The organism is Chryseobacterium sp. OV279, assembly GCF_900128945.1.
Lineage (GTDB): Bacteria > Bacteroidota > Bacteroidia > Flavobacteriales > Weeksellaceae > Chryseobacterium.
This window is the reverse complement of record NZ_FQUD01000001.1, coordinates 173,015-230,685: the sequence shown is the minus strand read 5'-3', so window position 1 is coordinate 230,685 and position 57,671 is coordinate 173,015. Positions and strand designations below refer to the sequence as shown.

Sequence of the window (57,671 nt, the reverse complement as noted above, 5' to 3'; positions counted from 1 at the left end):
GTAAAATCAATTGCATTTGTTTTTCCATCAGTAAAAAACTTGCATAGAGAACCTCGAAAGCCATAAATTATAGATGAGGTATTTTTCTTTAATGACAAACTCAGTCCTTTATATTTTGTACTAAAATTTTTATCATCAATGATCCCAGTTGCAGTATAAAAACGTCCCATCAAACCTATATTAACATCAGAACTCCAATCATCTGAAATACCATGTCTAATTCCACTAATACCGTCCATCAGCTTGTAAGTTATGATTACTTCTTACTTTTTTTCACCACAAGACTATCAAGAATTTCACTTTTTTTATAGTATCTACGGTTAGCAATACCATATGCTTTTATTTTTCCTTGATTTGTCCAGTGCCATAATGTAGAGGCATCAATCTTTAACATTTCACATACTTCAGCCCGAGTCAAAAGTTCATCTTGGTTTTTAGGATTTAAAGATTGAGTAAGGTTTTGCAGTTCAACTCTTACAGATTCCGTAATAATTTCTGAAAGAGTTACTTTGTCTATGCTTTGTAGAATAATCGATTTGTCCATAATTTTTTTTTTTGACAAAATTCAATATACTACATTGCTACTACCGCAATACTGGTATTTTTTGAGAATAATTCACTACTATGAAATTTAAAACAATAAAACAGTTCAATCACTGAAGTCTGAATAAATTTTCAAAAATTCATCTGTTATCTTTATCGTATCTTTATTAGATATACAATAATTATAGACTTCAACAACTTTATTTTTATCTCGTAAATAGTTTTTTGAATTACCTAAATTATTTCTTATTTCAGAAATATAATTTGAAGGAATATTATCTGAAAGTTCGTATTTATCTTTTATCATTTGTGCAATTTTAGAAGCATTTAAGCCTAAACTATTATAGTTAAGAAATTCTCCCATCGCATACTCTAAAAGTACATAAAACCATTTCTCTTGCTTCTTATTTATAACCTGATATTGAAACAATGCATTTAGTAATTCCTTTTTAATGACATAAAAATCTTCTAACAAAAGAAAATACATTACACCCTCATACTCGTATTCAACCAAACACATTATATCATCACTTTCAAATCTACTTTTTTCAATTTCTGTTTTTTTTATAATATACTTTTCAAGAACTTTTATTTCGTTTAAAAAATTGAACTGCATATTAATTTCTTTCACAAAATAATTATTCTGGATAACTTTAATCTGGCTTATAAAAAAATCCTTAAGTTCATGTCGATGATATAAATAAGCACTTAATATTATTTCTAAGTAAATAGGCTCATTATTCTTATTGATTCGCATTCTAAGAGAGTTTAATTAAAGTAATTAGTAATTTCAAGTGCTAAATCTTTATTACTCTTACCAATGTAATTTAAGAACATTGTTTCTGTGCTATGTCCCGTAATATAGATGAGGTAATTTGTTGGTATTTTTCCATAAAAATTAGATGCAAAAGACCTTCTTCCCACATGCGAAGCAATTAATTCCCATTTTTCAAATAATCCCTCTTCTTTTCTATAAATACCCGTATCCGGTTCAATCTCCATTTTTTTACTCCCACTTATTTTTTCCGTTATACCAGATTCTTTACAAACAATCTTTAACATTTCATTATATTTCTGATCGGAGATAGCTTTAGGAAAATCACCATTCCTTTTTTCTAATATTGCCAACACTTTTGAATGCAAGGGAATAGTCATTAGTTTTCCCGTTTTCCTTTGCTTAAATTCAAGCAATTTATTTCCTTTTTCTTCTCTAATCATTTTAGAAGAAAAATTCATGAAATCGGATATCCTTTGCCCTGTATAACAAGAAATAATTAACCAATCTTTTACATTGTCTAAGCTTTCATTAAACTCTTTTTCTTCAATTCCTTTAAGTTCATCAAAAGAAAGGTATGGATGCTTGATTTCTGTTTTCACCTTAATTCTTACCTTATTAAGATTCCGACTTACATCTACCCCTTTCTCGTATGCATAATTACAGAAGGTTTTAATAAAAACTAAATCTCTTTGAATTGTCCCTAATGCATAATTTTCAGATTTACAATATTCAACAAATTCAGCTTTGAAGTTTTCATCAATATCCGAAATCAAAACTATTTTCTGAAAAGCTTTCTCATATCGTTCCAATTTATGCTTGACAACTTTATGTTTTTTAATAGACGAAAGTGTAATTTCACCTTTTCTTTCTTCGTTATAATAATCTATAAACTTAACAAGCTCTATTGGTATAAGATTTTTTTCAGGCTCTTTGTTATAATATAAATCAATCTGATTTTGTAGCCAATTTTTGTTTACTAATTCCGGAATGATTTTATCAAAAGCTGATAAAATAAAATTTTCAATATTATTCATCTCACTTTTAATTTCTAATTGACGATTAGCCACATCAATATTTTTTGGTCTTTTCTGATTATGCTGCCTTTCCCAATAAACTTTACTAACTTTTAATAAGGTTTTTACTCCAATAACATAATCATTTGAATTATGCCTAAACAGCAATCTGATATTCAGATTCGAGTTTTCTCTAGTAGATCGGTAAAGGAAATTTAGTGTTGCCATTATAGCCGTACATTTTGTTATACAAATGTATTATTTTTGTACGGTAAATTGCAAACTATTAAAATTTAAATCAAATTACATCAATAAGCTCAACACGAAAAATACTAGCAAACACATTGAAAAACAGCTAAATTATCACTTACACGATGCAGAAATAGATTTTCAAAATTGAACATATAGTACACCCTCCAACTCCACTCTTAATGAAATTAGGCACTTTTAACAGAGTGCCTTTTTTATTGCCCTTACTCATGTAAAACCACACAGATAAAGAGTTTAGCAAGGTTTTGTTTTTTTTAATTGCATCAAATTGTTTTAAATTTCATTTTGTCGAAAATATGGAGGACATGGAATAAAATATTCGGAGCAGAATTCAATGACCATCTATATTTTGAACTGCATAAAAAATACTTCAAGAGGTTTTACAATGGCAGAATAACCAAACGATACGCCCGAATAAGTAAAAAAATAAATCAAAGAGATAAGGTGGATCTAAGGGAATTAGACAGTATATTATAAGGAGTTTAGATAGAAAATAATTTTGATCTAATACTTTAAAACACCCATTTTCAAGTAATAAAGGCGTATTCCTGAATGTCAGACTAGCTTTAACATTAATTATTCACTATATGAAATTTTAGTTTCTCGCATTACGGAAATCATAGATGATTTTATCACCATATGTAGAAAAAAACTATATTTGGACCGAAAAACTAAAATAGATGACAAAAAAATTAACTATCTCGGTGGTTTTAGCTTTTCTAGTGGCCATATCCCTACACTCCTGCCGGTCTGAAGATCTTCTTAACACTAGTGAAGAACAACAGCCTTCTAAATTTAGAGTATTTACTGCTCAGGAAAAAGAAACAATCAATTATGCAAAAGGTTTCAAAACGCTATTAGAACGTTATGATGAAATCAACAATGTCCAACACACTGCTAAAGCACTGAAAAAAGCACTGAAAAATTCATCAGAAATGGCAGATGAATATGTAGAACTCAATATTCGTTCTCAGGATTTCACTACGAAAACCAATGAAAAATTTACACTTTTCCCATTAATTAAAAATGGAAAAGTAGATGGTATTATTATTGCCATATTAAAGGAAAATGATACTCAGGTAGAATTTTTAAAAATGTATCCTGAAGTAGAAAACTATGATAAAATGCTAGGGTTATTTAAAGAAGCATTTCTAAAAAATACATTACAGCAAAGAATCGCAGCTAAAGGAAACGGAAATTGCAGTTCTGACGGATCACCTTGTGATACTGGAGAGGTGGTTATTACGATGCCTGGAACAGGCGGTGGCATTCCCGGAGGAATTTGGAATGGAGGACCACCTCCAGGAGGATGTCAACCTTATGACAACTGTCTGAATCCTGATGGAGGAGGAGGCAGCGGTGGTGGTGAAGGAAATGGGCCTGAAAATGGACCCACTACACCTGCAAATCCATGTGAGCAAACAAAAGGTATGTTACAGGATCAAAAAGTACAAAATATCGTCAATGATTTAAAAGGTCATATGAATAGTGGAGCAGGAGGAGAAAAGGGATGGCGTCTTAACAAGATAGGGGCTCCGACGCAAACTACCCAAAATAGCAAACACAGTGTAAATTTTGGTAATCCCTCAACAATGAATGGGGGCTATCATAACCATACTGGAACTAAAATCGATATTTTTTCAGCAACCGATATTTCCGCATTAATCGATATTGCGAGATATCAGAACATTGGAGATGCAGAAAATGGGTTTATGGGTTTAGTAGCTCCTAATGGCATACATTATGTTATTCATTTCAACGGTTCACATTCAGAATTGCCAGTAACTGGCTCATTAGATAATAACATCGATGAATGGAACTATTTTCAAATAAGAGAACAATGGGATATATTGGATAATGACACATCGGGAACTTATTGTAATGTCGGAGAAAATAAATTAAACAGCAAAGGCTTAGAAAAAATATTTTTTAGCACATTAAAAAGAATGGGACTTGAAAATAAAGTTGTTTTACAAAAAATAAATGAAAATAATAGTGTTTCAACTATTAATTTAAATAGTAACGGAGCTACGGATGCAGTTCCTTGTATATAAAATTAAATTTTAAAATTAAACAAAATGAAATATTTTCTTTTTACAATAAATTTTTTCTTATTATCAAATTTATACTTCTCTCAACAAATTTACCCAATAAATACTTTTCCGGAAAACTTACCTCCAAATTCATATATTAAAGATATTAACAATGACCTAGGTCCTTTCATTGGAAATTGGTCTACTATATATGAAGGGAAAAAAATGGATTTAAGTATTGTAAAAGAACTTAAGAGAAGTTTTAAACTTCCAAATTCAACCCATTCATTTTATCAGGACGTACTTATAGCTAAATATACAATCAAAGATAACAGTGGGATTATTTTGCAAACTAACATTAATTCAGTAAATAACAATGATAATAATTTTATAGCAAGTATTGCTATTAAAGGGAATGTTGTACATATGTATTACAGGGGCACAAATTGTAGAGTAGGTTGGGGAACTATTAATCTGAAGCAAATTGATAATAATCAAGTATCTTGGTCATATTATCCTAATAGTACAACTTTGACAACTACAAATTGTCCTGGAAATCAAGACACAACAATTTATTTACCAGAGACAGAAAATTTAGTATTTACAAAGCAATAGTGAAAGGCTTATTCATGTTTTTAGGAATGTTTGTTATGTTTTCTTGTAAAGCACAACAAATTTATCCTTTAAAAACTGATTATACTGAAGTTGCTCAAGATTCTTATTTAAAAGACCTAAATAACGAACTAGACTCATTTATCGGCACATGGCAGGGAAGCTTTAATGGTAATTCAATTACTTTATTTATAACAAAAGAAATACATAGACTTTTTAATGAAAATCAACATAGGTACTACAAAGATATTTTATCAATAAAGTATACTGTTAAAAATTCTTCTGGGGCGCTTCTTCAAAATACTCAAAGTATGAATTTTCAAGCAGAACAATTAAGGCATACAATTTACAGTCAATGGGCGGATGATAATGCAAATACATTTTTATTTTATTATGGAGGAACAAATTGCAGTGTAGGTTGGGGGAAAATTACATTAAAAAAATTAAACTCTACACAAGTTTCATGGGAGTACCTTCCAAATGATACTGTACTAGATGAGAATAGATGTCCAACTGGTACCGATATTAACATTTATTTACCTGAAACAAAAGATTTAGTTTTCACTAAACAATAGTGAAAAGATTAACAATAAACTGAAACTGCCCTAGAGGCGGTTTTTTTATTGAATAAATTTCAAAATGAGAGTTCAATTAAATAGTATTGGAATTAAATTTTTTCTATTACAGAATATTACAGTTTTTGTTGTGGTACCACCTGTAAATATCTAAAAAAAAAAATCTACAATGGTAAGATTACAAAACAGTATGCACAACTAAGGAAAAAAATAAGTCAGCGGGATGAGGTTGATTTGATAGAATTAGATAACTATTTTACAAAGAAATATTAGAATTACATACACAACCGTTGATACAAATCATTTGTTTCAAACTTTAATTAATTGATTTTCAGATATATTTAGTAGTCCCTCCAACTCCACATAAAACCCTGTAAATATCTTATTTACAGGGTTTTGTTTTAATATATTCAAATACAGGAATTGAACTCCATCTTCAATCAATATACTAGCCGTTTTTTGATAAAAAAACAATCATTATTATCTTTTTATCATGTTTATTGTTTGGATTTAATTAATTTTAAGGCTCTTTGTATCTTACATTAAAAACCTTATACTTTTTAATAACATTGAAACTAAATATCATAAACTATGAGAGTTAAACAATTATCTTATTTGGGGATATTTATCCTATCCATATCCTTTGGAAAAGCACAGGATTTTTTCACCCCAATCAGTGAGAGATCTATTAAAGCAGATCCGAAAAGCAGAACGGTGCAACCCGAAAAATCTCAGACCTACACATTGGATATAGCTGGAATGAAAAGCTATTTTAATTCAGTGCCCGAACTGAAAGATACTGATCTTAAAGATAAAGCACCTATCATTCTGCTACCAATGCCGGATGGGACTAAAGCAAAATTTAGAATCTGGAAATCTTCAGTAATGGCTCCTGAATTGGCTCAAAAATTCCCTCAATTGGTTACCTTCACGGGACAGGGAGTGGATGACAAATATGCCACGATTAAGTTAGATTTTACAGAATTAGGGTTCCATGCCCAAATAAAGTCTGTTATAACAGGTGACACTTATATTGATCCTTATGCAAAAAATAATGTTAGTAATTATATTATTTACAAGAAAAGCGATTTGATTGACAAAAACCCAAGGGTTTGTGGAACAAAAGACGAAGACAGCCAATCAGAAAAAAAAAACGCACAAAAAACAGTAACACCAAGCGTAGGAACTCAAATTAGAGTTTTCAGATTTGCAGTAGCCTGTACCGGAGAATATGCACAAGCTGCTACGGGATTAGCTTCACCTACTGTTGCACAAACGCTGTCAGCCATTGTAACCTCTGTAAACAGAGTAAACGGGGTATACGAACAGGAAGTAGCTGTAAGATTGGTATTAGTTCCAACAGAAACCAGTGTTATCTTTACAAATCCTGCTACCGATCCTTTTAATGGTAATGATGATGCGTATACATTAATAGATGAAAGCCAGGCTCAGATTGACGCATTGATAGGAAGCGAGAATTATGACATAGGACATACGTTCAGCACCGGGGGTGGCGGATTAGCAGGATTAGGTGTTATCTGCAGTAACGGTAACAAAGGAAGCGGAATTACCGGTTCACCTAACCCTGTTGGAGATCCTTATGATATCGATTATGTTGCTCACGAAGTGGGACATCAGTTTGGGGGTCCTCATACATTCAATTCAACAACAGGAAGTTGTGGAGGAGGTAATCGTAATGCAGCCACCGCTGTAGAACCAGGAAGCGGAATCACAATCATGGCTTATGCCGGTATCTGTGGTTCTACCAATAACCTTGCGGCCAACAGTATTCCTACTTTCCACACCCGCTCATTCCAGTCGATTACAGCAACAGTTCAGGCAACTACCTGCCAGGTGACAACTCCAGTTGCCAATACAGCCCCGGTTGTTAATGCAGGAAATAACTATACCATCCCTAAGGGAACTCCATTTAAATTAACAGGCTCTGCAACCGATGCTGAAAACAATCCACTTACCTATTCGTGGGAACAAAACGATGTAGGACCAGCAAGTAACTGGAATGCACCATCAGGAAATGCTGCTATATTCAGATCATTTGTCCCTGTACCTGTTCCTTACAGATATTTCCCAAAACTTTCGGATGTAATTAACAACACAACAACCAGAGGAGAGATCTTACCTTCATATGCCAGAACTATGGAGTTCAGATTAACGGTAAGAGATAATAACGCAGGTTGTGCAGGGGTTGCCAATGATGATGCGATCGTTACAGTTGACGGAAATTCAGGACCATTTACAGTTACAGCACCTACTACAGCCGTAACCTGGGCAGGTAATTCTACTCAGACTCTTACATGGAATGTAGCCAATACAACTGCGGCTCCCGTGAATTCTGCCAATGTAAGCATTTTCCTTTCTACAGACGGAGGCCTTACTTATCCTACCACTATCCTGGCATCTACGCCAAATGATGGTTCAGAGACTATTACGATTCCTAATGTAGCTACTACACAAGCCAGAATTATGGTTGCAGGACAAGGAAATGTCTTTTACAATATCAACCCTGTTAATTTCACAATCAACCGGGTATTGGCTGTGAGTGAAGTAGCCGGAGATAAAGATGTTTTTGTGGTTTATCCTAATCCTAGTAAAGAACTTCTGAATATTAAATTTACCAATTCAAATGAAAACTATGATATCTTCGTGTATGATACAAGTGGGAAATTAGTATTCAGTAAGCTGAATAATAAATTAGATGCCAATAAAGTTGGCACCTTCAACTTGGGTCAGTTAATTACCGGAGATTATCTGGTTAAAATTAAAACCAAGACCATGGATAAAACCGTTAAATGGGTGAAAGAATAAGATTATTTAAGAATCTACAAATTTGATAAAAAGGTTGTTTTCATTGGAAAGCAACCTTTTTTATTTATACTACTAAATTAAATACAATCGCTATTTCTCAAGATTATAATACATTAAAAACAGACTCCAAAATCACACAAAATTAGAAGTAATCATGGTAAATTTGATCATCTCAAAAATATCATATTAACAAAAAGATTATTTTAGTTTTTTACCTGCTCTTATGACACTGAGGGTCTACTGAGACCCCCAAATGCTAGTTTATTGAAGGCTTTATTTTATACAAATAACCTGCTTGGCGGCATACCATACTGTTTTTTAAAAGCAAATGAAAAATGGGAAAGATCTTCAAAACCCAGATCCAGATAAATATCCGTTGCTTTTTTTCCTTTTTCCAAAAGATAGCGGGCTTCCTGCAGTCTCTTTTCGAGCAGCCATTTTCTCGGCGCGGTTCCGAATATTTTTTCAAAATCTCGTTTAAAGGTTGCGAGACTTCTTCCCGTCAGATAAGCAAAACGGTCCAGTTTTACATTAAAATGATAGTTCTTCTGCATAAAACCTTCAAGATCTATTTTATATGGATCAGAAATATCAAACAGGATATTTTTTAATGACGGATCATGTTCAAATAATAGAAATAAAGCTTCTTTCTGCTTCAACAGAGCTAACTCGGGAGATTTATTTTCCAACAGATCCTGATACTGCAGCAAGGATTCCATAAAATATTTCAGATGTTTTACGTCTGATACATCAGTAAAAGCAGACGTTTTTGATCGTTCCGGGAGTACAAAATCTTCTTCCGAGCTCATCTCCTTCAGCAGTTCATCGTCAAACCTGATAGATAATGATTTAAATTCTACTTCTTCACCTGGCTTTTTGAGAAATTTCAATAATTGATTTTTCCGGACAAGATAGATATCTCCACTCCGGAACATTTTCCGTTGAACACCATCATTAAGCTCCATTTCTCCTGAAATCACCATCGACAAAGCATTATAGGAAACAAACTGTTCCCCTTCACGAAAAACGGTGAAGTAGCAGGAATAATTGATGTAATCGATATTTTCAGACATTTATTTTCGTAATTAAAGTCAAGCCGGAAAAGCTCTGACTTGACTGTTCAATATAATATTTTAACCTGTGTTCGGAATAAAAAGTGAAGATTAAATGGTTTGAAGATGGAAGTTACTATTGGGCAGTAAGTACTTAACAATTCTTTTTAAATGTATTGAAGGAGTTTTAAAAAGATGAATAAAAACACCCTGCATTTCTATCTTTGGACTTCAATAACTTCCCTATTCGAGCTTCTGACTCCCTTACATCATGATGAAAACTGAAATATCTTATCCCGGACTCACATATTTTTAACGTAATTTACACCAAAATTGATTTCGGCTCCAAATATTCTTCCAGACCAAATGCTCCGAATTCCCTACCAATCCCCGATTGTTTGAATCCTCCGAACGGGGCCAGCGGATCATGTTTGAAACCATTCACACAAACTCTTCCCGCTTCAATCTGAGAAGCTACCCTGATGGCACGGCTCTCATCCGAAGAAGTCACATAAGCAGCCAATCCATAAGGAGTATCATTTGCGATCGCGATAGCTTCTTCTTCATTTTCGTAAGCGATAATAGAAAGTACCGGTCCAAAAATTTCTTCCTGTGCAATGCGCATATCATTTCGGACATTGGTGAAAATAGTAGCTTTAACGAAATTTCCATTTTCAAGACCTTCCGGTTTTCCGATACCACCTGCTAAAAGATCTGCACCTTCCTCCAAACCTAACTGGATGTAACTTTGTACCCGCTCAAATTGTTTTTCAGAAACCATTGGACCTACATTTGTATTTTCACTGGCAGGATTCCCTACGACAACCTGTCGCGCTGTTTCTTTCGCAACTCTATTGACTTCTTCCAGTCTTGATTGAGGAACCAGTAAACGCGTCGGAGCAATACAAGCCTGTCCGCTATTCATATAAGCTCCAAAGACAGCTTGTGGAATGGCCTGCGTAAAATCAGCATCATCCAAAATAATATTGGGCGACTTCCCACCAAGTTCTAAAGTGACTCTTTTCATACTGTCTACAGCGCCTTTAGCGATCATTTTCCCTGTATGGGTAGAACCCGTAAAAGAGATTTTAGCGATATCAGGATGACTCACAATTTCATTTCCCACGACATTTCCTAATCCGTTAACAACATTAAAAATTCCTTTTGGCAGGACAGCTTCATGAAAACATTCTATAATGATCTCGGTCTGAAGGGCGCTCATTTCACTTGGCTTTACAACAACTGTACAACCTGCAGCAACTGCTGTTGCAAATTTACTGCATATAAAACCGTTGCTGGAATTCCATGGAGTAATAATACCGACTACTCCAATGGGAGTCATCTGTACAAGAGTTTTTCCCGCTCTTCTTTCAAATTCAAAATCACTGAGGGTTTCTATCATGTGTTCAAAAGCGCCTACCATATTCTGATAGCCTGCCGTGCAGAACTGTCGGGTTCCGCCATACTCCGTGATCATGGTTTCGATGAGTTCTTCTTCACGCTTTTCTACAGCCTTCTTTAAGTTTTTAAGAATTTCAATACGCTCTTCAATAGTTGTTTTTGAAAATGTTTTAAAAGCTTGTTTCGCTGCTGCAATGGCTTTTTGAGTATCTGTTTCATCTCCTAAAACCACTTCACCTAATTTTTCATGATTGGAAGGATTAATCAGATCGAATACTTCTGTTCCGTGTAATGCTGTCAATTCACCGTTGATGTAAGCCTGGTCTATACGTTTCATATTGTTTATTTTAATTTTACAGGACAAAGTTCCCACAATTCTGAAGGATGTGTTTTGTCACATGGCTCAATTCAACTTTGCTGAAAAGCTCAAAAAAAACGATAATATCCCACTTAAATGCTTCCAACGAAAATTTAAAATGATATTTTATTACTTAATTCCGGAAGAAAATAAAACATCCTATCGCCCCTCAATTAATCTTATTTAAGACCCGAATATCCATGATGAGCCTTTTACCACAACCTTTTTCGTACCGTCTTTACCCCGAATCACAATTCATTTTCCTTATGATTTACATAGCAAACATAAATACCTGAAAACGAAAACACTAAAACTTCTCACTATAAAATAAGTATAGTCTACCCACAAAAAAGACTAAAAAAATGTTTTATCGTGAAGAATTTTATATATTTGCACCATCTAACAATTAAAAAAATAATTTACTATGTCAGACATTGCATCAAGAGTAAAAGCTATCATCGCTGATAAGCTTGACGTTGAAGAAACAGAAGTAACTCCTGAAGCTAGCTTCACTAACGATTTAGGAGCTGATTCATTGGATACAGTTGAGCTAATCATGGAATTTGAAAAAGAATTCAACATTCAAATCCCTGATGATCAGGCTGAAAAAATTACTACTGTAGGTCACGCTATCGCTTACATCGAAGAAGTAGTAAATAAATAATATTCTTCAACAAAAAAGAAAATTTTAAAAGTTTATGGAATTAAAAAGAGTAGTTGTAACCGGTTTTGGCGCAATAACACCGATTGGAAATAATGCAAAAGAATACTGGGAAAATCTTCTTAAAGGTGAGAGCGGTGCTGCTCCGATTACTCTTTTTGATGCCAAAAACTTTAAAACTAAATTCGCTTGTGAAGTGAAAGGTTTCGATCCGTTGCAGCATTTCGATAAGAAAGAAGCAAAGAAAATGGACCGAAATACTCAACTTGGGCTTGTAGCCGCAAGAGAAGCGGTAGCACACTCCAGAATTATGGAAGACAATGTTGATAAAAACAGAGTCGGCGTAATTTGGGGTTCCGGTATCGGAGGTTTAGAAACTTTCGAAACAGAGGTTTTAGGATGGGCGAATACGGAAATTCCAAGATTCAACCCATTCTTTATTCCTAAAATGATCGCGGATATCACTCCTGGACATATCTCCATTGAGTATGGTTTTCACGGGCCGAATTATACTACGGTATCTGCCTGTGCATCATCTGCCAATGCGCTGATTGATTCTAAGATGATTATCCAGCTTGGAAAAGCTGACGTTATTGTATGCGGAGGCTCTGAAGCAGCCGTTACAGCAAGTGGTGTCGGTGGATTTAATGCGATGATGGCACTTTCTACAAGAAATGATGATCCTACCACCGCTTCAAGACCGTTTGATAAAGACAGAGACGGTTTTGTATTGGGCGAAGGTGCAGGATCTATTATCCTTGAAGAATATGAGCACGCGGTAAAACGTGGCGCTACCATTTATGCAGAATTATTAGGTGGCGGTATGAGTGCTGATGCACACCATATGACAGCCCCTCATCCTGAAGGCTTAGGCGCTTATCTGGTAATGAAAAACTGTTTGGAAGACGCAGGCTTAACTGCTGATGAAGTAGACCATATCAACATGCATGGTACCTCTACTCCATTAGGAGATATTGCAGAATCCAACGCAATTTCGAGATTATTGGGTGAACACGCTTATGATATTCAGATTAATTCTACAAAATCAATGACTGGCCATCTTTTGGGTGCTGCTGGTGTTATTGAGGCTATCGCAGCATTAGGAACAATTATTCATGGTATCGTTCCACCTACCATCAACCATTTTACTGATGATGAAAATATTGACAAAAGATTGAATTTCACATTCAATACAGCTGTTAAAAAAGATGTAAAAGTAGCCATGAGCAATACTTTTGGATTTGGCGGGCACAACGCTTGCGTTCTATTTAAGAAAATCTAAATTCAATGAATGGAGTTACAGAAATACTTTTCTAAATTCCTTCTCAGACAAAGAAAAAGAAAATTAACGGAGAGAGACTACTTCCTTAGTACCGAGCTGAAAAAAATGCTGGGTGCCGAGGTTCAGAATGTGGCTCTTTACCGGGAAGCTTTTTCTTTAAAAAGTTCTTCTAAAAATCAAGACAGCAATTACGAACGACTTGAATTTTTGGGAGATTCTGTTTTGGGTACAATTATTTCCTGTCATCTGTTCCAGACTTATCCTCAGGCTAACGAAGGATATCTCACGCAGATGAAATCTAAAATTGTTAATAGGAAGAATCTTAATAAATTAGGTGAAGACCTGAAGCTTATCGATCTCTTGCAAAAGCAGGGATCCGCAGCGTTGGGTGAAAATATTTCCGGAAATTTATTTGAGGCACTTATTGGTGCTGTTTATCTGGACTTCCAGTATGACGCCTGTAAAAGGATCATTCTGGAAAGATTACTGACGCCTTCTGAAATTAATAAGCTTGAAAATAAAATTGTAAGCTACAAAGGTCTTCTGCTTGAATGGAGCCAGAAGAAAAAAGTAAATATAAAATACGAGACCTGCGAAGAAATTCAGGCTAATAAAGCAGTCGTCTTCAGGTGCCATGTCTGGCTGGGAGAAGAAAAAATCGCCAATGCGACGGAAACTTCCAAAAAGAAGGCAGAAGAAAAGGCAGCACAGAGAGCGTTTTATATTTTAAACAAAAAAGAAAACATACTTGGAAATCCAAAAACTTTATGATCTAGACGATATAGAATTTGAAGATATTGCCATAGGATTGGTAAGATTAGCAAAAGATGTACCTGCTCATGAGTTTTTCTACAAGATTAATCAAATCAACGGCCTCACTTTTTCCCGAAAAAAGGATGTGATCATTCACGGGGCTTATTACGACTATTATTTTCCAAGATTTGAAGCTTACCATAAATTTACGAAAACGTGTTTTACGTTCATTTCGAACCGGTCTTCGGAAAGTAAGCAAAAAAAACTGCAGACCGAGCTCTTCACAGAAGAAGAAAACATTAAATTTTTATTAAATAATCAGGTAGATGTGGAATATATTCTGCATACATCGGAACAAATTCCTGATTTTTCCGTAATTTTGCTCCCGGAAAATCTTGTATTTCCGATACAAGATTATACACTGAGTTCTGAAGAGGAACTTTATCAAATTATCCAGTATTATGAATAAGTATTTAAAGAAGACAAAAATTATTGCAACACTAGGGCCTGCTTCATCATCGAAGGAGGTAATGTTAGGACTAATGAAAGCGGGTGTTGATATTTTCAGAATAAATTTTTCACATGCAGACTACGACTTAGTTCGAAATAATATTGAAATTATCAGAGAGCTTAATCAGGAATATGGTTATTCTGTAGGAATCTTAGGAGACCTTCAGGGGCCGAAACTGAGAGTGGGCGTTGTAAAGGAAGGTTCTTACCTGAATCCGGGAGATGTTCTTACCTTTACAAATGAGAAAATAGAGGGAGATTCTACTAAGGTTTACATGACTTACCAGCAGTTTCCTCAGGACGTAAAAGTTGGTGAAAAAATCCTTATTGATGACGGAAAACTGATGTTGGAAGTTATTGAAACCAACGAAATAGATACGGTAAAAGCAAAAACCATCCAAGGGGGACCTCTAAGTTCCAAGAAAGGGGTGAACCTGCCGAATACCAATGTATCTCTTCCTGCTCTTACGGAAAAAGACATTCAGGATGCCAATTTCATGCTTGACATGGAGGTTGACTGGATTGCCCTTTCTTTCGTTCGTCATGCTCAGGATATCATTGACCTTAAAAAACTGATCGACAGCCATCCGAACGGAAAATTCAAAACCCCGATCATTGCTAAGATTGAAAAGCCGGAAGGCGTTAAAAATATTGACGAAATTCTATTGGAATGTGACGGACTGATGGTTGCCCGTGGTGACCTTGGTGTGGAAGTTCCGATGGAAGAAGTTCCTGCTATCCAGAAAACGCTGGTAGAGAAGGCAAGATTCTATTCAAAGCCGGTGATTATCGCTACGCAGATGATGGAAACCATGATCAACAGTCTTACGCCTACCAGAGCGGAGGTAAATGACGTTGCCAACTCTGTATTGGACGGTGCGGATGCCGTAATGCTTTCAGGAGAAACTTCTGTAGGTAGATATCCGATTCAGGTCGTTGAAAACATGACGAAAATTGTAAAGAATATCGAGACCACTCATTTTTACCAACATAAAAATGAGCCAATGGAAAAAGATTACAACTGCATCGACGAAAGATTTATCACGAACAGAGTATGTCTTGCAGCGGTAAGAATTGCTAAAACGACTAACGTTTCTGCAATCGTTACATTGACGCACTCAGGATATACAGCATTCCAGCTTGCCGCTCACAGACCGAATTCTCAAATCATTGTATACAGTGGAAACAGAAGAGTAATCACGATGCTGAACCTTCTTTGGGGCGTTCATGCTTACTACTATGACATGAAAAAGTCTACGGATGAGACGATCATTCAGGTGAATATGCTGACTCACAACCATGGGTATATCGAAAGCGGAGATTTTGTAATCAATATCAATGCTACTCCATCTTACGAAGGCGGAAAAACGAATACACTGAGACTGACGACAGTATAAGCAATAAGCAATAAGCAATAAGCAATAAGCAATAAGCAATAAGCAATAAGCAAAATTACTTTTTGACAAGCATATAAAAAATCCCGGAAATAGATATTTCCGGGATTTTTTATGTTGATAACCGTAAGCTTACATTGTACATCATACAACTTAGTTCCCCACAATCGTTCTTGCCGTCACAAACTCTTTTAAAGCCAATAAAGACAGCTCCGTCCCATATCCTGAAGCCTTGCTTCCACCGAATGGAAAACGCGGATCAGAACTCGTCATTCTGTTGATATTGACTGTTCCTGATTCCAGGTTTTCAATAAAGAATAACTGACGGTCTGCTTTTTTCGTCCAAACAGAATTGGAAAGTCCAAACGGAATATCATTCGCCATTTGTAAAGCTTCTTCATCACTTTTAGCAATCATGATCATACCAAGAGGTCCAAAAAGTTCTTCTTTTAAAATAGGATTTCCTTCCTGAACGCGAATTAAACCGGGTTTAAATTCATTTTCAGAGATTCTTTCCAAAGGAATAATAATTTCAGCACCGTTTTCCAGTGCCCTGTTGAACTGAGCCTCCAACTCATCAGCGAGGTCCGGTCTTGCCATTCCCGCTAATTTAGTTTCCTTATTTAAAGGATCTCCAATTTCATACGTTTTATATTCTTCAATGAATTTCGGTAAAAATTCATCTTCAATTTTTTCGTCAATAATAAATCTTTTAGCAGCCGTACAGGTTTGTCCGCAATTCTGAAGTCTGGATTTTGCGCCTGCTTTTGCCGCTGCATCTAAATCTGCATCATCAAAAATAATGAAAGCATCACTTCCGCCTAATTCCAGTAAAGATTTTTTGATATTTAAACCGGCGATGGAAGCTACTTCTCCACCCGCTTTTCCGCTGCCTGTAAGACTTACTCCTTTTACAGCATCGTGCTCAAGAATTTCTTTTACAGCCTGATGTCCTACTTCCAAATTGAGGAAAACACCTTCCGGAAAACCTGCCTCCAGGAATACCTGTTCAATAGCATTTCCACTTCCGAAACAGATGGAAGCATGTTTCAGAACTACAGTATTTCCAGCTAAAATCGCTGGTGTGGCGAATCTCAGTACCTGCCAGAAAGGAAAATTCCATGGCATTACTCCTAAAATCACACCTTTCGGAACATAATGAACTTCAGAATAAGAAAATTCAGATTCAATTTTTTCAGGTTTTAAAATGTTTTCAGCAGCTGCATAATAATTCATCATTAATGCACATTTCTCCACCTCAGCAATCGACTCTGAAATAGGTTTATTCATCTCTGTCGTGATGATCCTACCAAATTTTTCCGAATTATTCTTTAAAATTTCTGCCGCTTTTGAGATCAGCTTCTGCTTTTCTTCAAACGGTACTTTTCTCCATTCTGAAAATGTCTTATCTGCTTTAATAAGCTTATTTTCAATTAACTGTTCCATAATCTAATTTCTGTTTTAAATTCAAAAATGAATTTATTAATGCCTTTATTCTAAAAAGCACCGTGAAAGTAACAAATTTTGTTCCTTAAAGGCTAAATAAAGGAATGATTTTCTCTATCGAAATAATATAATTTCTACTAGATCATAAACCATTCATTCACAAGACACGCAGCAAGTCTTGCCGTTCTTTCCTGAATATCAAGGGAAGGATTGACTTCTGCTGCATCCAGTGCTATGAGTTTTTTATTTTTTAAAATATGCCTGTACAAATGCATAAAAGGCGTATCTGCAAAGATACCATTATATGCGGAAGCGGAAACCCCCGGAGCGATTGATGCATTGAAAACATCCATACAGATCGTAAGATAGATAAAATCTACACTTTCCGTAAGTTCATCAATGCGCTGATAAATCGAAGGAAGATTTTCGAAAAAGAGTTCATCTGCAAGGATGTATTTCATTCCGTACTGATGGGCTGTATCAAAGAGTTTCAAGGTATTTGAATTTCTCTGAATCCCGATATGCAGTGAATTGATCTGTCCTTCCTGTGCGATCTGCCAGAATCCGGTTCCTGAGCTTGGCCCTACTCCTTCTTCAGGCTGTCTGTTGTCAAAATGAGCATCGATATTAATGATCCCGATTTTCTGTTCCGGAAAAGCTGTTTTTACGCCTAAATAATGGGCATACGTTACTTCATGACCGCCACCTAAAACAAGTGATTTCCCGCCTTTCAGCAATACCTTGGATACATTTTTAGCAAGGCTGTTCTGGGTGCTTTCGAGATCGCCGTCTTCACAGGTTATATTTCCGAAATCCAGAAGGGAAAAATCCGGACGGATCACAGGGAAATTAGACATATTTTTCCGGATCACATCCGGAGCATCTTTTGCTCCCTGGCGGCCTTTATTCCGTCTAACTCCTTCGTCTACGGCAAAACCATGCAGGACAAAATCATCTGCAGCAATCTGGTCGTAATTATGTTCTTCTTTAACTCTCTGAAATATTCTGTGGAAAAGAAGTTCTTCTCCGTCTAATCTGCCTTTCCAAGTGTCCTGAAACATAGAATTTAAATTAAATTTTTAATGACATCGTTTTATATGGTAAATCTAAATAATATTGTTTACATATTAAAACGCTCCTGTATTCAATTTCAACAGCATTCCATGACATCCGTCATTCCCTAAAAATGTGCTTTTTCAGGTTATTCTTTTCCCTGATTCGCATTACTGCTGATGAACATTTCATTGCGTTCTTCTGAAACAATTTCCAGAAACCGCTCATAATGCTTGAGAACATCAGAAATCAGTTCATTTTTTGTAAAATACTGCACATCATATCCTTCTCTCCCATCTCCAAAATAGGATCTTGGATAGTGGGTTTTCTTATCCTCCAGATCGGGAAGATTTTCTTCATTGATCATGTATTCAGAAACGGTTTTTACTCTGTTTTCAACACCGTAGATAAAATTATTGACGACTCCCTGATGGATTTCTATTTCTGTTCTGACAGGACTTTCGTAATGGTTTATTTTCGCTTCAATTCCATTGGCTGCAAATTCCTGCTGCAGATCTGTAAAGGCTTCTTTTGTTTTAACCTGAATAAAATAATCTACTGACGAATTATCTTTAAACGAAACGATGTTTTTTAAACGTTCTTTCCAAAATTCACCTGACCAGGGAACGGTTGAGGCAGAAAAGTTAGTATCATAATATTTCTGGTCAATGATCAAACCCTTCATCAGACTGACGATAAATAAGAGGACGATGATTGAAAAAGGTAAAGCCGTAATTAAAGTCATGCTTTGGAGTGCTTTTAATCCTCCTGCATTTAACAGTAAAAGAGAAAGCACGGCGAGTAAAATACCCCAGAATACGATCTGCCATTTCGGAGATTTAGTGGAATTTTTAGTAGCAATGCTGTTCATGACAAATATTCCCGAATCGGCGGAGGTCACAAAGAAAATAATAATGATGGCAATAACGAAAAACCCAGTCAGGGTTGATAATGGCATATATTCTAAAAACCGGAACATCAGTGCATCAGGATCAGATGCAAGCTGGCTTAATTTTCCGTTGGCTACATTTAAATCGAACCAGATGGCACTGTTTCCAAACACAGACATCCAGATAAAATTGAATAATGTAGGAAGAACTAAAACTGCCAGAATAAATTCCCTGATGGTACGTCCTTTAGAAATTCGTGCGATAAACAATCCTACATAAGGCGACCATGAAATCCACCACGCCCAGTATAAAATAGTCCAGTCATAAAACCACGGCAACGCATTTTTCTCGTAAACATGGGTATTGAAAGTAAGATTGAAAAAATTATTGATATAGTTTCCCAATCCATCTGTAAAACTTCCTATCAGATAAACCGTCGGACCTAATATCAGTACAAAAAGTAAGAGGACAATCACACTCATTACATTAATGTTACTTAAGATCTTCACGCCTTTATCCACTCCGCTGATCGCTGAAAAAACAGAAAGCGCAATAAGGCTGATCACAATTATCACCTGGTTGGTAAAACTGTTTTCTGCGGTGATGTGGAGGATATTTAATCCTGAACTGATCTGTACCACGCCAAATCCTAAAGTAGTGGTCAATCCAAAGAAAGTACAGCATAGTGCAAATACATCAATCGCATTTCCCCATTTGCCGTTAATCTTATCTTTCAACAATGGATAAAAACAGCTTCGTAGGGAAAGCGGCAGTCTGTAGCGATACGCAAAGTATGATAAGGAAAGTCCTACCACTCCGTAAATCGCCCAGGCATGAACTCCCCAGTGAAAGAAAGTATATAACTGTGCCTGCTTGGCTCTGCTCACGTAATGATTATCGGCAAAAACTTCGGAAGAATAGTGCTGCATAGGTTCTGCTACACTGAAATAAATCAGTCCGATTCCCATTCCTGCTGCAAACAGCATTGAAATCCAGGAAAAAAAGGAATATTCCGGTTTACTGTCGTTAGCGCCCAGCTTTATGTTTGCATATTTACTGAAAAGCAGATAAACCAGAAAGACCACAAACAGAGTGACCGCCCAGACATACACCCAATTCAGATTAACAAATATAAACTGTTTAATCCCGTTTAAAATATTTTCCGTCGGTTTGGGATAAAGAGCCGAGAGAAAACACGTTCCGATAATAAAAATGAGACTTGGAACAGTAACACCTTTATTGAAAGTAGACTTTAGATTTTTAAATTTCATCACCTTTATTTTTTCGTATTTTAATATTGACAGACACCTGGCATAGCCCTGGCTGAAGTACTCAAAGAATAATATGACTGCTTTATTTTCCTTATCAAGGAGTGTACTTAAGAACTATAGAAAGTTACTGTTTTCTTCGAAGACTGAACAGTAACGGGGGCACAATATAAGGAAACTTATATAAAAAAATAAAAATCAAGGCTGGGAATCGGTCTCATCCGTTTGTCCCAGCCCGCTAAAAATCTGCTTTAATTGACGTTAAAGTGTTCAAAACTTTGCCAGTATTTATCCTTGTAAATTTCAAGTGAAATTTTATATTGAGGATTTTCTTTGATGATCTGGTCAAAAACTTTTGAGGGTTGTCTGAAGTCTTTGCTGGCAAAATAAATACTTTTACAGCTGTCTGCCGTTTCTCTCCCGATGTAGAGATGTCCATTTTCAGGAGTCAGAACTTCCACTGCATAATCTTCGATGATGTTCATCGTATTGTAATCTTTTTCTTCCGGAAAACCATCATTCCTGTTCCCGTCGTAAGAAATTTTAAGCACTGAGATCCAAGGATAGGAAGCTTTTGCATTGTATTTCAGCAAAGAAGCATTCACAGTGGCCATCAATGGCATTCCGTTTTCCAAAGTAGCTTCAAGAAGGGAAAACTGATCTTCAGTCTCCAGCTTCATATCTTTATACTTCTCTGTAAATTCCCTTTCTCTCCAGAGAAGAAATTCTTTTAACTTTTCTATCGGAATAAGTTCCTGTTCAGCTTCATTTTTACCAATCACACTGAAGGTATCAATCTGAGTGGCAAAATTCAGTTCACCCAGGAAATTATCCAGAAAAATACAGATTCCTGTTGTGGCTGCCCCTCTGTTTTCTTCGTTCAAATCACTATAGACGAAGGCCAGATCGATCTCATCCGGATATCCTTCTATTTCATTGGAGTAAAAGTGGATATTGTCTTTTGTGAACTCGCAGTCATTCATCCGGATTCCAACGTTCTCAATATCCGTTTCAGGCTTAAGGGCGGTTATTTTCCAGCGATCCATCTTTGGAGCAGCAGCAACGAGTTCCTCCGCAAAAACCATTTTTTTTATCTCACCTTCTACCGTAATGATAAGCTCTGCCGTATGGTCATCAGACATCCCTGAGAGGAAGTAATACCCCTCATGTATTTTGGAAAGCTCCGGAGCCATCACATCAAAAAACTGTCCTTCAATATGTTCTCTGTTTTTAACCACTTCAAAAAATGTTTTCTCTTTGGTCAAAAACCAATCCCAAAACTCTTTATAGGTTCTGTTTTCCTTTTCCGGCTGTTTTTTACCCAGAATCTTATCAAAAATCCCCATACTCTAATGAATTTGAGTTCCGTCTATATACACATGTTCTGCATTCAGACTTCCCTGATTGTAAAGAACATTCTGGAAATTGTCGGTTTTAAAAGTGACAAAATCTGCCTTTTTACCGGGTTCCAGTTTTCCTATGTCTTCAAGACCTAATGCATAGGCAGCACGGAAAGTCATTCCGGCCAATACCTCAGCGGTCGTTAGTTTTTCAAATGTTGCTAAAATAGAAGCCTGGGTAATTAAATTCCCCATCGGTGCAGATCCCGGATTCCAGTCACTGGCGATGGCTACAATCGCTCCGGCATCCAGTAATTTTCTGGCAGGTGTAAATTTCTCCCCTAATCCTAAGCTTGCTCCCGGAAGTGCAGTAGCTACAGTATCTGACTGTGCCAAAAACTCAATATCTTTGTCAATAGTTGCTTCGAGATGGTCTGCAGATTTCGCTCCTACTTCCACAGCAATTCTTGAACTTCCCGGTGTAAACTGGTCTGCATGAACCGTAATATCGAAACCTAAATCTTTAGTTTTAAGAAGGAAATCTTTACTTTCTTTCGGCTGGAACGCAGATTTTTCGATAAAAATATCTACACGCTTGGCCAATCCTTCTTCTTTTACTTTAGGTAAAATTTCAGTAAGGATATAGTTTAAATATTCTGTATTACTTCCTTCAAAATCTCTTGGCTTCAGGTGCGCGGAAAGACACGTAGGAACTAATTTAGCTTTCGTCTGATCCTGTGCTTTTTTAATTATTCTAAGCATTTTCAGCTCGTTTTCCACATCTAATCCGTAACCGCTTTTTATTTCAATCGTCGTAATTCCCAATGATACCAGGAAACCGATTCTTTCCAGTAAAGTTCTAAGTAATTCTTCTTCTGAAGCATTTCTTGTATGCTGTACGGAACTCCAGATTCCACCACCACTTTCTGCAATTTCAAGATAGGTTTTCCCTGCATTACGCATCGCAAAATCATTGGCACGGTTTCCTCCAAAACAAATATGCGTATGAGCATCTACAAACCCAGGAAGCACAATCTGCTCTCCTTCAATGGTTTCAGTCTCTATATTTTGATTTTCAGATTTCAGTGCTTCGAAATTTCCGATGTTTTGAATTTTACCGTCATTCACTACAATTCCTCCGTCCGTAATAACTTGTAATTGTTCATCAGATAATTTCCCTCTCAGTGGAAGGCCTGCTAAAGTTACAATCTGCTTAAAGGGTCCTATTAACTTCATTGATCTAAGATTAAGCTCCCGCTTGTTTATAATTAATTTACTCTCAAAAATACTTAAAATATATTAATCCTCTAAATCCAAGTTAGCCTTTATCTCAACCTCAGCCTCTATCTCAGCCTTTTTTCTATCCCTGAAATTTCACAGTCTAAACCTCAACCTTAGTCTAAATTTGTTATCTTTGAGGTAAATGAAATGAATTAATGCCAGATTTTTTACATCCAGATAAGGAAAACTACTCGCATGATGAGCTTATGCAGGAGGAGCAGATCCGTCCCCAGAGTTTTAAGGACTTTGCGGGGCAGAGAAAAACTTTGGAAAACCTTGAAGTTTTTGTAAGTGCTGCCAAAAGACGTGGTGGTGCCCTTGATCATGTTCTTCTTCATGGTCCGCCGGGTCTGGGTAAAACCACTTTAGCCAATATTATAGCCAATGAACTTGGAGTAGGTTGTAAGATTACTTCCGGTCCTGTTTTGGACAAACCCGGCAGTTTAGCAGGATTATTGACGAATCTGGAGGAAAATGATGTTCTTTTTATTGACGAAATCCACCGTCTGTCTCCTATCGTGGAAGAGTATCTGTATTCTGCCATGGAGGATTATAAGATAGACATTATGCTGGAAACCGGACCTAATGCAAGAAGCGTTCAAATCGGGCTGAATCCTTTTACTTTGGTGGGAGCTACGACAAGAAGCGGAATGCTGACAAAGCCGATGCTGGCGAGATTCGGGATTCAAAGCAGACTTGAATATTATTCGGTTGAGCTTTTATCGATGATTATCCAGAGAAGTGCAAGGGTTTTAGGATGTAAGATTTATGAAGATGCAGCGATAGAAATTGCGAGAAGAAGCCGTGGAACTCCCAGAATTGCGAATGCTCTGCTAAGAAGGGTACGTGATTTCGCTGAGATTAAAGGGAACGGAGAAATAGAGATCAACATTACAAAATATGCATTGAATTCTCTTAATGTGGATGAATTCGGTTTAGATGAAATGGATAATAAAATCATGCGTGTCATGATTGAAAACTTCAAAGGAAAACCGGTGGGAATTTCCGCGCTGGCGACTTCCATTGCTGAAAATCCTGAAACATTGGAAGAGGTTTACGAACCGTTTCTGATTCAGGAAGGATTCATCATCAGAACACCAAGAGGAAGAGAAGTGACCGACAAGGCCTATCAGCATTTAAACATAACCAGACCAAAAATCCCTGGAGAATTATTTTAACAACCTATGTTTATTCCAAAGTTATACAGAAGCGAAGATCACAATCTGATGAAAGAAATCATCAGGGAAAACGCATTTGCCTTACTTATTTCTTCAGTTGATAAAATAAGAGCGACCCATGCGATGATGATGCTTAATGAAGATGATCCAGAGAATATCTATGTGGAAACTCATATTTCCAGAGCGAATCCTCAGGCAAAGACCATCAAGGACGGCGATGAAGTGCTCTGTGATTTCCTGGGAGCGCATGCCTATATTTCGAGCAGCTGGTATGATCATATCAATGTTTCGACATGGAATTATGAAGCGGTACAGATCCATGGAAAAGTACAGTTGATGAATAACGATGAGCTGTACAGTCATCTGGAAAAATTAACTTCCAAATACGAAAATTTCCAGAAATGTCCGATGATGGTCAAAGATATGGGACGCGAATTTGTGGAAAAGGAAATGAAAGGTGCTTTCGGAATGAAAATATTTCCGACAGAAATATCTATCAAACAGAAACTTTCTCAGAACAGGAAGGATCATGATTATCAAAATATCATTTCGGAGCTGGAAAACTCAGATGAGAACGGAAGAAAGATCGCTGAAAAGATGAAATTAATAAAGAAATAATAATCAAAATATATATGAAGCTATATCCAATACAATGTGGAAAATTTAAACTGGATGGCGGTGCCATGTTTGGAGTCGTCCCAAAGAGTTTGTGGGAAAAAACCAATCCTGCAGACGAAAAAAACCTGATCGAACTGGGAACAAGATCCCTGCTTATAGAAGACGGCAAGAAACTGATCCTTGTGGACTGTGGTCTCGGCAATAAACAAGATGATAAATTCTTCGGGCATTATTCGCTTTGGGGAGATGACAGTCTTGATAAAAATTTAAAGAAATTCGGTTTCGTAAGAGAAGATATTACGGATGTATTCTTTACACACCTTCACTTTGACCACTGTGGTGGCGCTATTGAATGGAATGACGACAGAACCGGATACAGACCGGCTTTTAAAAACGCACATTTCTGGACGAATGAAAACCACTGGAAATGGGCTACAGAACCCAATCCAAGAGAGAAAGCAAGTTTCCTGAAGGAGAATATCCTTCCGATCCAGGAAAGCGGGCAGCTTAACTACTTACCTCTTCCTACAACAGGAAATTACGGTTTTGCTCCTGATCTGAAAATGGATGTGATCTTTGTAGACGGACACACGGAAAAACAAATGCTTCCGGTGATCCAGTACCAGGAAAAAACGATTGTTTTCGCAGCAGACCTTATTCCTACTGCAGGACATATCAACCAGGTGTATGTGATGGGATATGATACCAGACCTCTTCTTACTATGGAAGAGAAAGGAAAGTTCCTGAAACAGTGCGTAGATAACGAATATTTACTGTTCTTTGAGCACGATGCCCATAATGAACTGGCCAGTCTTAAAATGACTGAAAAAGGAGTGAGATTGGACGCGGTCCACAGTTTTAATGATGTTTTTGGATATTAATTTTTGATTATGGAAGAATTACATTCAGAGACCCAGAAAGCAGAACCGGAACCGTCACCCAAGATCATCGGGCTTACCGGTGGTATAGGTTCAGGAAAGACGACCGTAGCCCACTTCATTGAAGAGTTCGGATTCCCGGTTTATTATTCCGATGACAGGGCAAAAATGATCGTGAATGAGAGTGAAGACTTAAAGATCAGGATCAAAGAACTCCTTGGCGAGGAAGCTTATGATACCAATGGCCTTTACGACAGAAAGTTTGTCGCAGAAAAGGTTTTCAACAATAAGGAACAGCTGCACGAATTAAATGAAATCATACACCCCGCTGTAAAGATCGATTTTGAAGAATGGCTGAAAAAACAGACGAAATATTTAGTCTTTAAAGAAACAGCACTTCTGTTTGAATTAAAACTGAACAGACAATGCTACAAATCTCTTCTGGTGACTGCAGAAGATAATATCAGAGCCAAAAGAGTGATGGACAGGGACGGAAAGACCTACAGAGAAGTAGAAGCCGTCATGGAAAAACAGATGTCTGAAAAGGATAAAATCAAACTGGCAGACTGCATTATACACAACAATACTAACCTGGAGGATCTTAAGGAACAGACCGAACGGATCATCTTCAGTATTGAATAAAAAAAGCCTCGTCAGAATTATTTCTGACGAGGCTTTTAATACCTGTCGTAAAAACCGGGAATATGAACCTTATGTGCCTGATTCTTAAAGATAAAATTTCAATTTTTCTGGTAATAAAAAAGACTGTCCTTATCGAACAGTCTTTTTGTTTATTAAAATGTAAGGTTTATCTTTTGATAAATTTCCCCTGAATCGAATTCCCCTGATCCTGTATATCGATTACATATACTCCACCGACTAACTGGCCCACATCAAGTTTATTATTTAACAAGATCCCGCTTGCAATCAGTTTACCTGCATGGTAAAGCTTGTAGTGAGCGCTTTTACTGATATTTTTGACATTCAGCACGGTGCTTACCGGATTTGGATAAAACAGGAAATCATTCTGATTAACCGGATTAAATACTCCGTTTTTAAAGATCCTCACTTTATAATCTTCCACTTCCCCTTCCGCAAAGTTCGTACATGTCAAAGGAATATCGTTTCTTTTCATCGCAACTCTCATGACCACATATTTATCATCAGTCATACTTACAAATGCATTGGCCGGGACACTAAATGTTCCTTTAGCAGGGGTTACATTGTTTGGACCTGAAACCCATATTCTTTCATCAATACCAAATTCGCCGTCCCTGTTGAAATCTATCCATACTGCAATTCCTTCATTATGATTTGTGCCAGTCCATTTTTTCTCTATGGTGATCTCATTACCGGCAGAGCCCTGAACCAGCTCTATAGCGGTCTTCGGAATTCCTGTATAGTCCGTATAGACTGATGCAGCTGATGAATTTTCCATAAGAGGTCTGCCGGCCGGTTTTACGGTAACTTTTGCAATGTGTTCTCCAGCTGAACTTCCTGACGCCATACCACAATACTGTACTGTAGGCGTGGTAAAAAAGTACAGAGGGGTAAAGCTGCCAGGTGTGCCGTTACAGATATTAGCCACCTGAAGTTCATATTTAGTAAGCTCTATTAAGCCCGTTAATGTATAAGTGTTATTAGGCGTCTGAATTTCTGTCCAGCTCGGAATCCCTACTTTTCTATACCTCAAAATATAAGTGGCTCCTGGGAAAGGATCCCATGTGATTTGTGCTGATGCAGGCAGAAGCTGAAGAATCATAAGACCTGAAGGAGGCAAATCACAGGTTCTTTCCGTCGTAAATACTTTTGGAGTTGAGTACGTTTCGGGAGGACACTGGCTTGTTATCTGAACTTCATAGGTTTTGCCGGCAGCAAGACCTGAAAGATTAAAGGTATTTGCAGGAGGTACCGGTAAATTGACAAGGTTCCATGGGATGGTTCCCACTTCTCTCCATCTCATTTTATACGTAAGGTTCGCCGCTACCGGTGACCAGGCTATTGAAGCTGAATTGGCTGTAATATTACTTACCGTGACATTCGGAGGTGCCGGATTACATTTTGTTGTAAATTCATTATGAGAATAGGCTCCTGTCACACCATTACACACTACAGCTATTTCTATTTCGTATAAAGTATCCGGTGATAAATTCGTTAGGTTAATCGTATTTGTGGCTGCCGGAGGTAATGCTGGTGGCTGATTTGCAGTAATCCATGCCGCTGTACCCACAGCTCTGTATCTGATCTGATAAGAATCTGCTCCACTATCCAGGGGCCAGGTTACAGAAGCTGAATTAAAAGTAATGCCATTGATTGCTACTACAGGTGTAGTTGTACTGCATATTTTTGTTGTAAAGCCAGGACCCGGTACCCAGGCACTCTTATTTGTTGGACCGCATAAAGAACGTACCCACCAAAAGTAGGATGTGTTTACCGCCAGTTGTGATACGGTAACAGAAACATTACTTGAAGTTCCTGTCGCAGCTGTTCCGTTATTAGGGGCATTATTTACATTTGAAAGATAGTATTCATACCCATTGGCCGGTGCCTGAATGGGCGCGGTCCAGCTGAGGTTGGCGGTAGTGGGCGTAACTGCGGCTACGGATAGTCCGGTAGGAGGCATGCAGGAAGTAATCAGGATATTATCTACGGTAGCTGGTGGCTGAGTCCCGCCGCTGGCATTATTCGTCCATTCAAAAACCAGACGCGTATTGGTCCCGGCAAAAGTACTTAAATTCACATTCGTATTAATATAAGTCTGCCACGTACTCTGCCCATTATAATCATTCCCTACTTTTATTCTTCCTGCTACCGGGGTAATTTGTACTCCCGCCGCTGGCGTATAGCTGGTAGGAACAAGCCAGATTCTTAGGTAGTCCTGAGCATTCTCCCCTGCAGCTCTCCAATCAAACGATACGCTGCAAACTGCCGTGCCTGCGGGAATACTGATATCCCTGTGGGCATGCACAATACTGGCAGCCGTTAAAGAATAATTATTGGCCGCTGCACCCGTGTTGGATATATAAATAGCACTGGGTGGATTTCCTGCTGCAGTACCGTACAACCATTTATTAGTTTGGGTACCATTTACAAAAGTAAAATTACCATTGTTAGCAGTAAAACTTTCGTTATATGGAAAAGGTGAGGTTGTTGGAATACATGCACTTGTTATAAAACCAATAAGGACAAGGAGTAATAACCTCAGTAAAAAAGAGTAATTTCTAGTCATAGCTTTTTCTATATATAAGTTGTGAATTATCTAATTCCTTTTTGATCCGTGGATATGCATAAGCCAGCTGTTTATCCATTAATCATCAAATATTTTATAAAAATATACTAATCCCTAACTACCCACATGTATTATTAAACATTCATAGGATTGTAAAACAAAAGACTTTTCCAAATTCATAAGGAAATTACAATAATCTTATTATTTTAATATATAATTTAGCAAATATAAATAAAAGAGGCTAAATACATAACTATTAAGCAATAAAAAGAGGCTAATAATAAAAACATAATCAAAAACAATGATATGCGTAAAAAAAATTCACCATTTGTAAATTATAGCGTAAAAAAATCACCCAAAATAGACCATAAAAAAAGCCCCCATTCCTGAGGGCTTCTGTGTTTGAGATTTATATATTATTCTTTGATAAATTTCTTCTGTACGGATTTACCGTTGTCTTCGATATCTATTACATAAACACCGTTAATCAGTTTAGCGACATTGATCTGGTTGTTTAATAAAATACCCTGACCAATAATCTGCGCTGCTGCATTGTAGATTTTATACTTCGCTCTTTTGCTGATATTTTTCACATACAACACGGAGCTTACCGGGTTAGGATAAATCATGATATCCGTCTGGTTCACCGGATTGGCTGTTGCAGGTTTAGAGATTCTTACCGAGTAATCCTCTACTTCCCCATTGGCAAATCTCATACAGTTCACCGGAACACCGTCTCTCATCAATGCCACTCTCATCACAACATATTTATAAGTTGTCATGCTTACAAAGGCATCAGCCGGAATGCTGAATGTTCCTGTCACAGGACTTGTTGTGTTCGGAGGTGAGGTGAATACTCTTTCATCTATATCGAAGTATCCGTTTCTGTTGAAATCAATCCAGACAGCAATACCTTCGTCATGATTCGTTCCGTTCCATTTTTTCTCAATCGTGATCTGGTTTCCGGAAGATCCCTGAACCATTTCTATGAATGTAGCTGTTACTCCTGTATAGTCTGTATAATTGGACGGTCCCGAAGCGTTTTCCATTTTAGGTCTTCCGTTCGGCGTCACTGTAACTTTAGCGATATGTTCGTTCACAGAATTTTGAGAAGACATCTGGCAGTAGATCACAGTTGGTGTCGTGAAATAATACGGAGGTGTATAAGTTCCCGGCGTACCGTTACAGATATTCACTACCTGCATTTCGTATTTCGTATCTTCCAGTAATCCTGTTATCGTATGAGCATTAGTCGCTACCGGAATATTAGTCCAGCTTGGAATACCCACTTTTCTGTATCTAAGGATATAGGTTGCTCCTGTAAATCCTTCCCAAGTAACTTCAGCAGATGTTGGGGTCAGCTGTGTTATCATCAATCCCGGAGGAGGCAATTCACATGTTCTCAGGGTCGTAAATACCACAGGATTTGAATATGGATTAGGATTAGGATCTCCTGTACACTGATTCGCTACCTGTACTTCATATTTCGTATATGGATCCAGATTAGTTAGCGGATACGTATTGGCAGGAGGAGCCGGCAAATTGACAAGAGTCCATGCTGCTGCACCTACTTTTCTCCATCTCATCATATAACTTGAACCTGTCACTAAGGGTGTCCATGTAACCAATGCTGAGTTGGTTGTGATATTCGTTACTGAAACCCCCGGAGGCGTAGGATCACACTTGGTAGTAAATGCTCTGATCGCTGTAAAGCTACCTGTTGAAGTTCCACAATTGGCAGCAATCTGTACCTCATACGTAGTAAAAGGAATCAGATTGGTTAAGGTATGAGGAACCGTGGTTACATATACAGATGTCCAAGCAGTAGTTCCCAGTACTCTGTATTGAAGCAGGTAACTCAGGTTATTGGTTGCCGCTGTCCAGTTAATAACCGCTGAATTATGAGTTACTGCTGTAAATGTAGGATTGGTAGGGGTACCTGTACTACATGGTCTCAGTTTTACCGCATAGTCCTCCACTTCCCCGTTTACTGCATTCTGACACATTACAGGAGCGCTTGAACGTCTCAATACCACTCTCATGGTTGTGTTCAGCGGTCCGTTATACGCTCCTGCAGGAACTCCGAAATTAGCGGTAACAGGAGTATTAGTATTCGAAGCAGAACTTAAAATCTGTTCTGATGTTTCAAAAACTCCGTTTCTGTTGAAATCGATCCAGGCACTCACGGCATCGCTGCTCGTTACCCCTGTCCATCCTTTTGCTACTGAGATTTTATTCCCAACAGAACCTATTTCCAGGGTAATAAGAGTAGCCGGTGTATTGTAACTCGTATAGTTGTTCTGTACCGTTGTATTGTTCATTACTGCAAGCGCCGGGTTTATGGAAGTAACGGTTACATTTGAAATGTGGTCGTTGGTTCCGGTACCTGTCATCGGACAGTACGTAACAGGAGGCGTTGTAAATTGTGTGGAAGGCGAGAATGTTCCCTGAGTTCCATTACATTTTGTTGCAATCTGTACTTCGTATTGAGTCTGCTCAGTAAGTCCCGGAATGGTGTAGGTATTTCCGGGAGCAGGTACAGGATCCACGGTAGTCCACGTGGCAGTTCCTACTTTTCTATATCTTAACACATAAGTTGCCCCGGTGGATGCCGACCATGAAACGTCGGCGGTAGCTGGAGTAAGGTTTGTTATAGTAATATTAGATGGTGCAGCATTGGTACATGCCGGCTGGTCTATTAATTTCACTGCATAATCTTCTACTTCACCATTCGTAAAGTTACCACATGCGGCAGGATTGGCAGTATCTCTCAGCACAACACGCATACGGGTTGTAAGCGGTCCTGAGTATGCCCCGGCAGGTACAGTAAATGCTGCAGTAACCGGAGTCGTTGTATTATTTGCGGCGTTTAAAACTCTTTCAATCGTTTCAAAAGTACCATTTTTATTAAAATCTATCCAGACACTTACGGCTTTGCTTGATACAGCTGCCGGCCATGATTTGGCGATCGTTACACTGTTGTTGTTTGATCCGCGAACCAGTGTGATCAGTTTTGTAGCATCGGATGAATAGTCTGTATAATTGGCCGCTGCTGACGTATTACTCATCGTGTATGAGTTTGTGGCTGCTACGGTTACATTGGAAATATATCCGTTATCTGTATTCGTAGAAGCTGCTGCACAGTATAGGGTTACAAAAGTTGAAACCGGTGAAAAAGCACCCTGCGTTCCCGTACATACATTGGCGATCTGGAATTCATAATGAGTTCCTGCCGTAAGTGTGGAAAGCGTTACTGTATTGGTAGTCGGTGCCGGAGTAACTGTTGTCCATGCTGTAGTTCCTGCAAGACGGTACTGGAAAACATAGGTTGCATTAAATGATGCATTCCAGGTTATCGTTGCCTGCGTTTGGGTAATGGCCGAAACCACAATTCCTCCCGGTGCAGTAGTTGTACAGATAGGAAGCGTTTCTATGGAAGCCGTCCCAATTGCATAGAATACATTATTGATAGCACTTACACGGATTTTAGCTGTACCTCCCACTGTTAAAGGAAAGGCAGTAAAATCTACAGCCTGGTTTCCGTCATTCGGTGTTGAGGCCGCTACAACATTCCATGTCGTTCCATTATCTGTGGTAAAATCTATTTTTACATTGGGAGCATTGTAAGGTGCAGCGTTGGTATTCACGACATCCCAGGTTATATTGGTAGGTCCGTTGTTATATATTACGGTTGGATTTACTTTAAAAGGTCCATTGTTTCCAACAATAATCGTCTGCGTTGCAGATTGGGTCTGCTGCTGATTGGCAGCTGGATTGTTATCTCTGGCGGTAACGGTAAACTTAGTTGTTCTCGCTACTGTAGATACCGCTTCCCAAAGGCTGTTGGCATTATTTAAAACGCCTGCAAGCACTGAAGACAATCTAGGGAAATAACGTGTTGGGCTAGCCGTTGGGGCTACAGATCTGAAAGAAGGACCTGAAGTTGTATTTCCTAAGTTAGCATTATTAATGACTTCATTGGCAATATCTACTTCCTCCCAGTTAAACGTCATAGGATCATTCTCAGCGTCTGTAGCTGATGCTGTAAGGACAAAAGCGGTTCCTTTTGGAATATTGTAGGTTGGAAGTGCAGCGATTACCGGTGGTGTATTGGTAATGGTTGTTTCTATATCACATGTTTTGTTGATCAGATTCGCCTGAATAGCTGTAATATTAGTGACATTAAAGTATGGATCAGAGTGTGCCTGTACATCGGTAGTAGGTCCTGTAATCCCTGCATAGCCCATAATACTTGAGCCTGAACCAGGTTCTACACTGGTAGCAGATCCCAATTGTGGTGGATCATAAGAAAAACTGTGTACTCCACCAAGCTGATGCCCTATTTCATGAGCCACATAATCGATATCAAAATTGTCTCCTGTTGGCGGATTACTTCCCGGAGATGTCCATCCTGATCCTTTATCATTAGAAGTAGGAACAGTATTATCTCGGCATATACAGCCTACACATCCGGCATTTCCACCGGCTCCCGGAGGAGAAAACAAATGTCCTATATCATAGTTGGCATTTCCTACTGCTGCCGTAATCACATTCTGCACCTGAGAGTTCCATCCCACAATCCCGTTGGCAGTTCCACCCTGCGTTGCTGAGTAAGGATCTGTGGCAGCATCAGTATAAATTAACCCCGGATAATTCTGTAGATTAAGATGGAGTGCGAAATCTTTTTCATAAACTCCATTGATTCTTGTCAAAGTAGCATTCATCGCAGCAAGCGCCCCAGCTACAGTCCCTCCATGGTATTGTGTATATTCCCCACATACCGAAAGAGCAAGTCTTAAAGTTCTGTATTTTTTATCTGAATTTTTGGCAAAGTCAGTAGGCTGATTAAAGAAGGACTTTCCTTTCTCGCGAAGTTCATCTATATCATGTCTGGCATCTTCGCTTTCCTCAGTGGAACATACGAATCCTTTTTTGTCTTTTCCTGTTTTCGGATGAATTCTGTAAATCGTCTTTGCAGCATTGGCAGGTTCTATAAATTCATAATTTCCGTCCTGAATAATCATGGATTGAAAATCATTAGGTGCCAAACTGAATCTTAAGTATTTGGAAGGATCATCTATCCCTACTCCAACAAAAGAGCCCAGCTGATACTGATCTGCGAGCTCTTTGACTACAACCGGAAAGCTGTAGACTGCAAATTTTTCAATCTTCCCATTCATGGTAGGGAGAGATATGATCACTGGTTTTGCATTTTTACCAGTTTCATCTGCTTTGGCCAGCTGCAATTTCAGCTGTGAAATGTCCAAAGAGTAATAGCTGTCTGATTTTGAGCCATCATTAGCTCCTTTTCCATTATATACTGCAGGGGCCCATTGTGCATGGATCATTGCAAACAAACAAAGGAAAAAGAAAGAAATAGAAATTTTCTTCATAACTTTTTCAATATTTTGTAATAATTTCACAAATCTAGCATATTTTTTATTAAAAAAAAACACATACCTTTAATTTATTGAGAAATGAGTAATAATACCATCAAAAGATTAAAAAAAGAAATAAATAGCCTTATTTATGTGTAAAATTTTCAACACTTGTTGAATTATTGATTAAAAAAATTCTAAATCATTCAAAAAAAACTAATCCATAAAAAAAGCCCTCATTTCTGAGGGCTTCATTTATTTGAAATTTAAATATTATTCTTTGATAAATTTCTTTTGAACGGTTACACCGTTGTCTTCGATATCTATTACATAAATTCCATTGATCAATTTACTTACATTAATCTGGTTGTTGAGTAAGATACCGTCGCCGATAATCTGTCCTGCAGAATTGTAGATTTTATATTTCGCTTTTTTGCTGATATTTTTCACATACAATACGGAGCTTACCGGGTTAGGGTAAATCAGGATTTCGGTTTGGTTTACAGAGTTTGGTACTCCCGGTTTAGCGATTCTTACTGAGTAATCCTCTACTTCACCGTTGGCAAAATTTGCACAGTTCACAGGAACTCCGTCTCTCATCATAGCCACTCTCATCACCACATACTTATAGTTTGTCATGCTTATATAAGCATCTACCGGTACACTGAATGTTCCTGTAACAGGACTGGTCGTGTTCGGAGGTGATGTGAATACTCTTTCGTCAAGATCGAAATATCCGTTTCTGTTGAAGTCAATCCAAACAGCGATTCCTTCGTCATGATTGGTTCCGTTCCATTTTTTCTCAATCGTGATCTGGTTTCCTGTAGATCCCTGAACCATTTCTATAAATGTAGCAGGTACTCCTGTATAATTGGTATAGTTTGATGGTCCTGAAGCGTTCTCCATTTTAGGTCTTCCATTTGGCGTCACTGTAACTTTAGAGATATGCTCGTTCACAGCATTCTGAGAACCCATCTGGCAATAAATCACAGTAGGTGTCGTGAAATAATATGGAGGTGTAGGTGTACCAGGCGTACCGTTACAAATATTCATCACCTGCATTTCATATTTCGTTTCTTCCAATAATCCTGTAATTGTATATGTATTCGTAATCAGAGAAACATTCGTCCAGCTAGGAATACCTACTTTTCTATATCTAAGTACATAAGTTGCACCAGGGAATCCTTCCCATGTAACTTCTGCCGATGTAGGTGTAAGCTGTAAAATAGTTAATCCCGGAGGAGGAAGTTCACATGTTCTTTCCGTAGTAAATACTTTAGGATTTGAATATGGATTAAGTGTAGTTTCTCCAACACACTTGTTAGCCACTCTTACTTCATATTTTGTATACGGGTCCAGGTTTGTTAACGCATAAGTATTCGTAGGAGGAGCAATGTTTGGTACCTGAGTCCATGTAGGAGCTCCTACTTTTCTCCACTCCAGTGTATACGTAGAGCTCGCGGCAAGCGGTGCCCATGTAACCAGTGCAGAGTTAGTTGTAATATTAGTTACCGTAACGTTTGGAGGTGTAGGGTCACATCTCGTAACAAATGGCTTAATAGCTGTAAATGTACCTATAACATCTCCGCATACTGCAGCCACCTGAACTTCATAATTGGTAGCAGGCGTTAAACCTGTAATCACCAATGGAATATTGTTTAGCAATGCTGAAGCATATACTTCCGTCCAAGCTCCCGGAGGAGGTCCCTGAAGTCTGTATCTTACCAGATAAGTTGTAGTGTTCGCAACTCCTGAAAGGGTAATCGTCGCAGAGTTATGAGTAGCTGTGATCCCTGGCAGGTTTGGTGTACCATTAGCACATGGTCTGATTCTTACTGCGTAATCTTCAACTTCTCCATTCACCGGATCCACACATAGTACCGGAGCACTTGTACGTTTAAGCACTACTCTCATAGTGGTCGTAAGCGGACCTGTATAAGCGGTTGCAGGCACTGCGAAGTTAGTATTCGTTACAGGAGTTGTAGTATTCGCTGCCGAACTCAGAATCTGTTCAGATGTTTCAAAAACTCCGTTTCTGTTGTAGTCGATCCAAGCTGAAACCGCCACATTTGCTGTTGCCCCTGTCCATCCTTTAGATACTGAGATCTTATTATTTGCAGAACCTGCATCAAGGGTGATTAATGTCTGAGGTGTTATGTAGCTTGTATAGTTAGTCTGAACACTTGTGTTATTCATTACCGGTACTCCAGGGTTAGAAGAAGTAACAGTTACATTTGAAATGTGGTCGTTAGTTCCTGTACCTGTCATAGGGCAGTATGAAAGTGGTGGTGTCGTAAATTGTACCGCTGTAGAGTATGCTCCTGTAGAACCTCCACATGTAGTAGAAATCTGTACGTCATACTTAGTCTGTTCAGTAAGTCCCGGAATCGTATACGTATTCACACCTGGTGCTAAAACAACCGGTGGAATGGTGTAAGTACCTGCTGTAGCTAATTTCCATCTGATGGTATAAGTAGCATTGGCAGCACCGAACCAATATACCGTAGCTGTAGTTGCTGTAAGGTTGGTTACTGTAATGTTTGTAGGTGGCGCTGTAGTACAAGGCGGCTGATCAATAAGTTTTACCGCATAATCTTCTACTTCACCCCAAGTGAACGTTCCACAGGCAGCAGCAGCAGCACTTTCTCTCAATGCTACACGCATACGGGTTGTAAGATTTCCCATGTAAACACCGCCGGCAGCGTTCGGAACAGCAAAAGTAGCTGTAACCGGAGTCGTCGTATTACTAGGTGAATTTAATACCTGCTCACTGGCTTCAAAAACCCCGTTTCTGTTAAAGTCAATCCAAACTCCCGTTCCGAAAGACCATTGAGTTCCAGGCCATGTTTTATTAACAGTCACTGTATTACTTCCAAGACCTCTTACCAAAGTAACCAGTCTTGTAGCATCTGTAGTGTAATCTGTATAGTTGCTGAAATCCGAAACACTATTCATTGGTATTGCAGAATTCGGAACTACAGCAACCTTGCTGATAAATCCGTCAATCGTAGTACTTGTAGAAGCAGAAGTACAATAGGTAATAGCCGGAGTTGTAAAAGGAGTAGCTGTAGAGAATGGTCCCTGAGTTCCTCCACAAATCGTAGCTATCTGAAATTCATACTGAGTCTGCTCTGTAAGGTTTGTAATGGTATAGCTACTTGCAAGTGGTGTAGTAATACTTACCGGTGTCCAAGCTCCTCCAGGTAACGATCTGTACTGAAGTACATAGGTAGCTCCCGTTGAAGGCATCCACCCAATCTGAGCAGAAGTTGGAGTAAGGTTTGAAACCGTAATATTCGTTGGAGGTGCAGTCGTACATGGCTGTAAAGCGATAACATTTAATGTAAAATCTACAAAGTTACCCCATGGTGCAGGTCCGCAAGGAACATTGGTTCCAATAAATGATGTAGATGTTCTTACTCTGTAATTTCCAGGAGGTTGTGATCCAGGTATAACAATAGATGCTGTAGCTGAAGTAACGTAACCAGGAGTTGCCAGAATGGTTTCACCCGGATCGTTAAAACTCATATTATTATTCCAGTCTACCCACACATAATAATTATAAGTGCTGGTTCCACTGTTCAGGTTCATGGTTATTGTATTGGTAGGTAACCCTGAAAAAACGGTGGCTGAGCTATTCACATATGCTGAGTAGGAATTAGCTGTATAATTTAAATTGCTAATTCCTCCTGTCGTATTAATAGTCTTCAGATAATATAAATTTGAACTGGTTCCACCTGTTGGTGCACAGTATCCTGTAAGTACCGTTAAAGGTCCTGTCCAGCTACTTTGATCTGTTGCAGTACATCTTGATCTTACCCATACATAATACGTTGTATTGGCTACAAGAGGAGAAAGCGTTGCAGTCGTTCCTGTCACAGTTTGTGATGGTACAGTTGCAGCTGTTGGAGCTGTAGCAGATGTACTGTAATATACATCATATCCTCCTGCAGGTGCAATTGAAGGAGCTGTCCAGCTGATATTGGCGCTGGTTGGTACTACCGTTCCCAGAGTTAGAGCCGTTGGGGCTAAACATGAAGGAGGTGTCGTTACCGTTAATTGTCCGATCCATGTACTTTGGCTGGTACCACTACATTTAGATCTTATCCATATATAGTATGTTGTATTAGGCACCAATGGAGAAAGGGTCACCCCTGTTCCTGTGGTAACCGTTTGTGAAGGCGTAGTTGCAGCCGTTGGTGCTGTAGCTGTTGTACTGTAATATACATCATATCCTCCTGCAGGTGCAGAAGATGGTGCCGTCCAGCTGATTGCGGCTGTAGTTGCTGTAGTTGCTCCTGAAGTTAATCCTATAGGAGGCAGACAAGCAGGTGGCGGGCCAAAAGTCAACTGAACATTGGGTCTGTTGGCATCCACTGTCCCGTTACCCGCAGGTGGCGTAGTGTCACCCTCAATATACATATGTTTTGATGTATTGCTGGAATAGGTAAAGGAATTTCCACCCAGTGATCCGGTTCCGCTTCCTCCATAGTTGGTTTCAACCAATACTACCAGATTTTCCACCCCGTTATAATAATAAGGGTTTTGAAGCGTAACGGTATTCCATCCTGTAGGTATGCTGGCTATGTTTCCGTCGTACACTAAGGTAGCTCCGGCAGTAGCCGTAACCCAGTTTTGTGCCGTGATGGTAGTGGTAGCAACAGGAACGGTTTTTAAATAAATTTTAACCGGAGTCGCTATCGTCGTAGCGACTGTAGCATTCCATGCTACCGACAGGACACTTCCACCGGCGGGAAGGTTTATTTCCGCTGCAGTATAAAGTGAAGCATCTCTCTGGTGCCCGTAATAAGGGGCCAAAGGATATCTCTGAGTACTGGTTCCTGTACCAATAGTGACTGTTTGTGCCTGTGAAAATAGCCCGAAGACCATACACAGCAATGTTATGAGCACCCTATAGGGCCTGCCCATTTTACAGAGTAAAAATCCACTCATATTTTTTTAGTTTAGTAGTGATAACAATAGTAAGTAAGTATAGTGTTTCCTATTTTTTGGTGTTCAAATGTTTTTTTTTGAAACATCCATTTTTTTACAGATATTCTGTATTGAAAAGAATAATTTTTTAATTCATACGCTAACAATTTTATAATTACACAAATCTAATAATTTTTTCATTATTAATACATCCATTCAAATATTTTTTTGTTAAAATTCTATAATAATTCCACATTTTATACATTAAAATATAAAATCCCCAGAAGAGTCTGAGGATTTTATATATTCTAATTATTTTACTTTTTGATAAACTTGGATCGGAACTGATCTTTCCCCTTTTCATCGATTGTGATGACGTATCCGCCTTTCACCAGAGATGAAACATTGATTTTTCCACCGTTAATATTTCCTTCCCCTACAAGCTGGCCTGCAGTATTGTAAATTTTATACGCCGTTTTATCTGAAACTTTGGTTACGTTCAGGATATCATTTACCGGATTAGGATAGATCTGGATACCACTGTTATTAGCACCATTCACTTCGTTTGTTCCCAATGACACCTGAATCTGAACAGGGTAATCTTCAATTTCGCCATAAGCAAAAGGGTTACATCCGTTTTCAGGTTGATTTTCGTAAGCCATAGCTACTCTCATGATCACTTTTCTGTCGGTATATGCATTGGCAGGAACAGAGAATGTTCCGGAAACCGGTGTCACCATATTGGAGGCACTGGTAAAGATCTTTTCAGAATCTGAGAAATTCCCGTCTCTGTTGAAATCTATCCAGGCGGTTACCCCTTCATTGTATGACTGCCCTGTCCATGCTTTTGTCACACTGATTGCATTACCTGAACTTCCCCTTCTAAGCGTAATTACTTTTGATGGATCAGCGGTATAATCTGTATACGCAGAACCTGTACTTGTGTTTGAAACAACACTCATTCCTAATGGAGTTACAGAAACATTGGAGATAAACTCATCATCAAAATTTCCGGAACTGTTGGTACAGAAAGCATAAGCCAATGTGCTGAAGTTGGTACTTGCAGAATACTCACCTGCCGTACTTCCACAAATATTGGCAACCTGTACTTCATACTGCGTTGTATCATCAAGGCCTGCAATATAATAAGCATTTGTAGGAACATTGACTGTAACCCAGTTTGTAGTGCCTGTTTTTCTGTATCTCAGAGAATAGGTAGCACCCTGAACCGGTGTCCAGCTGATATTTCCTGAAGAAATGGTAAGTCCTGAAGCAGCAATTCCTGCAGTAGCCGTAGAAGAACATGTCGCCATTGAGGCTGCTACCGTTGCATTTCCAATGGCATAGAAAACATTTCCAACAGCACTTACTCTGATTTTTATATTAGCTCCAGTAGCAAGGGAAGAGAATGTAAACGCTTCCGCTCCGTCATTAGGAGTAGATGGTGTCAGTACTACCCACGTTGCTCCATTATCCGCAGTATAATCTATTTTAACATTTGGGGTATTGTAAATTCCGGAATTCGTATTGACAACATTCCAGGTTACAGCACCAGCGGCGTTATTATATACTGTAGTGGAAGTTACGTTAAAAGGACCTTCATTCCCTACATTGATTTTTTGAAGTGCAGAATTAGTCTGCTGTTCTGCCACTACGGGGCTGTTATCTCTTGCCGTAAATACAAAACTGGTAGATCTTGCTCTGTTGGATACCGTTTCCCAATCTATTGCAGAAGAAAGATTGCCTGCCAATACTGTATTCAGCTTAGGGAAATATCTTGTAGGCGAAGTAGACGGAAGGATCGATCTGAAAAGCGGACCCACTCCGGTGTTTCCATTAACAGAAGTTACGGTAGCCGCAGCATTATCAAACTGTTCCCATGTAAAGGTCATCGGATTTCCTTCAGGATCGGTAGCATTACCTATAAGAGCAAATGCGGTCCCTTTTGGAATGGCATAATCATTTAAGGCAGAAATTACCGGTGGGTTGTTGGTTACTGTAGTTTCTACATCACATGTTTTAGCCACCAAATTATTCTGAATCTGAAGAAGACTTACCACATGGAAATAGGGATCAGAATTCATCTGAACATTGGCACCTGTAATCCCTGCATATCCCATAATGGTAGATCCTGAACCCGGCTCCATGTTTACGCCTGCGGATTCCAGTGCGTGGGAGAATGTATGGTTAGCTCCCAGCTGATGCCCAATTTCGTGAGCTACATAATCAATATCGAATGTATCTCCCTGTGGAACAGCATTGGCTGGAGACGTATATCCTGAACCTTTTGCTTTATTGGTAGGACCCGTTGGATCTACACAAATACATCCGATACATCCGGCATTTCCTCCGCCTCCGCTTCTTCCGAATAAGTGTCCGATATCATAGTTTTCATTTCCTACCACGCTGGTAAGGGTCTGCTGAAGCTGAACGTTCCAGTTCCCCATCTGAGCGGCAGGAGAATAAGGGTCAGTAGCCGCATCCATATAAATCAATGCAGGATAATTCACCATATTCAAATGTATGGCCAAATCTTTTTCAAAAACCCCGTTCACTCTTGAAAGTGTAGCGTTCATAGCGGTAAGCGCTCCCGCCTGAGTACCTCCGAAGTAAGTTGTATATTCTGCAGTTACAGAAAGTGCTAATCTAAGTGTTCTGTATTTCTTATCTGAAGATTTAGAAAAATCTGATGTGTTATTTATAAAGGACTTATTAGTATTGTACAGCTTTGCAATTTCCTTTTTAGAAAGGATATCTTCATCCATAGAACAAAGGAAACCCTGAGATCCTCCACCTATGGTTTTGCCATGCACCCCATAAACTGTTTTGGAAGCATTTTGTGGCTCAATGAACTGGTATACTCCGTCTTTAATGATCATAGACTGAAAATCATTCGGAGCCAGTGAAAATCTTAAATATTTGGAAGGGTCATCTATTCCCACTCCCACATATGATCCCAGCTGATACTGATCTGCCAGCGCTTTATCCATAACCGGAAAGCTATAGACATTGAATCTTTCAATTTTACCATCTAAAGTGGGAAGGGCAACCGCAATAGGTTTTGCATTCTTACCCATTTCCTGAGCTCCTGAAAGCTGCGTCCTTAATAAAGAAATATCTAAGGAGTAATAGTCTTTGATATCCGACCGCTGTATTACCTCTCCGGACCGTCCTGTTGATGGCGTCCATTGTGCTGTAGCAGCAGCGAACATACAAAGAGAAAATACTGAAGTAAAAATTTTCTTCATAATTTCTTGAAATATTAGATTAATGTCACAAATATAATATTTCTATTAAAATAAAATCATTAAATTTTAATTTTTAATGAATAATAAACACCGCTATCTATTTTATGATTGAATGATTGACAATAAAAATCCCCGGATAGAGACCCGGGGATTCATTATTCATGATGCATGACCTTATGTTTCTCATAAAGACTGCTTTATTTTTTTAACAGTAAAAATCTGTCACATTTTCTTTTAGAATTTGTACGCAATATTCCATGCGAAACCCATATTGAATTTGGCTGAACTTCTGCCGAATCCCGGTACAATCATTGGCGTAATATCATCCTGTTTGGAGGTGTACACTAAATATTTCGGTTGAAGATTGATATCGATATAAAAGTTAGATTCAAACAACTGTACTCTTCCACCCAAGGTTCCTTCCAGCCATGCGGAGGTCTGTGATGATGATGGAAATGCCACAGAAGACGCACTGCCCCCAAATCCGCGGACCGGGACTGCCATATACTCCTGATTGTAGAAAGCACCTCCTATTTTACCTCCGGCATAAAACCCGTTGAATTCATTTTCAGGGTCTTTCGCCAGCATATAGAATGCTCCCAGCTTTACGAATGGACCGCTTGCTTTTGCATCATACCCATTCTTTTGATATACATTTTTCTCGAAACCGGCTTCGGCAACCGCATGAACGTTTCCTCTTATCTTGGATGAAATAAATCCCTGATACAGCACTCTGTCTGAGAAAAAAGATACACCCGCATTCAAAACATCAAAACCCACCATAAAGTTAGGCTTGTATTTCTCATGAACCTTTTTGGTTTCTTTGGTTTCCTTTTTTTCCTGGGCTATTCCCAGCACTCCTATGATGCTAAAAAAGAAGGTAAAGATTAATCCTGTCTTCATTCTCTATTTGGTTTTGTCCTGCTTCCACTTTCTTCACAGGATTGGATTGTTTTAATTCTGAACTTAAGTTTTCGTACGTTTTTTTGATCCCGCATCCCGGAGAAACATAGGCAGTCTTCGTGGCATAACTGATTCTTACGTGAGATTCAGCAGCTTTATTTTCTAACCTGAAATACACGTCTGTATACGGAGAGTCATCTACTCTTAGGGGAATCAGTCTTGAATCTATTTTCTCAAGCTTACCCAACTGCACTTTTCCGGAACCATAATCTACGGCTACATATAATGAGTCCAAAGTCCTCACTTTACCATCTGCCTCAGATTTGAACGCCACTTTCAGTCGGGGAGTTCCTTCCCCACTCTCACAGATATCATCGTCTCCGCCACAGGATGAGATCATGAAGATACCGCATATAACTACTATAAGGTATGTAAGATATTTCATATTTTTTTATTTTGGATCTAAGGCTTTTTCAATTCGGAAAGCAAGATCTTCATAATGGTATTTATTTACTGTATTGGCATCTGCTTTTGCTGAAAGTTCTTTTTTAATGGTGATTAAGTTTCCTCTTACAATAGCAGAAACATCAGATTTATCAGGATTTTTTGCATCAACCAGTTTAATCAGGTTATCTACGTAACTTCTCTGAAGGTTTCTTCCGTATACATCAGGGTTTGCTTTTCTGATAATAGAATTATTCAGGTCTGAGAACAGATCAACCAGGGTATAGGTATTCTGATCTACAGCTTCCATCTGGTACATATTCTGTAAAACAATCGGGCTTAAAATTCTTGAAAGAACTCCATTCTGAATTTCTTCAATGGTTTTCACCGGCGTTTTTCCTGTCTTCTCAAATACTTCTTTTTTGATGAGCCATTGTGGTGTAGTGAAAACATTTTCTTCTAGAAATCTCATCGCTTCCTGCTGATCTTTTTTAGCTACGACTTCATATACAGGACCTGACTGCTCAGCCGTTTTTGGAGTTTCCATCTGTCCGCCGATGTATTTTGAAACGTGACCGGCATATCTTCTGAACTGCCCGGTTACCTGATCATACATCATCCCCAGATTTTCGTAATCTTCATTCGGACTTGCCGTCCACTTTTCCAGATTATCTACAATTTTCTTCAGGTTTTTGATTCCGTAGGTACTTGCGATCATGGCATTGTCTCCTACCTGCTCACTCTGAGATCGCGGATCAAGAGGATTGGATTCTGTCCCAAACCAAAGTCTTTCGTTTTTTAAATTTTTAATGACCCATTTGTTCAGATATTCTTTTTCTGAATCCGGGGTGTTGTACTGATAAAATCTTTTGTAACCCCACTCAATGGCCCAGTCATCATAATCTCCGATTCTCGGCATGATTCCTGAATCTCCGATGTTATCTTCCGGTTGTGCCACATAATTAAATCTTGCATAATCCATGATCGATGGGGTGTGGCCATTCTTTTCAAGCCATTTTTTATCTCTCAGTTTTTCAACAGGCACGGTAGAACTTGAACCGAAATTATGTCTTAATCCCAAAGTATGTCCTACTTCATGAGAAGAAACAAAACGGATCAGCTCACCCATTAATTTATCATCAAACTTAATTTTTCGTGCTCTTTCATCATTGGGTGCAGCCTGCACAAAATACCAGTTTCTCAGAAGCATCATGACATTGTGATACCAGTTGATATGACTTTCCAGAATTTCTCCTGTTCTCGGATCTGAGATCGATGGTCCGGAAGCATTTGGTACATCTGAAGGTTTATACACAATGGCAGAGAATCTTGCATCTTCAAGGCTCCATTCCGTATCCACTTTTGAATCCGGTACTTTTGCATAAATAGCATTTTTGAAACCTGCTTTTTCAAAAGCTTTCTTCCAGTCATCCACTCCCTGAATCAGGTAAGGAACCCATTTTTTTGGGGTTGCCGGATCAATATAGAATACAATTGGTTTTGCCGGCTCTACCAACTCTCCTCTTTTGTATTTTTCAAGGTCCTGAGGTTTTGGCTCTAGTCTCCATCTTTTAACCAGAGAAATCCTTTTTACACCCTGAGGATCAAGATCAAAATCTGTATACCCTACTGTGAAATAACCTACTCTCGGGTCAAAGTATCTTGCCTGCATTTTGTTTTCCGGAAGAAGAACAAATGAAGCGTTGATCTCTACCGTATAATTTCCACTTATTTTCGGAGTGTTGGCAGGAGTAGCTCCCGGCAACGGTCTTCCCAAAGTACGTGCGAAAGTTTTGGTGGTATTGATCTCGATATTATTCGGGAACGATTTTACAAAGTTTACGAATGACATATCTTTCTGGAAAGCTCCGACTTTGAAGGCATCTTTATAATTGACAGAGAAAGAAACCGTTTCGTTATCAGAGTTCAGAAGATCCGTGACATCAATGACTGAAGATTTTTTATTGTCTCCGTACGTTTTTACATCAAAGGATTTAATGATAGGCTGTACGTTATTTCTGATGACAGAATTGTACATATCCGAGGTGGAATCTTTTGCATAATCTACAAAAGAAATGGCTCTCAGCAGGATTTTGTCTTTGGGACCTTTTTCAAAAGCCACTACCTGCTGGCCGATCTGATCTCCTGCATATCCGGTACTTCCGGAACGCATGCCGGCAGCAGCTTTTGTAAGTCTTGTTACTAAAAGAAATTCCTTTTTCAGCATTCTGTCAGGAATCTCGAAGTAATATTTATCATCCAATTTATGAACGGTGAAAACGCCCTGGTCCGAAACCGCTTTATCAGTAATCACCTCTTTATAGGATTTTATCACCGGCTTTTTCTTGGGATCGTCTTTTTTTACTTTTGCGGTATCTGTTTTTACCGCTGCAGAATCTTTTTCCTGCCCTTTCAGTTCGGCCTGACTTAACATCAAAACCAATACAATGAAAGCGGCACCCAGGTTTTTCACTCTTTTCATTTAAATTTTCAGATTAATATATTCAAATTTAAGTAATTATTTTTTGATTAGTAATGCTATATTCTCCACGTGGTGCGTTTGTGGAAACATATCTACCGGTAATATTTTCACCAAAGTATAATGTTCTTTCATCAAAGCCAGATCTCTTGCCTGTGTCGCTGAGTTACAGCTTACATACACTACTTTTTCCGGTGCCAGTTTCAGGATCTGCTCCACTACTTTCTGGTGCATTCCGTCTCTTGGTGGGTCGGTAATCAAAACATCTGCTTTCGGGTGGTTTTCCAGGAATTCATCGTTGAAGACATTTTTCATATCTCCACAATAGAATGTGGTGTTGGTAAGACCATTTAATTCAGCATGTTCAATGGCAGCATCTATGGCTTCCTGAACAGATTCTATCCCGATCACATGTTTTGCATTTCTGGCCACATACTGAGCGATAGTTCCTGTTCCTGTGTAAAGGTCATAAACTACTTCATCACCTTTTAAATCAGCAAACTCAAGGGTTTTTCTGTACAGTTCCAATGCCTGCTTGTAATTGGTCTGAAAGAATGATTTCGGTCCAATTTTAAACTTCAGTCCGTCCATTTCTTCCATCAGGAATCCTTCTCCGAAATAGATTTTAACATCTAAATCATAAATGGAATCATTCTGCTTTGGATTGATGGCGTACACCAACGTTTTGATCTGCGGGAATTTTTCAAGTAAAAACTGGAAAAGCTTTTCTCTGTTGTCTTTTTCTTCTCTGTACAGCTGGAATAAGACCATCCACTCTCCTTTAGAGTTTTGTCTCATCATCAGGGTTCTCAGGAATCCTTCCTGATTTTTCACATCAAAGAAATCCAATCCATTGTCTACCCCAAATTTTTTCACAGCCAGACGAATCGCATTGGACGGCTCTTCCTGAAGGAAACATTCTTTAAGATCAAGAATCTTGCTCCACATTCCCGGAATATGGAAACCAAGAGCGTCTTTGCTTCCAAAGTTCTCTTCAGAGCTTATTTCGTATTGGGTCAGCCATCTCGCGTTGGAGAAAGAAAACTCCATTTTATTTCTGTAGAAATACTGTTCTTCGGCACCTAAAATCGGAACGGTTTCAAAGTCCTCAATTCCACCGATTCTTTTGATATTATTGTATACTTCTTCCTGTTTGAAATCAAGCTGTTTTTCATAGCTCATATTCTGCCATTTGCATCCTCCACAAGTTCCGAAATGAATACATTTGGCTTCCACTCTGTATGGAGAAGGCTCTACTACTTCCACGGTTTCCGCTTCGTAGTATTTGGACTTGGATTTCTTTACTCTGGCATTCACTACGTCTCCGGGAACTGCTCCCGAGATCAGTACCGTTTTTCCTTCTTCTGTTCTTCCTATCGCAACGCCTTTCGCCCCTGCCCCGAACAGCTTAATATTTTCAAGAATAATATCTTTCTTCTTTCTCATCCGTAAACTCAATTTCTTTAACGCACGAACAAAACTCTCCAGTCTCATCCGCTGATTCTATTTCTATTTTTTCTTATATGTCCCGAAAAACCATCCGGTTTCAATTTGCAAAAATACAATAAAAAAAAACCTTATCCGAAGATAAGGTTTCCATCTATATTAAAGTTTATTATTTTGTAGGAGCGGGCTGTGGATTTACAGGTTGTCCTGAAGGATCCATCATCATTCCCGGCTGCATCTGCATAGGCTGCTGCTCTACTTTCGGTGCAGAAAGACCTGTAAGTTTGTCAAGGATAGTTACAACCTCCTGCTCACCTAAGTTTACAAAAGATCTGCTTGCGATCTTACCGTCTTTATCCACTACGATGAAGCAAGGTAATTTAAATCCGTACACGCCATATTTTTTAGCGATATCAGATTCCAAACCTTTTTCTCCGTATACATTAGTTCCAGGAATTCCTTTTAATAATGCGCTGCTTGTTTTTACAAACTGATCTTTCGTATCGTCAACGTTGACAAAAACAAAGTTCATTTTAGATTTGTAGAAATTCACTACTTCTTTTAATACCGGTACAGTCGCTTCGCTGATGTAAGGGTTCCAAGATGCGTAGAAGAACAACATGTATGGTTTTCCTTTGTTTTCAGAAAGCTGGTAAGATTTACCGTCTGCTTTTACCAATGAACCTTCCGGAGCAACTTCTCCTACTTTAAGTCCGTTGATAGCGATCTGCATTTTACCTAAGTCAGCTTTGATACCAGCATCAGTAATATCTGTATCGATGATTTTTTTGATCTTATCGGTATTTTTTGCAGGAGCACCCGGATGAATATCCTGAGCTACTACGAATGCCAAAAGATAATCTTTAGCAGTCTGTGAAACTTCTTTTCTGTCTTTCAGGAACTGTGCGAAAACTTCAGAAGTGATGATATCTGTTTTTCCTTTCGTTTTAGCTTCAGCAAATTTCTGGAAGTCCGGACTCATTTTCACAAGAAGATACTGTCTGTATAATGGAATAGTTTTTACCATTAAGTCTTTGTTCTCCTCTAATTTAGTCTCATAATCCGTGAAAGCTTTTGACACTTTAAATGAAGGATTTCCTGACATCTGACGCTGAGCCATTTCATAGTTGGCCAAAAGGTTCAGAATAGTCACTTTCACGTCATTCTTTTTCCACTCAAGCATTCCTTTGCCCGGGTTGTTTTTCTTAGCAAGATCATCCACATTTTTGTTGATATCAGCTTCGATTTTCTGCGCTCCTTTTAAGAACGTTTTTTCGTCACCTGACATTAGCTGCTGGATGTTGATTTTACTTCCGTACTCCCCTAAAAATTTTTGGCTCGCCTGAAGGAAATCATTATTTTTCTTAGCGTCTCCTGTAACTACGAATTCATTTGGAAAGGTCATTGAGTTTCCAGAAATGTTTAATTTCTGTCCGCCTTCAAGATAAATCAGATTCTGTCTTCCTGCATAGTTGATCACATACATTCCGTCTTTAGGAGCATCAAAGCTTCCTGCAAAGTTTCCATTTTTATCTAAACCTATATTAGCAAGTGGAAGTGTTGCTACACCAGAAGCTTCAACGAATTCAATTCTTTCGAGCGGTGAACTTCCGGCAATCTTTCCTTTTACTTCAACTTTTTTTGAACAAGACATCACAAATGCTGTGATGATAAACAATAAAAGATATTTTTTCATTTCAATTTTAATATTACACAAAAATACGTTTTTTACGGCTTGTTGATTAACACTATTTATTTTTTTTGAAAATTTTATGAAATCCTATGCAGAGGGCCTTTGAAGCCATTTTACCTGCTTAGATTTTTACTTCTCGACAAAAATCTATGAATGAGAATTGCTTCTCTTTTCGTAAATAGTGTTCACCAAATATAGACTTATTAAATAAAGAATGTCTTATCTGCTCAACAACTTAACAAATTTTAACAACTAAAAGCATAGTATAAAAAAAATCGTCTCCATAATGAAGACGATTTTTATATATATTTCGAATAGATTCTATCCTTTGTCTACCATAGCAGCCATATATTCTCTGTTCATTCTGGCGATGTTTTCAAGAGAAATTCCTTTCGGACATTCTACTTCACAAGCACCTGTATTTGAACAGTTTCCGAATCCTTCTTCGTCCATAGCTTTCACCATGTTCAGAACTCTTCTGCTCGCCTCTACTCTACCCTGAGGTAAAAGAGCGTACTGAGAAACTTTAGCTCCTACGAATAGCATTGCAGATCCGTTTTTACAAGTCGCTACACAAGCACCACATCCGATACATGCCGCAGCATCCATTGCTTTGTCTGCATCTTCTTTAGGAACCGGAATTGCATTAGCGTCCAAAGTATTTCCTGAAGTGTTCACCGAAATGAAACCACCTGCAGCCATTACTCTGTCGAATGCGCTTCTGTCTACCATTAAATCTTTAATAACCGGGAAAGCAGCACTTCTCCAAGGCTCAATAACGATGGTTTCACCGTCTTTGAACATTCTCATGTGAAGCTGACAAGTCGTGATACCCGTATCCGGACCGTGCGCTCTACCATTGATGTAAAGAGAACACATCCCGCAGATTCCTTCACGACAGTCGTGGTCGAAAGCGATAGGTTCTTTTCCTTCGTTAATAATATTTTCATTCAAAATATCTAACATTTCCAAGAAAGAAGAATCTGTAGAAACATCTGATATCTTGTAGGTCTCAAACTGACCTTTAGTTTTGCTATTTTTTTGTCTCCAAATTTTTAGGGTAAGATGAAGGCCTTTTTTTGCACTCATAATTATTTATTTATAGGTTGGAGATTATTTGTAACTTCTTGCTTTAACTTCAATGTTTTCGTAGATCAGATCTTCTTTATGCAGAACTTCAGTGGTGATATCATCTGTTTGATATTCCCAAGCTCCGACATATTTGAAGTTAACATCATCTCTTTCTGCTTCCCCTTCTGAAGTAGCATGATCTTCTCTGAAGTGTCCTCCACAAGATTCGTTTCTGTGTAGAGCATCAATAGCCATCAATTGTCCAAGCTCGATGAAATCTGCTACTCTGAATGCTTTTTCAAGTTCAGTATTCATTCCATCGGCATCACCAGGAACTTTTACGTCTGCCCAGAATTCTTTTTTCACCTGAGCGATTTCAGCAATAGCTTCTTTCAATCCTTCAGGAGTTCTTCCCATTCCTACCTTATTCCACATGATGTGTCCTAATTTTTTGTGGAAATGATCTACTGAATGAGTTCCTTTATTATTTAAGAAGAAATCTACTTTATCTTTAATTCCTTTTTCAGCCTGATCAAAATCTGCAGAGTTTGTAGGAATTGCACCTGTTCTGATATCTGCTGAAAGATAATCTGCAATCGTGTAAGGAAGTACGAAATATCCATCTGCCAAACCTTGCATCAAAGCAGAAGCTCCCAATCTGTTAGCTCCGTGGTCTGAGAAATTAGCCTCACCGATTACGAAACATCCAGGGATTGTAGACTGTAAGTTATAATCAACCCAAACACCACCCATTGTGTAGTGAACTGCAGGATAGATCTTCATTGGAGTTTTGTAAGGATCATCAGCTGTAATTTTTTCGTACATTACGAATAAGTTACCGTATTTCTCCTCAATCCAGGCTTTTCCTAAATCATAGATCTGCTGATCTGTAGGATTGTGAATATGTTTTTCGATAGCGGCTTCTTTACCTTTTTTGATGATCTCTGTAGAGAAATCTAAGTAAACACCTTCTTTAGTATCATTATTTTCGATTCCGAAACCAGCATCACATCTCTCTTTACCAGCTCTGGACGCAACGTCTCTAGGAACTAGGTTTCCGAATGCAGGATATCTTCTTTCCAAATAATAATCTCTATCTTCTTCTTTAATATTTTCTGGTCTTAATTTACCTTCTCTGATGGCTACAGAATCTTCGATTTTCTTAGGAACCCAAATTCTTCCTGAGTTTCTAAGAGATTCAGACATCAAAGTCAGTTTAGACTGCTGTGTTCCGTGAACAGGAATACAAGTCGGGTGAATCTGTACATAACAAGGGTTTGCGAAGTACGCTCCTTTTTTGTGAATCTTCCATGCTGCAGAAACGTTGGATCCCATCGCATTGGTAGAAAGGAAATATACGTTTCCGTAACCTCCTGAAGCAATAACTACTGCGTGAGCAGAATGTCTTTCGATTTCACCTGTTACAAGGTTTCTTGCGATGATCCCTCTTGCTTTTCCGTCTACAATAACAAGATCAAGCATTTCATGACGGTTGTACATCTTGATTCTTCCTTTACCGATCTGACGGCTCATTGAAGAATAGGCACCTAGCAATAACTGCTGCCCTGTCTGTCCTTTTGCGTAGAATGTTCTTTTTACCTGAACCCCACCAAATGAACGGTTATCTAACTGACCGCCGTAATCTCTTCCGAAAGGTACTCCCTGAGAAACACACTGGTCGATGATATTGGCAGAAACTTCAGCTAGTCTGTAAACGTTAGCCTCTCTCGCTCTATAGTCACCACCTTTGATGGTGTCATAGAATAATCTGTACGTAGAGTCACCGTCACCCTGATAGTTTTTAGCGGCGTTGATACCTCCCTGTGCAGCAATTGAGTGTGCTCTTCTTGGAGAATCCTGGTAGCAGAATGCTTTTACGTTATATCCCTGCTCAGCCAGTGTAGCTGCAGCAGAACCTCCTGCCAAACCTGTCCCTACAACAATAATATCAATCTTATCTCTGTTGTTTGGTGCAACAAGGTTCATATGGTCTTTATGATGCTTCCATTTATCCTTTAAAGGACCAGCCGGAATTTTTGAATCTAATTTACTCATATTGGTATATTGATATTATTGAGTTACGAAGTGAAAAATTGCAATAAAAATAAAACCTGCAGGAATAAGGATTGAATACCATTTTCCAAAAGCTTTAATTACCGGAGTATATTTCGGATGTCTAGCACCAATAGACTGGAACGAAGATTGGAAACCGTGAGCCAAATGCAGTCCAAGCAAAACAAAAGAGATCACGTATAATGCTACTCTCCAAAGATCTGCAAACTTCTCATGTAACTCCGGCCAGAAACGTTCCGCATCAGGAGCAAGTCCTTCCACATACTTGTAGTTGATTTCATGTAGCCAGAAATCATATAAGTGAAGCGCCAAGAAAGCCAAAACAACGGCTCCTGAAATAATCATATTTCGGGACATCCATGAAGAGTTCACAGAAGGGTTGTTTGAAGCGTACTTTACCGGACGCGCTTTATTGTTCTTAATTTCCAGTACAAATCCCATAATGAAATGGAAAAGAACTGCAAAACCAAGAACAGGCTGCATTAAGAACTGCACAAAAGGATTATAGCCCATAAAATCTGATGCTGTATTGAATGCATCACGATTCAGGACTGATAACAAATTGGTCGTCAAATGCAGTATAAGAAAGATCAGCAAAAACATAGCTGATAATGCCATCGCATATTTTCTACCTATCGTAGAACTCGTTAAACCTGCCATATAAGTTTAAATTTGAATTTCCCACAAAATTAAGAAATGTTAACAATATCGGGAAGTGAGAAATCTCACAATTAGCCAGTTTGTAATCTTTCTAAATAAGAATCTAAGGCATTGTGTGAGGATAAAATGCAAAATACCAATTATTATTTTAAATCATATATTTTGCCGTTAAAAACTACTTTTTGGGCTGCTTTTGGAAAAGTCTTAATTTCCACGTTGCGGATGCGTCTCGAAGCGCAATAAGGAGCTGCTATAAAACTCATTAACTTCTTTTCATCCGAATTTTCAACCATCCAGAAACAGACTTTGTTTCCCTTCTTTACGGACAGTACTTTGGTTGTATTAAAATCATGAATAAGGAGCTCATTCTTCCCGTTTTCAAATAGAGTAAAGGTGAATCTGAGGATAAAAAAGAGGAGAACAATTTTTACAAGTTTCATTGAATTTTTGAAATTAATTTTTAAAAGCAATGGTCTCAGCCAATAAACCACAGCGAATAACATGAAAACCTCAGCAATATTCATCGGAATATTGGAAAAAAAGAGCAAATCTGTTTCCGCAAACCAGTGGATCAGTTTTAGTAAAATATGAATTGAACCATCGTAAAGAGTATTGATTAAACTAAAATTTATCTGCAGACCAATAAGAATCGTCATCAAAAATGAAAAGACAATAATCAGCTCTGAAAAAGGGACAATCAGGATATTTGCAGGAATAGAAACCAGTGAAAACTGATGAAAATAATACAGAACCAGCGGAAGTGTCGCGAGTTGTGCAGAAAGCGATATCGTCACCGCATTAAAGAAGAGCTTTTTAAAGTAGCCATCCTGTTTGGGAAAATATTTTAAAAGGGGTTGATTCAGCCAGTAGATCCCTAAAACAGCGAGAAAACTGAGCTGAAAACCTACGTCAAAAATTTGTTGTGTATCTGCAACCAGAATAATCATTGCCGACAGAGATAAAGAATGTAATAAATCCGGTTTTCTCTGCAAAAGGACATACACAAAATAGACTGTCAGCATCATACAGGAGCGCATCACAGAGTTCCCGAATCCAATAAATGCAGCAAAAAGCCAGATGAAAGAAATACTGGCAATAATCGCGTATTTTCTGAACCTGAGAGGACTGAATCTGGTTAAAAGAAAGTAGAATATTCCAAAGATCACTACGATATGCGTTCCTGAAATAGCAAGCAAGTGAACCATTCCAGATCTGTTAAAATCCTGCACCGTTTCCGGATCTGTTTCCGTTCTGTCGGCCAGGATAATTCCTTTTAAAAACTCTCTGGTTTTGGGTGACATTTCAGCGCTATCGATCTTCTGCAGTATTTTAAACCGATGCTGCTGAACTCTTTCATTAAAAGTCAGATCATTTCTTTTGGCTAAGGAGATTCCTTTTGAAAGGTAGCATTGGTATTCTATCTTTTTTCTTTGTAAATATTTTGCATAATCAAACTGAAAATCATACTGTGGCGGCCTTGGCTTTGAAAGATAGGCATCTGCTTTATAATAATGGTTAAAGTCCAATTCCTTATCCTTTTTCGGGACATACAGGACCGCATTAAAATTGTCTTTTCCCGTAGAAACAAGGGCTTCATATTTTTTATATTTCCCTGTAGAATTTAATTTCTTGGAAATCTTAAACGTGATCATTCCGTTTTGAGGAACTGTAGCATGATCAGATGAATAGGTGCTGAGAAAATGAAGAATGATTCCCGCTCCGAAAAACATCAGCCCCAGAAGATATGCTTTTGTTTTATGTAAAAAGTAAGAATGAAAAAGAGATAAAATGAGAATCAATAAGCAGCCAGCAGAAATTATGTAAATCAAGATTTTATCCAAGAAAAATTTGTCCTGAAAAAAGATTCCGAGGATAAAACACAGGGTCAGAATAAGAAGCGGCTGTTTGTTCAATGATGTCATTCTTGATGATCAAAAAATAATAATTTATCTGACTCTTCAATAACACAGATTTTGCAGAATTCTGACGTTATATTCTTCAAAATGACTAACTGACGGCTTGATTATTTACTACGAAATTAGATTTAGACAAAAAAAAAGCCGCCTCTATGAGACAGCTTTTGTATTTGGAAAACATCTGCCAATGCAGACTTATTTTTAATTAAAATTTTAAAAGAAAAAACTTATTCTACAAAATAAATTTAACCTGATGTACAACCACTGATTTTTTCCATTTTAAACTGAGTTCTACACGCTTAAAATCACCTCAGCGGCTTTCTCACTGGCTCCTTTTCCTCCAAGTTTTTCTCTTAAAAGACTGTAATCTGCCAGAACCTGGTTTCTTTTTTCGCTTTCTATCATTTTATTCAGTTCTTCCACGAGATTTTTAGTATTCAGATCGGTCTGAATCAGTTCTTTTACTACTTCCCTATCCATAATCAGATTGACCAGAGAAATATATTTAATGTTTTTTACCAGTCTTTTGGCAATGGCATATGAAATTTTGCTTCCACGGTAGCAGACTACTTCCGGAACATTCAGCAAAGCTGTTTCCAGCGTTGCAGTTCCTGAAGTGACAAGCGCAGCTTTTGAGCATCGAAGCAAATCATAAGTTCTATTAGAAACAAAATGAACACTGTCATCCACATATTTCTGATAAAACTCTTTCGGAAGGCTGGGTGCACCGGCAATCACAAACTGGTAGTTTTTAAAGTGAGGCCTTACGGAAAGCATGATTTCAAGCATCTTTTCAACTTCCTGTTTTCTGGAACCAGGAAGAAGGGCAATGATCTCCTTTTCATTCAGTCCGTTTTCTTTTTTAAATTCTTCCGAACTGATTTCTTTCAGACTTGAAATAGCATCCAGCAACGGATGTCCCACAAAATGGGAATGAACGCCATGTTTTTTATAAAAATCTTCTTCGAAAGGAAGAATGACCATCATTTCATCCACATATTTTTTAATGATTTCTACCCGGCCTTCTTTCCATGCCCAGAGCTGTGGAGAGATATAATACACCACTTTTATCCCCAATTCTTTAGCAAAACGGGCGATTCTAAGGTTAAATCCGGGATAATCGATCAGAATCAAAACATCCGGTTTATTATTTTTGATGTCTTCTTTACAGAATTTGATATTGTTGAGAATGGTCCTTAGATTCATCGCCACTTCCAGAAATCCCATAAATGCCAGATCACGGTAGTGTTTTACCAATGTACCGCCCTGTGCTGTCATAAGATCTCCGCCCCAGAATCTGATTTCCGCCTGCGGATCTTTCTGTAAAAGGGCTTTCATTAAATTGCTTCCATGCAGATCACCGGAGGCTTCTCCTGCAATAATGTAATATTTCATTTCTTCCGAAATCTTTTATTTGTTTTTATAGCCATCACAAACCTTCCCTGATTTCGCTATACAAACTGATTTCGAATTATGGGAGGTTTCTATGGTAAGGATAGAGAACAAATTAAGGTTTACATGATCTTAATTTGTAAATTTGTCCAAAGATAATGATAAAAAATGTCAGAAGAATTTGAAATCCGAAATAAAGTTGCTGAAAGCGGCCTTGTGAATTTTGACTTATCCACTCTGATTCCTAAGGGGATAAGAAAGGGTATTGACCTTAAGGATTTTCTTTTCCAGGAAATGATCCTGAAGGAAAAAGACTTCAGGGAAAAAGTAGATGCCATAGATCCTGAAGAATACAAAGACGCTTACATCTATATTTACAATTCAGTGGATACGATCGTTCCATTGTGGGCTTATTTTGTACTGACGGCCAAGCTTACTGATGTGGCTAAAAAAATTATTTTCGGGAATCGTGAAGATCTGGAGGTGATTATTATGCACAATGTCATTCAGACTCATGATTTTGAAGATATGAGAGGGAAAAGAGTTCTGGTAAAGGGCTGTTCGGATAAAGAAATCCCTGAGAATGCTTACATAGAACTGGTTGAGCAACTAAAACCCATAGTTAAATCTTTAATGTTTGGTGAAGCCTGCTCTTTTGTTCCTATTGTAAAGAATTAATATGAAGCGATATTTATCTGCCCTATTTTTATTCTTTATTTTTCTGGCAGTGTACTATGCCGGAAGTTTTACAAAAATTCCTTTTGCAGACTGTTTGGGTTTTGTGCTGGATGTGG

General features: G+C 38.2%; 40 protein-coding genes (2 of these 40 running past the window's edge). 15 read left to right on the top strand and 25 right to left on the bottom strand.

Annotated elements, in window-relative coordinates:
- The 4 genes from BUA72_RS00905 to BUA72_RS00890 form a co-directional block, all read right to left on the bottom strand.
- A protein-coding gene (locus BUA72_RS00905) for a hypothetical protein (protein ID WP_072921392.1) crosses the window boundary here: on the bottom strand, window positions 1-239 show its 5' end (the start). Its footprint begins 910 nt before the window's first position; only the first 239 of its 1,149 coding nucleotides appear in the window; the start codon lies at window positions 237-239; its stop codon lies beyond the left edge, outside the window.
- 17 nt (window positions 240-256) lie between these two features.
- Window positions 257-544 carry a helix-turn-helix domain-containing protein gene (locus tag BUA72_RS00900; RefSeq protein WP_072921390.1) on the bottom strand — a complete coding sequence of 96 codons (288 nt, stop codon included), beginning with the start codon at window positions 542-544 and terminating at the stop codon, window positions 257-259.
- 105 nt (window positions 545-649) lie between these two features.
- Window positions 650-1,300, bottom strand: a complete 651-nt coding sequence (locus tag BUA72_RS00895; protein WP_072921389.1) for a hypothetical protein — start codon at window positions 1,298-1,300, stop codon at window positions 650-652.
- A gap of 11 nt (window positions 1,301-1,311) precedes the next feature.
- Window positions 1,312-2,562: a phage integrase SAM-like domain-containing protein gene (locus BUA72_RS00890; protein ID WP_072921387.1), complete on the bottom strand. Its 1,251-nt coding sequence runs from the start codon at window positions 2,560-2,562 to the stop codon at window positions 1,312-1,314.
- A gap of 722 nt (window positions 2,563-3,284) precedes the next feature.
- Here BUA72_RS00890 and BUA72_RS00885 point away from each other — a divergent pair.
- The 4 genes from BUA72_RS00885 to BUA72_RS00870 all read left to right on the top strand — a co-directional run bounded on the left by BUA72_RS00885 (window position 3,285) and on the right by BUA72_RS00870 (window position 8,650).
- Entirely contained in the window at window positions 3,285-4,658 is a 1,374-nt protein-coding gene (locus BUA72_RS00885) for a hypothetical protein (RefSeq protein ID WP_072921386.1), read from the top strand.
- Window positions 4,659-4,682: 24 nt separating this feature from the next.
- A complete protein-coding gene (locus BUA72_RS00880) occupies window positions 4,683-5,252 on the top strand; it encodes a hypothetical protein (RefSeq protein ID WP_072921384.1) in 570 nt (189 codons plus the stop codon).
- A 14-nt stretch (window positions 5,253-5,266) separates the two neighbouring features.
- Window positions 5,267-5,824: a DUF6705 family protein gene (locus BUA72_RS00875; protein WP_072921383.1), complete on the top strand. Its 558-nt coding sequence runs from the start codon at window positions 5,267-5,269 to the stop codon at window positions 5,822-5,824.
- 591 nt (window positions 5,825-6,415) lie between these two features.
- On the top strand, window positions 6,416-8,650 hold the full coding sequence (locus BUA72_RS00870) for a reprolysin-like metallopeptidase (protein WP_072921382.1): 2,235 nt from the start codon (window positions 6,416-6,418) through the stop codon (window positions 8,648-8,650).
- A gap of 278 nt (window positions 8,651-8,928) precedes the next feature.
- On the opposite strand, the gene BUA72_RS00865 is transcribed toward BUA72_RS00870, so the two are convergent.
- Together BUA72_RS00865 and BUA72_RS00860 are read right to left on the bottom strand one after the other, a co-directional pair.
- The gene (locus tag BUA72_RS00865) at window positions 8,929-9,723 is read right to left on the bottom strand and encodes an AraC family transcriptional regulator (protein WP_072921381.1); all 795 of its coding nucleotides are present in this window, start codon (window positions 9,721-9,723) and stop codon (window positions 8,929-8,931) included.
- Window positions 9,724-10,024: 301 nt separating this feature from the next.
- Window positions 10,025-11,440, bottom strand: coding sequence for an aldehyde dehydrogenase family protein (locus BUA72_RS00860; protein WP_072921379.1), 1,416 nt, complete (start codon window positions 11,438-11,440; stop codon window positions 10,025-10,027).
- Between the two features lie 445 nt (window positions 11,441-11,885).
- Here BUA72_RS00860 and BUA72_RS00855 point away from each other — a divergent pair, with 445 nt between their 5' ends.
- The 5 genes from BUA72_RS00855 to pyk are packed head-to-tail and all read left to right on the top strand — an operon-like array spanning window position 11,886 to window position 16,064.
- Complete coding sequence (locus BUA72_RS00855; RefSeq protein ID WP_002976354.1) at window positions 11,886-12,125, top strand: acyl carrier protein; 240 nt, start codon at window positions 11,886-11,888, stop codon at window positions 12,123-12,125.
- A 34-nt stretch (window positions 12,126-12,159) separates the two neighbouring features.
- Window positions 12,160-13,404 carry a beta-ketoacyl-ACP synthase II gene (gene fabF, locus BUA72_RS00850; RefSeq protein ID WP_047452865.1) on the top strand — a complete coding sequence of 415 codons (1,245 nt, stop codon included), beginning with the start codon at window positions 12,160-12,162 and terminating at the stop codon, window positions 13,402-13,404.
- 9 nt (window positions 13,405-13,413) lie between these two features.
- Complete coding sequence (rnc, locus tag BUA72_RS00845) at window positions 13,414-14,175, top strand: ribonuclease III (RefSeq protein WP_047452866.1); 762 nt, start codon at window positions 13,414-13,416, stop codon at window positions 14,173-14,175.
- Window positions 14,153-14,626: an IPExxxVDY family protein gene (locus BUA72_RS00840; protein ID WP_034723356.1), complete on the top strand. Its 474-nt coding sequence runs from the start codon at window positions 14,153-14,155 to the stop codon at window positions 14,624-14,626. The genes rnc and BUA72_RS00840 overlap by 23 nt, the downstream gene beginning before the upstream one ends.
- Window positions 14,619-16,064 carry a pyruvate kinase gene (gene pyk / locus BUA72_RS00835; protein WP_047452867.1) on the top strand — a complete coding sequence of 482 codons (1,446 nt, stop codon included), beginning with the start codon at window positions 14,619-14,621 and terminating at the stop codon, window positions 16,062-16,064. Before BUA72_RS00840 ends, pyk begins: the two co-directional genes overlap by 8 nt.
- Before the next feature lie 150 nt (window positions 16,065-16,214).
- Here pyk and BUA72_RS00830 read toward each other — a convergent pair whose 3' ends face one another.
- The 5 genes from BUA72_RS00830 to hutI form a co-directional block, all read right to left on the bottom strand.
- Window positions 16,215-17,507, bottom strand: coding sequence for an aldehyde dehydrogenase family protein (locus tag BUA72_RS00830; protein ID WP_072921377.1), 1,293 nt, complete (start codon window positions 17,505-17,507; stop codon window positions 16,215-16,217).
- Window positions 17,508-17,644: 137 nt separating this feature from the next.
- Entirely contained in the window at window positions 17,645-18,568 is a 924-nt protein-coding gene (gene hutG / locus BUA72_RS00825; RefSeq protein WP_072921375.1) for a formimidoylglutamase, read from the bottom strand.
- A gap of 140 nt (window positions 18,569-18,708) precedes the next feature.
- A complete protein-coding gene (locus tag BUA72_RS00820) occupies window positions 18,709-20,721 on the bottom strand; it encodes a BCCT family transporter (protein ID WP_072921373.1) in 2,013 nt (670 codons plus the stop codon).
- Between the two features lie 248 nt (window positions 20,722-20,969).
- Window positions 20,970-22,064, bottom strand: a complete 1,095-nt coding sequence (locus BUA72_RS00815) for a DUF695 domain-containing protein (protein WP_072921371.1) — start codon at window positions 22,062-22,064, stop codon at window positions 20,970-20,972.
- 3 nt (window positions 22,065-22,067) lie between these two features.
- Window positions 22,068-23,294: an imidazolonepropionase gene (gene hutI / locus BUA72_RS00810; protein WP_072921369.1), complete on the bottom strand. Its 1,227-nt coding sequence runs from the start codon at window positions 23,292-23,294 to the stop codon at window positions 22,068-22,070.
- 200 nt (window positions 23,295-23,494) lie between these two features.
- Between hutI and ruvB the strand changes: the two genes are divergently transcribed.
- From ruvB to coaE, 4 genes are read left to right on the top strand one after another with little or no spacing between them, the layout of a single operon-like run.
- Window positions 23,495-24,517 carry a Holliday junction branch migration DNA helicase RuvB gene (ruvB, locus tag BUA72_RS00805; RefSeq protein WP_072921368.1) on the top strand — a complete coding sequence of 341 codons (1,023 nt, stop codon included), beginning with the start codon at window positions 23,495-23,497 and terminating at the stop codon, window positions 24,515-24,517.
- Between the two features lie 6 nt (window positions 24,518-24,523).
- Window positions 24,524-25,135, top strand: coding sequence for an FMN-binding negative transcriptional regulator (locus tag BUA72_RS00800; protein WP_072921366.1), 612 nt, complete (start codon window positions 24,524-24,526; stop codon window positions 25,133-25,135).
- A gap of 14 nt (window positions 25,136-25,149) precedes the next feature.
- Window positions 25,150-26,016, top strand: coding sequence for an MBL fold metallo-hydrolase (locus BUA72_RS00795; RefSeq protein WP_034723340.1), 867 nt, complete (start codon window positions 25,150-25,152; stop codon window positions 26,014-26,016).
- A 9-nt stretch (window positions 26,017-26,025) separates the two neighbouring features.
- A complete protein-coding gene (coaE, locus tag BUA72_RS00790; protein WP_034723338.1) occupies window positions 26,026-26,655 on the top strand; it encodes a dephospho-CoA kinase in 630 nt (209 codons plus the stop codon).
- A 166-nt stretch (window positions 26,656-26,821) separates the two neighbouring features.
- On the opposite strand, the gene BUA72_RS00785 is transcribed toward coaE, so the two are convergent.
- From BUA72_RS00785 to lpxB, 14 genes are all read right to left on the bottom strand, one after another.
- The gene (locus tag BUA72_RS00785; RefSeq protein ID WP_083544091.1) at window positions 26,822-29,242 is read right to left on the bottom strand and encodes a fibronectin type III domain-containing protein; all 2,421 of its coding nucleotides are present in this window, start codon (window positions 29,240-29,242) and stop codon (window positions 26,822-26,824) included.
- Between the two features lie 416 nt (window positions 29,243-29,658).
- Window positions 29,659-34,635, bottom strand: a complete 4,977-nt coding sequence (locus BUA72_RS00780; protein WP_072921362.1) for a GEVED domain-containing protein — start codon at window positions 34,633-34,635, stop codon at window positions 29,659-29,661.
- A 258-nt stretch (window positions 34,636-34,893) separates the two neighbouring features.
- Window positions 34,894-39,573 (bottom strand): fibronectin type III domain-containing protein, encoded by a 4,680-nt coding sequence (locus BUA72_RS00775; protein ID WP_083544090.1) that lies wholly within the window; start codon window positions 39,571-39,573, stop codon window positions 34,894-34,896.
- Window positions 39,574-39,869: 296 nt separating this feature from the next.
- Window positions 39,870-42,800, bottom strand: coding sequence for a reprolysin-like metallopeptidase (locus BUA72_RS00770; RefSeq protein WP_072921359.1), 2,931 nt, complete (start codon window positions 42,798-42,800; stop codon window positions 39,870-39,872).
- Window positions 42,801-43,034: 234 nt separating this feature from the next.
- The gene (locus BUA72_RS00765) at window positions 43,035-43,703 is read right to left on the bottom strand and encodes a DUF6048 family protein (RefSeq protein WP_047452876.1); all 669 of its coding nucleotides are present in this window, start codon (window positions 43,701-43,703) and stop codon (window positions 43,035-43,037) included.
- On the bottom strand, window positions 43,669-44,148 hold the full coding sequence (locus tag BUA72_RS00760) for a DUF6452 family protein (protein ID WP_072921357.1): 480 nt from the start codon (window positions 44,146-44,148) through the stop codon (window positions 43,669-43,671). The genes BUA72_RS00765 and BUA72_RS00760 overlap by 35 nt, the downstream gene beginning before the upstream one ends.
- A gap of 6 nt (window positions 44,149-44,154) precedes the next feature.
- Window positions 44,155-46,629 (bottom strand): zinc-dependent metalloprotease, encoded by a 2,475-nt coding sequence (locus BUA72_RS00755; RefSeq protein WP_072921355.1) that lies wholly within the window; start codon window positions 46,627-46,629, stop codon window positions 44,155-44,157.
- Window positions 46,630-46,665: 36 nt separating this feature from the next.
- Window positions 46,666-48,072: a 23S rRNA (uracil(1939)-C(5))-methyltransferase RlmD gene (gene rlmD, locus BUA72_RS00750; RefSeq protein WP_047452879.1), complete on the bottom strand. Its 1,407-nt coding sequence runs from the start codon at window positions 48,070-48,072 to the stop codon at window positions 46,666-46,668.
- 169 nt (window positions 48,073-48,241) lie between these two features.
- A complete protein-coding gene (locus BUA72_RS00745) occupies window positions 48,242-49,768 on the bottom strand; it encodes a TlpA family protein disulfide reductase (RefSeq protein WP_072921353.1) in 1,527 nt (508 codons plus the stop codon).
- Between the two features lie 318 nt (window positions 49,769-50,086).
- Complete coding sequence (locus tag BUA72_RS00740) at window positions 50,087-50,854, bottom strand: succinate dehydrogenase/fumarate reductase iron-sulfur subunit (protein ID WP_034723328.1); 768 nt, start codon at window positions 50,852-50,854, stop codon at window positions 50,087-50,089.
- A gap of 24 nt (window positions 50,855-50,878) precedes the next feature.
- Window positions 50,879-52,891, bottom strand: coding sequence for a fumarate reductase/succinate dehydrogenase flavoprotein subunit (locus BUA72_RS00735; RefSeq protein WP_072921351.1), 2,013 nt, complete (start codon window positions 52,889-52,891; stop codon window positions 50,879-50,881).
- A 15-nt stretch (window positions 52,892-52,906) separates the two neighbouring features.
- Window positions 52,907-53,569 carry a succinate dehydrogenase cytochrome b subunit gene (locus tag BUA72_RS00730; RefSeq protein ID WP_047452882.1) on the bottom strand — a complete coding sequence of 221 codons (663 nt, stop codon included), beginning with the start codon at window positions 53,567-53,569 and terminating at the stop codon, window positions 52,907-52,909.
- 143 nt (window positions 53,570-53,712) lie between these two features.
- Window positions 53,713-55,398, bottom strand: coding sequence for a ComEC/Rec2 family competence protein (locus tag BUA72_RS00725; RefSeq protein WP_228407822.1), 1,686 nt, complete (start codon window positions 55,396-55,398; stop codon window positions 53,713-53,715).
- A 378-nt stretch (window positions 55,399-55,776) separates the two neighbouring features.
- Window positions 55,777-56,880 (bottom strand): lipid-A-disaccharide synthase, encoded by a 1,104-nt coding sequence (lpxB, locus tag BUA72_RS00720; RefSeq protein ID WP_072921347.1) that lies wholly within the window; start codon window positions 56,878-56,880, stop codon window positions 55,777-55,779.
- A gap of 165 nt (window positions 56,881-57,045) precedes the next feature.
- On the opposite strand from lpxB, the gene BUA72_RS00715 reads away from it, so the two are divergent.
- Together BUA72_RS00715 and BUA72_RS00710 are read left to right on the top strand one after the other, a co-directional pair.
- On the top strand, window positions 57,046-57,555 hold the full coding sequence (locus BUA72_RS00715; RefSeq protein ID WP_072921345.1) for a DUF2480 family protein: 510 nt from the start codon (window positions 57,046-57,048) through the stop codon (window positions 57,553-57,555).
- A 1-nt stretch (window position 57,556) separates the two neighbouring features.
- Window positions 57,557-57,671, top strand: the 5' portion of a protein-coding gene (locus tag BUA72_RS00710; protein ID WP_072921344.1) for a protein O-mannosyl-transferase family. Its footprint extends 1,145 nt past the window's final position; the window shows 115 of its 1,260 coding nt (coding positions 1-115); it begins with the start codon at window positions 57,557-57,559; its stop codon lies beyond the right edge, outside the window.

What these genes read in the sequence shown, in the direction of transcription:
- BUA72_RS00900 (WP_072921390.1), bottom strand. Translation starts at nt 544, where the DNA reads ATGGACAAATCGATTATTCTACAAAGCATAGACAAAGTAACTCTTTCA.
- BUA72_RS00895 (WP_072921389.1), bottom strand. Translation starts at nt 1,300, where the DNA reads ATGCGAATCAATAAGAATAATGAGCCTATTTACTTAGAAATAATATTA.
- BUA72_RS00890 (WP_072921387.1), bottom strand. Translation starts at nt 2,562, where the DNA reads ATGGCAACACTAAATTTCCTTTACCGATCTACTAGAGAAAACTCGAAT.
- BUA72_RS00885 (WP_072921386.1), top strand. Translation starts at nt 3,285, where the DNA reads ATGACAAAAAAATTAACTATCTCGGTGGTTTTAGCTTTTCTAGTGGCC.
- BUA72_RS00880 (WP_072921384.1), top strand. Translation starts at nt 4,683, where the DNA reads ATGAAATATTTTCTTTTTACAATAAATTTTTTCTTATTATCAAATTTA.
- BUA72_RS00875 (WP_072921383.1), top strand. Translation starts at nt 5,267, where the DNA reads ATGTTTTTAGGAATGTTTGTTATGTTTTCTTGTAAAGCACAACAAATT.
- BUA72_RS00870 (WP_072921382.1), top strand. Translation starts at nt 6,416, where the DNA reads ATGAGAGTTAAACAATTATCTTATTTGGGGATATTTATCCTATCCATA.
- BUA72_RS00865 (WP_072921381.1), bottom strand. Translation starts at nt 9,723, where the DNA reads ATGTCTGAAAATATCGATTACATCAATTATTCCTGCTACTTCACCGTT.
- BUA72_RS00860 (WP_072921379.1), bottom strand. Translation starts at nt 11,440, where the DNA reads ATGAAACGTATAGACCAGGCTTACATCAACGGTGAATTGACAGCATTA.
- BUA72_RS00855 (WP_002976354.1), top strand. Translation starts at nt 11,886, where the DNA reads ATGTCAGACATTGCATCAAGAGTAAAAGCTATCATCGCTGATAAGCTT.
- fabF (WP_047452865.1), top strand. Translation starts at nt 12,160, where the DNA reads ATGGAATTAAAAAGAGTAGTTGTAACCGGTTTTGGCGCAATAACACCG.
- rnc (WP_047452866.1), top strand. Translation starts at nt 13,414, where the DNA reads ATGGAGTTACAGAAATACTTTTCTAAATTCCTTCTCAGACAAAGAAAA.
- pyk (WP_047452867.1), top strand. Translation starts at nt 14,619, where the DNA reads ATGAATAAGTATTTAAAGAAGACAAAAATTATTGCAACACTAGGGCCT.
- BUA72_RS00830 (WP_072921377.1), bottom strand. Translation starts at nt 17,507, where the DNA reads ATGGAACAGTTAATTGAAAATAAGCTTATTAAAGCAGATAAGACATTT.
- hutG (WP_072921375.1), bottom strand. Translation starts at nt 18,568, where the DNA reads ATGTTTCAGGACACTTGGAAAGGCAGATTAGACGGAGAAGAACTTCTT.
- BUA72_RS00820 (WP_072921373.1), bottom strand. Translation starts at nt 20,721, where the DNA reads ATGAAATTTAAAAATCTAAAGTCTACTTTCAATAAAGGTGTTACTGTT.
- BUA72_RS00815 (WP_072921371.1), bottom strand. Translation starts at nt 22,064, where the DNA reads ATGGGGATTTTTGATAAGATTCTGGGTAAAAAACAGCCGGAAAAGGAA.
- hutI (WP_072921369.1), bottom strand. Translation starts at nt 23,294, where the DNA reads ATGAAGTTAATAGGACCCTTTAAGCAGATTGTAACTTTAGCAGGCCTT.
- ruvB (WP_072921368.1), top strand. Translation starts at nt 23,495, where the DNA reads ATGCCAGATTTTTTACATCCAGATAAGGAAAACTACTCGCATGATGAG.
- BUA72_RS00800 (WP_072921366.1), top strand. Translation starts at nt 24,524, where the DNA reads ATGTTTATTCCAAAGTTATACAGAAGCGAAGATCACAATCTGATGAAA.
- BUA72_RS00795 (WP_034723340.1), top strand. Translation starts at nt 25,150, where the DNA reads ATGAAGCTATATCCAATACAATGTGGAAAATTTAAACTGGATGGCGGT.
- coaE (WP_034723338.1), top strand. Translation starts at nt 26,026, where the DNA reads ATGGAAGAATTACATTCAGAGACCCAGAAAGCAGAACCGGAACCGTCA.
- BUA72_RS00785 (WP_083544091.1), bottom strand. Translation starts at nt 29,242, where the DNA reads ATGACTAGAAATTACTCTTTTTTACTGAGGTTATTACTCCTTGTCCTT.
- BUA72_RS00780 (WP_072921362.1), bottom strand. Translation starts at nt 34,635, where the DNA reads ATGAAGAAAATTTCTATTTCTTTCTTTTTCCTTTGTTTGTTTGCAATG.
- BUA72_RS00775 (WP_083544090.1), bottom strand. Translation starts at nt 39,573, where the DNA reads ATGAGTGGATTTTTACTCTGTAAAATGGGCAGGCCCTATAGGGTGCTC.
- BUA72_RS00770 (WP_072921359.1), bottom strand. Translation starts at nt 42,800, where the DNA reads ATGAAGAAAATTTTTACTTCAGTATTTTCTCTTTGTATGTTCGCTGCT.
- BUA72_RS00765 (WP_047452876.1), bottom strand. Translation starts at nt 43,703, where the DNA reads ATGAAGACAGGATTAATCTTTACCTTCTTTTTTAGCATCATAGGAGTG.
- BUA72_RS00760 (WP_072921357.1), bottom strand. Translation starts at nt 44,148, where the DNA reads ATGAAATATCTTACATACCTTATAGTAGTTATATGCGGTATCTTCATG.
- BUA72_RS00755 (WP_072921355.1), bottom strand. Translation starts at nt 46,629, where the DNA reads ATGAAAAGAGTGAAAAACCTGGGTGCCGCTTTCATTGTATTGGTTTTG.
- rlmD (WP_047452879.1), bottom strand. Translation starts at nt 48,072, where the DNA reads ATGAGAAAGAAGAAAGATATTATTCTTGAAAATATTAAGCTGTTCGGG.
- BUA72_RS00745 (WP_072921353.1), bottom strand. Translation starts at nt 49,768, where the DNA reads ATGAAAAAATATCTTTTATTGTTTATCATCACAGCATTTGTGATGTCT.
- BUA72_RS00740 (WP_034723328.1), bottom strand. Translation starts at nt 50,854, where the DNA reads ATGAGTGCAAAAAAAGGCCTTCATCTTACCCTAAAAATTTGGAGACAA.
- BUA72_RS00735 (WP_072921351.1), bottom strand. Translation starts at nt 52,891, where the DNA reads ATGAGTAAATTAGATTCAAAAATTCCGGCTGGTCCTTTAAAGGATAAA.
- BUA72_RS00730 (WP_047452882.1), bottom strand. Translation starts at nt 53,569, where the DNA reads ATGGCAGGTTTAACGAGTTCTACGATAGGTAGAAAATATGCGATGGCA.
- lpxB (WP_072921347.1), bottom strand. Translation starts at nt 56,880, where the DNA reads ATGAAATATTACATTATTGCAGGAGAAGCCTCCGGTGATCTGCATGGA.
- BUA72_RS00715 (WP_072921345.1), top strand. Translation starts at nt 57,046, where the DNA reads ATGTCAGAAGAATTTGAAATCCGAAATAAAGTTGCTGAAAGCGGCCTT.